This is a genomic window from Mixta mediterraneensis (assembly GCF_014946725.1).
Classification (GTDB): domain Bacteria; phylum Pseudomonadota; class Gammaproteobacteria; order Enterobacterales; family Enterobacteriaceae; genus Pantoea; species Pantoea mediterraneensis.
Map to the genome: position 1 here is coordinate 1 of NZ_JACFXY010000020.1, position 50,509 is coordinate 50,509.

Genomic DNA, 50,509 nt, shown 5'->3' on the forward strand with positions numbered 1-50,509 from the left:
ATTGCGCAGGCTAAGGGCATAAGCCAGATACCAGCGAACGCATTGAGCAATAACATCGAGGGGATAGTGCAGGCGTTTGAAGGCTTTTCGTATCAGAGGCATGAGCAGGCAACATCATTAAAAAAAACAGCATGTTACCCGACGCCGCCTTAATGCGACAGAACCGAAAAAACGTGGTCTACTTGATTCATACCCGCGGCGGAAAAAGTATTGCGCGCGCCATTGGCAATTATGAATCTTATCCTGTGCATGATTCAGTTATCGGCATTAAATTGTTATCGGCGATGAGCGATGAAGAAATTATCGGCCAAATAGGTATTCACGATTACCAACTACTCAGAAAGGATATTGACGAAGCGCGTCGGCATCAGGTCTTTGCCAAAGACTTTGGTCGGGGTGATCACCGCCTGGCCTGCAATATTCCAGGCATGCAGGCAGCGATCGCATTATCGAATATCAGCAGTGAGAAAATGGATATTGAAAGTTTGCGTTTGTATCTGGTGTCGGCGGCAAAAAAAATCAGTGGAGAATCACTGCCAATGTTACAGCAGTAGTTTACAACGCGCAGCGGTGTCAGCCACGCGCTGGCCAGGTTTATACAGCGCGGAACCTAATCCCACGCTGTCGTAATAACGCAAAAACTCAGCTGCATTTCCCACTTCCACGCCACCCACCGCTGAAAAGCTGACGGGTTGAGAAAGTGGACCTTTTATTAGTTGCGGATAATTGCGCGGCAGCGCGCAGGCGGGAAATATTTTCACCACATCGACCCCCATATCGACAGCAGTGAATATTTCACCTGGCGTAAACACCCCCGCGCAGATGATAAGTTCATGCTTTTTCGCCAGCGCAATGATCTTTGGGTTGAGATTGGGCGTGAGAATGAAATCAACCGCGGCGGCAAAACAGCGCTGCACCTGATCTGACGTGGTGACGGTTCCCACGCCGAGCTGGACGTCACTGCCAAAGCGTTGGCGAACCTGTTGCAGGCTGGTTTCCCAGCCGGGGGAATTGGTAGTGATTTCCACGCGATTAATACCGTGCTCCAATAAACAGCCAATATGCAGCACCGCGTCGTCTGTCGTTATCCCGCGCAAGATAGCGATAATTTTCTGATTACTCACCATGACGAAATACCTCATTTAATCCGGCAATCATTGCGCTTTCTGCGGGTAATACTTCACAACGGAGATGTGAAATTTCGCAGGCCTGCTGGTAATGCGGTAGCAGCGTTTCGCTGCCAATAAAGCACACCGTTTTATTGCCGCCAGGATGACCGCGAGCAATTTCGTATCCCATGAGCAATCCAGAAAGCCATGAAGCAGCGTCCTCCTTTGCCAATGCATCAAGAATGTAGCGTCCACGGCAGCGAAACAGCTCCGTCACCAGTTCGGCCTCTTCTTGCACCACCGATAGCGCCCTCTCTACGCCAGCCTGAAATGCTGCCGTTGAGGGAATTTGCTCCGGCAAACCTTTTCCCACCACAGAATGCTTGAGCAAAAGATGATAAAGCTCCCCGGTAATCAAGGTCTGTAAACCCGTGACCTGCTGCTGTGAGCGCTTAACCTTGAGCCACTTGCTGTGGGTACCGACGGCGGCAAACGTGGAGGCATCAGAAAGCGTCAGGGCGCCAGCCAGTTGCATCTCTTCGCCACGGCAGATCTCATTCACCCGTTTGTCACAAATACCGGGGCGCAGGGTCAGCGGATTAGGCAAGATGCCCGGCAACTTCATGCCTTTACCGAGTAGCTGAGAAAAGCTAAGTGGCATGTCGAGATAACCTGCGTCAGCAATACCGATATTGCTGCCGATCATGCCGCAGAGCAGCACGGGCAATTGTTCATCATAAGCATCATCAAGCCGCAGCAGTTGCTGCTTTAACATTCCGGGCAAGACGTCTTGCTGGCATTTGCCGACGCCGCAACTGTCTTGCACCGATTTAATCAGCACGCCATCGCGCACGCTTAGCGCGCGGAAGTTGCTGGTGCCCCAGTCTACAGCGATGTAGTTCATGGTCGTCCTCCCAGCGCGGCCAGGCGTAGAAACTCAGTAAGTTCTTTCAATTCCTGACGCGTGGTGTCATCCAGACTTTTTGCCGGCTCTCGCACGTAATCACTGGCAAAAATCCCGGCCCAATGCAGCACGGTTTTATGAATGGCAACGCCGATCCCCGGCTGCACGCCGTAGCGCAGGAAAGGAAGATAGCGATAAAACAGCGCTTGCGCCTCATGGCGATCCTGCTGCCAGGCCGCCAGAATGGCATTGATCACATCCGGGAATTCGCAAGCGGGCATGGTGCCCGTCACGCCACGGCATAATTCTTCAAACAGGAACCCTGCGTTCAGGCCGCCAAACAGGCCCACGCTCTCGCCAAGCGCCTGCTTTAACGCAGTGATTTTCAGCGTGGTGGGCGGTTGTTCCACTTTGATGTACCTGATGGTGGGGAAGTCCTGACACAAACGCACCAGCGTCGGCACCGGAATGTTAACGCCGGTCATCAGTGGCGCATCCTGAATCATGATGTCGATATCGCAGGCCTGGCAGATGTCGCGCCAGAAGCGATAAATCTCCTCTGGACCGGGCTTCACCACCGAGGGTGGATTGACCATCGCCACCTGCGCGCCCCAGCGACGCACCCGGTTGATCTCTTCAATGGCGACGGCGGATGAAGCACCGCCAGCCGCCGCCACCAGCGGTAAATCACCCATCTGTTTTTTGACGCAGTAAAACAACGCTTGCTTCTCTTCCTGTGTTAAGGCGTAACCTTCCGAGGCATTGCCAAACAGCGCCAGGCCGTCAATGCCGTGTTGCAGCAGAAATTTCACCAGGCGTTCAATGGATGCCAAATCCAGCTGGCCCTGCTCATCAAATGCGGTGGCGAGAATGGGTACATTACCTTTTAACATGTTGCCTCCATCACAACGTCGCGAACGCGATCTTCACCGATTTCAATGCCTAATCCTGCGCCCTGAGGCAGATGATACTCACCGTGATTGCAAATCAGTGGCTGCTTCAGCAATTGATTAGCGATGGCAAAAACCGGCGGTTGGTATTCGAGCATAAACAGGTTGGGTATGGCGGCAGCGGTATGAATGGATGCGGCGATACACGGCCCTAAACCCACACTTAAATGCGGTGCCACACGCAGATTCCACGTTTCAGCCAGTGACGCGATGTGCATCAGTTCACTGATGCCGGTTCTGCCGACGTCGGGTTGGAGAATGTCTGCCGCACGTTGTTCAATGACCACTTTGAACTGATAACGGGTGCGCTCGGTCTCGCCTAAAGCGATGCTGATCGCGCTTTTGGCGCGTAATTCACGATGGCCGGCGATATCTTCTGGCAGCAGTGGGGCTTCCAGAAAACCGACGCCCAGTGCATGCAGTTGCGTCGCTAAATCGGTGGCGTCTGCCACACTGTAATTCCAGTGCGCATCGATAAAAATTTGCGCCTCGTCGCCCAGTGTTTCGCGAATGGCGCGGATATTTTTGATGTCGTCACGCACACCGTAGCCCAGCGCTAACTTAACAGCATTGAAGCCTTTCTCCTGCCATTGTCTGGCGAGGCCGCAGCGGCTGTCGATATCGGGCTCTGGCAAACCGGAGACATAGCAAGGAATCGCCTCGCGGAATGCGCCGCCGAGTAATTGATGAACTGGCAAACCGAGAATTTTACCTTTGAGGTCCCACAGCGCGATATCCACACCAGCGATGGCATCAATGTGATACCCGCTGATGTGCCCGCGATCGCGCATGGAGTCATACATCCTGGCGTTAAGCACGCCGCTGGAGAAGGGCGATTCGCCGATCAGTAATGGCGTAAATAACTGATTAATCAATTCTGCGATCACCTGCGGCACGACCGGCGCCAGCGCTTCTCCCCAACCGACATGGCCTTCGCTGGTGGTTATTTTCACCAGACAGGTTTCCATCTTGCGTGAATAAACACAGCGGTATTCTGGGCGATAGTAGTAATCCGGGGCGCTTTCATCCGCCTTACCGCCAAGATAGACCTGTTGCGGGGTTATTTTGAGTGGGAAACACTCAACATTCGTTATGTGCATACAGACTCCAGTTGCCGTTAATCCAATACTTTTCCGGCCGTTTCTTTGGTAAACCACACCGCAATGAATGAAATCAGCGCGGTGATCATCACGTACCAGGCGGGTGAGAGCGGATCGCCCGTGAAGGAGATCAGACTGGCTGAGGCCAGCGGCGTCACGCCGCCAAACACCGCCACAGTAAGGTTGTAGGACATGGCGATGCCGCCATAGCGGATTGCAGTTGGGAACAGCTCAACCATCGCAGCGCCACAGCCACCATTGAAGAGCGCAACAAATACGCCCAACAGGCTCATCGCCGCGATGGAGCTGCTCACCGAACCTTGTGTCATTAACAGCATGGCGGGGTAGGTCAACAGGATGAAACCGGCGCATCCCAACAGCATCAGCGGGCGCCGTCCCCATCTATCCGACAGATAGCCGGTGATGGGCATGCAGATGGCGACGCTCAGCAAGCCCAGCGTGGTGATCAGATAGGAATCGGTGCGGCTGTATTGCAGATGCGTCGATAAATAGCCGGGCATAAACGATTGCAGTACCCAACTGCTGACCGCTTTGATCACTACGAAACCGGTGCAAAACAGCAACGCCGACAATGAAGTTTTGAGAGTGGTGCGCAATGGAGACTTTTCGATTCTGCCGCTGGTCTTCAACTTGTGAAATTCTGCTGAGTCCTCCATGTTACGGCGCATGTATAACCCACCCAATCCGAGCGGTGCAGCCAGCAAAAAAGGAATGCGCCAACCCCAGCCATTCATCGCCGTTTCACCCAACCAATAGGTCAACAGCAGCACCAGGCCTGAGCCGCAGACAAACGCCATAAAACTGAAGTTTTCACTCCAGCAGGTGAGCGTTGCACGGCGCTGGGGCGCAGCACTTTCTGCCAGATAGGTAATGACGCCGGAGCTTTCACCGCCTGCCGCGAAACCTTGCACCAATCGGGTAATCACCAGTAAAACTGGCGCGATAATCCCGACCCGATGCCAGGTCGGCAGAATGCCCATTACAAAAGTGGACATCGAGGTGATGACGATCACTGTCACCAGCACTTTTCGCCGTCCAAGTCGATCGCCCATTGAACCGAAAAAGAAACCACCCAACGGTCGCATTAAAAAGCCAGAGCCAAACACGGCAAAGGATTTCAAGAGCGCGGTGGCCGGATCGGAACTGATAAAGAAGTTACTGGCGATAATTGCTGCCAGGGTGCCGTATAAGCCAAAATCAAACCACTCGATAAAATGACCAATCCCGGCTGCCATCATGATTTTGGCGGTACGTTTTGGCGTATTTTTGGTTCCTGTCGCCACGTACTCACCGTCATAGTGACGGGTTGAATTCTCCATACGACCTCCAGAGGGTAAATGTCGCGTCGTAGAGACGCGTCATGTCTTGAAACTTAGCGTATGGATATTGGTGAGAAGTTGCGTCGGCAAGGGAAGATTGCGTGAAGCGAATCAAAGAACAAATCAGGAAATTGCTTCACATAATGAAGCAGAACAGGGAAGCCGTATTCATGACTTTCACAACGGCTTCAAAAAACTGAGCCTTGACTTCAGATTCAGCCAGCTGCTGTTCCAGTTATTTAATACGTTGCTCAGGAGTAAGGGATACTTTTGGCATGTTGACTCTGCACGTTCTTGTTGAAGGGGATGAGAGCCTGTCGGGATAGCCGTATTTACGTAGCCACTTCATGACGGTGGAGCTATCCTGGGTCCCGTAGCGGTCTTGCGCCTGACGGTAGATCATTTCGCCTTTTTCGACAACGGCCAGTTTAAAGGACAGAGAGTAATCGCGTTGGTGCGTTTAACATACTGGTTCCTCACATTATCCTCAGTGGACGAGGTAAATGTGTCAACGCTATTCAGGGCGGATCAGCCAAAAATTGAGGGGAGGAAGCCTTAGCCCCTCCTCTTCAATCCTTCGATGATGAACCCTTACCAGAAGCCTGGACTACAAATTCCAGCTCTTCTGTCATGCTGTCCATAACATGGAGTCCTCCATTTCCAACGCATCCAGAGTGATCAGCTCACCTGCTGCCACATCACGTGTCAGCACTTTGTTTGATAATAAATAATAGGGCGCAACCTTCTCTGCATCCGCTTTGGCGAGCAGACGCGCACTGACGTCCGGAATCGTATGATGGTGACCGCCCATCTCAAGCAGTTCGCCTTTCTTCAAATCGCGGTCGGCGTGGCCTGCCATCACGGCATAAATTGCCTGATTGGTTGCTCCCGACGACCGCTGGTGTAACACAGCAGAGAAAATAGAGTGTGGCGATTCGAGACCCATGATGTGATAAGGCAGATAGATACAGGCATATTTGCGGTTGCGTCCCATCACATGGCCTTTACCCGCCAGCATTTCCCAGGTGGCGTAATCTTTGCACCGTACGATGATAAATACGCCACCGCCAAAGCTGACTTCGTCATCCCGACGCAGGCAGTTAAACACATCCACCACCCCGGTTTGAGTCAGAATGCCGCCATCTTCAACCGGGACAAAAACGTCGGCTAACTCGCTGATATGACACAGTGGATAGTTCAGGGCAGCACAAGCGGGTATCAACGCCGCCGAATTAGCCACTACATTCATCTCGCAATAATCCGGCGTTGCACTCATCGGCAACATATTCAATAGCGCTTTACGTTGCGCCAGTGTGGCGTTGATGTTATCCCCTAATGACCAGCGGTCCGCCAGCCCCCGGCGCACTCACTTTACGGCCGCAGTAATCCAGTTCACCGCTGCCTTGCGACCAGACGTAGTCATATTCACTTGATTTGCCGGCAGCGACAATCTCAAAACCCAGTATGCGTGCCCAGGTAATTAATCCCAGCAGATTCGCGGGCTGGTCGCCATCTACAGTGGTATAAACCGCGTTGTGCTTCAGCGCCATTTGATTAAGCCAGGGTCCCGCGACCGAATCCGTCTCTTTACTCACCATGCCGACATGCACGCCACGCTGTAATGCATTGACGGCAATGCGCACACTGATTTCAGGTTTGCCTGTGGCCTCTATCACCATGTCCACATCAAGCGTATTTAGCAGCGTGTAGTCGGCCACAATAGCCGTTTTTCCCTGTGCCTGTGCAGTTCGTGCCGCAGAGGCGTTCTGGCAAATCGTTGCGTCGGTCAGGTATTGCAACTCGAGCAACAAATCCTGCGTACCCTGCGTATTTAAATCACATAACGCCACGATATCCAGCGAAGGAATATTACGGCACTGAACCAGCAGTGAACGACCAAACCCGCCAGAAGCTCCCGTTACCGCAATGCGAATACGCCGTGTTTTTAAAGCATCAAACAGCAGTTCATAGTTCATGACATAGCCTCAAGAAAATAAGCCAGCATTACCTAACGAAGGTGTTGAGCAAAAGCACAAAAATCAGTCCCAGCAACGAGATGAATGACACCAGCAGCGTCCAGCTTTTCAGCGTTTCTGCGACGGTGAGATGGAAATACTCTTTAAACAGCCAGAACCCTGAATCATTGACGTGAGACAGCATCAGCCCACCGGTGCTGGTTGCCAGCACCAGCAACTCCAGATTGACGCCACTGTGCGCTGCTAACGGCGCCATAATCCCTGCTGTTGTCACTACCGCAACGGTAGCGGAGCCAATGGCAATACGAATCAACGCGGCAACCAGCCAGGCAAGCACCAGTGGCGAAATATTCCAATGCAGCGCCGAATCAGCAATCAATTTACTGACGTTAGTGGCGAGCAGCATCTCTTTCAATCCTTCACCGGCACCCAGTATTAAGATGATGGCAGCACAGGGGCCAAGGCATTTGCCGAGGATTTTTTGCAGTTGCGCCATATTCATGCCGCTTTTAATACCCAGTGCCCAGATGGCAAATAGCACGGCGATTAACAGCGAAACAATAGGATCACCTACGGTATTGAGTAGAACAGCAGCGGTGCTTTCTGCCTCCAGGTGCCCCTTTGCCAGCGTTTTTAGCATCATCAGGATCGGTGGCAGCAAGATGGTTAACATCGATAGCGCAAATGACGGTGAGTAGGCAGAAGCCTGTTCCGGGGTTTCCGGAAGCGCATTGAGCAAAAAATTTTCACAAATAGATGAGCAATCTCACAGTTTCCATACTAACAATTAGCATTGGAAATTATTTAAGTTATTGATTTTAAAATGTATAATTAATTTTTATTGTTTCACTCTCCCTTGTGATCTTTTGTGATTAAAGGTTTGCATACCTAAAAGTGTGAAAATCCCTACAAGCTTATTCAGTAAACCACTACAATCCGCTGTTCAGATATAGCGGGAGCCTGTCAGGTGCTGGATGATTTAATCCGCCAACTGTACGGAAAAGAGGCAACTACATCGGGATGGTGGCGAGACTTGCTAGCCGCTACGGTAAAAGCCGAAAGACGCGCAGTAGCAGAGCGCAGCGCGGCCGTATTAAGCAGGGCTGTTGCTATGTGGCAGATGGCGCACAGCATCCTGTGAGTGGTGCAGGACGCCAAGAATCACAATACCGTAATCCGTCTCGCGGTAGTAAATGAGGTGGCTCTCACAGGGAAAGCTGAGAATGCCTTCGCCGAGGTCATTACTGCGGTTCAGGCCAGGAGAAGGCTTTCGGTCGAGGATTTCCGTCATGGTCACGCGAAGTGACTGCGCATACAGCTCAGCAACTTCCTGACCCCAGCGTCGCTGCGAGTAAGCGCGGATAGAACGGATCTGGTTCCGCGCGTCTTTTGTGTAGCGTACCGACATCTCTGTGCTCTATTCCCTTGCTTTTGCCAGCTCGTCCGCCGTCAGCGGGCTGAACACCTCGTCTGTATTGTACAGCTCGCCGCGCTCAGCCTGTTCAACGGAGCGCGCCAGCGTGGCGCGGAGGTGCTGCACTTTAAGCGCTTCAATCTGGCTATAGTTTTCCCACGACATCATGACCGCCTTCGGGCGGCCATTTTTGGTAATACTGACGGGTTCGCGCATGGCCTGGCTAAGTAGCTCGCCAAACTGCATCTTTGCTTCGCTGGCCGTAAAGTTGTTCATAGCAACTCCAGATTAATCAAAATGGTCAATTTGAATATTTTATATTCTTTCCAGTCTGTACGCTACCTGTCGTGTTCAGGATGATGCAACCTTGCTGCGCCCTTCTGATCCCACAACAGGCGATTCACCAGAAGGCATGTCTTTCAGTTCATTCAGCATCCACTGGAATTTATCTGCCCAGCCATCGATTGAGACGCCGCGCAGCATGTTCTCCAGCCAGCTGTTCTCGGAAAATCTGCCGCTGTTCAGATAAAAGTGGTGGTGTGCCCCATTTTTTCCTCTGCCGTGTCGTAGCCATAGGATTTCAGGTGGATCATCCACTTTTTCTTTGATGAACTTCAGGAAGCGCTTGAGGTTGTTCATATCGGTGCCGCCCATGCTGGATTTGACCCTATATATCCGTCAGCTACTTTGTTGGCTGCTGCCTTCCGAAGCGTTTTTCTACCGCACCCAGCATGACATCCTGCACCGTTTCTTTGTCATAGCCTCCGGTTGCTTGCTGGCCAGTCAATGCTCTCCCTGTCGCAGCAGTCCTGCGCGAAGGTCACCGCAACTTTTCGCCATTATCACAGCGGAACCCAAAGCCATCTGAGCACCAGAGCCGGTTAGCTGGAGCCGCCTGGCACAGCGTATTCCGGTGCACATCGAACTGGATGCGCTGCCGCACGACACATTACTCACGGCGGGCACGCGTTGTAGCCTTGCGATCGCAGGCGATAGCGCGGCGCACGTACGTCTGACAGCTTTACTGGCCAACTGGCTTTAATTATTACCAGGAGGTTTTATCTCTTTGAATCCCAATGATTTTACCGTTTATGATATTCAGGCTTTCCCGCAGGTCTGTTTTAACCAACTGGCGGTACAGCCGGGCTATGCCCGGCAGTGGGTGGTGGACATGCGGCAACTGCGGATGAACGGGGCATCGTTTGTGGTAATTTACGATCATATGCGTGCGGAAGAGGCCTCGATCGACTGGCGGCAACGGGGAGACTGACTGATTCGTCATCGCCAACGACTCAGTAAAGTGTGCAAAGGGATGTTGAGTATTGAGAGTGATGCGTCATGCTGTGCCGAACTACGGAAATTGCGCAAAATGTTTCATCTGGAGAAGCAGTTAATTAATTATTGGCTGAATGCCCGATCTGAAGCGCGATTCTGATCGTTGTTTGCTGTATCCACATCAATGAATGCAGCGTGCAAACTCCAACGCTAATCTACAATTTCTATCTGTTCACGACTATGGAAGACAGAGATACAGGTCTTTCTTGTCATTTTATTCAGTATGGAAATAATCGAGGATGCTGTAAGAATGATAAAAAATACCTGAATCCGTTTCCTCTCATCAGGGCTTCGATAAACGTAACATTATATGGCTGAGCGTCATGGAGTACTTTTCTGCCGATATTTCACAAATCATCAGCAGGCTTCACAAACTTGAGTAAAACAATTCGGAACCAGGTTGTTATGGTGAGTTAGTTTAATTAAATCAGCGACTCCGTGACGAGATCCGTAATGATTAAAATGTACATAATAGCCTCTATTTAGTTACAGCATACATTTAGAGAAACTTATAAAAGTCACATTATCCTGCTTCTTTTATCTTAAAAGGTAAAGAGCCTATTTTGACTTATTTTGCGAGACTTTTAGTTTATGATGTAACTAATAACCACAATGAAAAGTCACCTTTTGATACCTAAATCAATACTGTATCATTTTTGCTGGATTCAGCCTCAATATAAGATGGATGCTACGTTACAGAAGATGGAAAATATCAACGGTAATTTTCTGACAAATAAAACTGAGGGGAGTGTTAGGTAATATTAAGTTAACATTATTCAATAAATTTGAAAGTAAGTTACTCGAAAATCGAGTATATCCAGTAAGGTCTGCCATACAGGTGATGCTGATACTTTTCATGGCTGGATCAACATAAAATTATGCCGCTTTATAGCGGCATAATTAGACGTCCCTGTTAATACGTTTCTGACCTACTCAGGTGATATTCTTGTCTCGCCATCATACCACCTTGCATAGCATCACCCCGCCACGGGGCTAAATACGAATGCAGCTATCAGGCTATTTTTCAGCCACAACATAGGCCGAATTATTTTCAGCCGCACCAGTGAAAGGACGTCCGTCAATCGCATCATTCTTTCTTAAAGCTGATGGGTGAATCCAACGCTGAACGCGTGATGGCATATCAAAACCGATAAGCAGAATAACCACAAACGTCAGGCTAAACGAAAGTGAACCTAAAGCCGTGCCCAGACTTAACTGCTGAGAGATAGATGCCCCAAGAACCGGCGCTAGCGCACCGCCCAGAGCTCCGACGTTATAGGTAAACCCTAATCCCGCCGCGCGCTGTTCCGTATCAAAATAGCCGCCCAGCAACTTCGGTAGTAAACCGGCTATACCTTGCCCAAGCATTTGTTGTAAAAATAAAAGCCCGCCAAGTACGTAAATATTCGAACCCTTAATCGCAAACAGCGGAATAATCAGTAACTGAGAAAGAAGCAAGCTGGTGACATAAGCTTTACGGGTACCCAGCCAGTCACCCAGAATCCCTCCTATACAGCATCCCACTGCCGCACCAAAGCCACTAAAAAAAAGCACATCTCCTACGGTATGCGGGTCGTAACCCAGATCCATTTTGAGATAGGTAGGTAAAAGCGCCTGTATCGGCCAGGAGTAAAGGAAAGCGCAAAATACCACCAACATCAGCATCACGCCCGTTGGCCAGCGTTTGCCACTGGTTTGTACCATAAAATAGATAAAAATTGACGCGCAGAAAATTCCCAGGACCCAGATAGTCGCTGCTGGCATCCTGCCGGCAAAACATAAATAGAGCGCAGTGGCGGCAAATGCTGTCAGTGCCAGATTCAGATAACGCAAACGACCACGATAGAGGATTTCGACCATATTAAGGCCCGTTTGACTGTTATTTCCCTGTGTTTTTTGTTGCGCCTTTTCCCAGTCTTCTGCTTCCGGCAAATTTTTACGTAGCCACAACGCGAAGAGAATAGGGAATAAGCCGATATAAAAAAGCATGCGCCAGCCAAAAGCCGGTACGACGTAACTATAAGTTTGCGCGGCGATCACGGCGCCAATTGAGAAGCCCGAAATCAGGAATCCGCTGGCTTTATTACGCATATTTTTTGGCCAGCTTTCCATTACATAGGTTGAACTGGAGCCATATTCTCCGGCCATTCCCATACCGATAAACAAGCGGGCAACAAACAGCGTGGTGTATCCTGGAGCCAGGCCACATGCCAGGGTTCCGCAGGAGAAAAGCACGATACTGCTGATCATGGCTAACTTCCGGCCATAGCGATCGCCCATCGCACCTAAAACCAGTCCGCCAAACCAGCGTGAGATAAACGCTGCGGAAATCAGACTGCTGGCCTGTAGTAACGTCAGACCGAACTCCTGTTTAATATCTGTCAGCACCAACGTAATTATCACAAAATCGAAACCATCCAGAGCATACACCACCCAGGCGGCTGTAAACGCTTTCCATTGCGCGGGCGTCAGCTGTTTGTACCAACGGGGTGACCTGGTGTCTGGCTTATTCGCACGGGATTGTACTGAATTGCTCATATCGTTGTTCTCCAACGCCCGGAAGCCAACGGGCTGAAATGGGTTTTCGATAACTCAGGCAGCACAAAATTTATGATTATTGGCCATCTCATGCTGTTCAGTGCGCATACTTGTTTCTATTACGCTCCTTAGTGTTTTGCTCCACATTTACTTACATATAGGAGTAAAACTCCATTGGAGTGTATAAGATCACTCCGTCATTTCAATCTCTGTTGAAGAAAAGTGTGATAAAGAAGGCGAAATACTGATGTGCGTATTACAGGCAGCAGGATTGAGAGGTACAGCGTCGTACTGAAAGTTAATCAGCGCAGATTACAGGGAGAAGAATGGAAGAAGATCGCTTAATTAGCATGATTCTGGCTGATGGCCTGCGTGGTTTTGCGTTTTATTTTTTCAGCCTGAGCCGGATCGGCCTTCACCAGTAAGGCATAAATCAGGTCAAGAACAAATAACTGAGCGATCTTTGTGCCGATAGAGTCTCCTTGCAGCTGCCCCTGCCGGTTTCCGTTGATCAAAACGTAATCGGCCATTTCGGTGATCCGCGAGCCCATATTGTGAGTCAGTGCCACGGTAGTTGCGCCCGCTTCTTTCGCCAGTTTCAGCGCCTGCACCGTTTCACTGGATGTTCCCGAATGGCTAATCCCAATAGCCACATCGCCAGGTTTCATAAGAGAAGCCTGCATATACATGAAATGATTGTTCGTAGCAGCATCTACGCGTAACCCAATACGCATCAGCTTACTTTTGGCGTCTTCTGCGGTGATGCCGGACGAGCCTAATCCAAAAATGCAGATACGATCGGCAGGGCGCATTAATTTGACCACCTGCTCGACGCTTTCTAAAGACAGCAGATTGATGGTTTCCGTCAGGACATTATTAATGGCCGACTGTAGTCTGCCTGCAATAGCCTGTGCGCTGTCAGCGTCCTGAATGTCAGCATCCAGCAAGCTCTCCTCATTATTAGCGCGTGTCGCCACCTCAATAGCCAGATCCATTTTAAAATCCTGAAAGCCTTTATAGCCCAGAGTCCGGCAGAAACGAATAATAGTGGCTTCACCGGCCTGAGTCAGGGCCGAAAGCTCGGCGAGGGAAAGCTGGGTAACAGTAGAGGGTTCGGCCTGAATGTAAACGGCGATACGCTGAGCAGAGCGGGTAAGGCTGTTCTGCATTACCCCCAGGGCATCAAGGATTTGACCCGGCTTAAAACAATGAACATCAGTTTTCACACGGACACCTCGGGGGAAGAGTGAAAGAATCAACTATTTATCTGGCGTATATGATTACATAGTTGTTTCATATCGTGAAGCGTAGCGCAGAATCTACAGTGTGGCCATGGCCCATAAAGCTGCGCCTACCAGTCCACTGTCCTGACGGTGATAAGCTGGTTGAAGTGGCAGACGAAAGATTTCTGGCAGTGCTCGTTGCATCTCAACGACTTTCTCCAGATAGCCATCTGCCAGGCCGACACTTCCACCCATAACGGCCACCTCCAGATCCAGAGCGATATGCATGTCTGCCAACACAGACGCGACTGCGGTAGCTGAATGATGGATAACTTGCCTGGCCTGCGCATCGCCAGCTCGTGACATTTCAAAAACCTGCGAGGCGGGCAGATTTAACGCCGCACTGATTGCTGTTCCTGATGCGACACTCTCGACACATCCACGGCGACCACAACCGCATAATTTTCCCTGTGGATCAAAAGCGGTATGTCCGATATGACCGGCCAACCCGCTATGACCGATTAACAATTTCTTATTCCAGATAATCCCACCGCCCACGCCGGTAGAAACTGTAATATACAAAGCGTTATCGCATTCATGCTGCAAAGCCTGGTATTCAGCCCATGCTGCCGCCTGACCGTCATTAAGCAGAACGTTCGGTAAATCGCCAATCGACTGAATACAACCCTGCAAAGGAAAATCAGCCAGGCCGCCAAGGTTGACAGGATTAAGCGCGGTTAAACGGCCATTATTAATGATACCCGTTGAGGCAACAGCAATTAAATCGACCTGCCCCAGATACGGTTTAATTAACGTTTCCAGCACCGCCGACAGTTGACCGGCATCTCCACGGGGGGTGGCAACCTGCTGTCGGGCTGAGAGTTTCCCGCTGCTTTCCACTATCGCAGCCGCAATTTTGGTTCCGCCAATGTCCAGTGCTAACGCTTTTTCCATGTGAATGATCCCCATTAAATTGAAAAATCTGTAATAAGCGACGATAGCTGCTCATGCCATTGCGCCCCGCAAATAAAAGATCTACCATGAATGGAGTTATACTTCATTTAAAATATATTATTGGAGTCTGAAGCCATGGAAAAGATCAACATGCGTAAGGTGGATGATCTCCACAACCAGTTAGAAAATGGGCTGGTCGTCTCCTGCCAGCCAGTACCTGGCAGCGCCATGGACAAACCAGAAATCGTCGCCGCAATGGCCTGTGCGGCTCTCGATGGCGGGGCAGCCGCGCTTCGCATTGAAGGCATTAGCAATATTGAAGCAGTGCGCAAAGTTACTGATGCTCCCATTATTGGCATTATCAAACGTGATCTGCCCGATTCAGATGTCAGGATCACTCCCTGGCAGGAAGACGTTGATGCATTAAGCGCGGCTGGTGCGGACATCATAGCCTTTGATGTCACTCAACGCGCCCGCCCCGTCTCAGTTGAAGCGTTATATCAGCGGGTCTGTAAAACCGGCTGTCTGGCTATGGCCGACGCTTCTTGCCTGAAAGACGGGCTGTTAGCGCAACAAATGGGGCTCGATTTCATTGGTACAACCCTGTCCGGTTATACACAAACGCCTGTGCCCTCTGAGCCAGACATTGAGCTTGTCCGGCAGCTTGTCCAGGCCGGATGCAGGGTAATCGCCGAGGGGCGTTATAACTCTCCCGAACTTGCAGCAGCGGTAATGAAAGCGGGTGCCTATGCCGTTACAGTTGGCTCCGCGATCACACGCATCGAGCATATTTGTGGCTGGTTTTGTGATGCCATTGCTCAACATGAACAGGCAAAACTGACTGAGTATTAATTCCATTAGTCTGGCCGCAAATTTACTTTAATCAATAAGGAAGCACATGAAAAAATTAACAGGTCTGATTGCTGCTCCGCACACACCTTTTGATGCGCAGGGTGAGGTGAATTTTCAGGCTATCGATCAGATTGCTGAACACCTGGTGGATGATGGTGTACAAGGCGTTTATGTCTGTGGCACGACCGGTGAGGGGATCCATTGCTCAGTTGAAGAACGCAAAAAAATCGCTGAACGCTGGGTAAAAGCAGCTCAGGGTAAACTGAGTATCACTGTGCACACGGGGGCGCTCAGTATTAAAGATGCCGTTGAGCTGTCACGACATGCCGAGACATTAGATATTTTTGCCACGTCAGTCATTGGACCGTGCTTCTTTAAACCTGCGAATATTGATGACCTCATTGCCTATTGCCAGGTTATTGCTGCGGCTGCACCTTCCAAAGGCTTCTACTATTACCATTCCGGCATGTCAGGCGTGAACCTGGATATGGAACAATTTCTGCTCAGCGCGGACGCCGCTATCCCTAATTTGTCGGGAATTAAATTCAACAGCGCCGATCTGTATGAATTTCAACGCTGTATGCGCGTTAACGGTGGAAAGTTCGATATTCCTTTCGGCGTAGATGAACATTTGCCAGGGGCGCTGGCGGTGGGCGCTTTGGGTGCCGTTGGCAGTACTTACAATTATGCAGCGCCGCTGTTTCACAAAATTATAAAAGATTTCAACGCAGGTGATCTGGCTGCGGTACAGCAGGGCATGGATCGGGTTATTGCACTGATACGTGTATTGGTCGAATTTGGCGGAGTTGCCGCCGGGAAAGCCGCTATGCAGCTTCATGGAATTGATGCTGGCAATCCCCGCTTTCCGCTTCGACCATTAACTGTTGAGCAGAAGCAGGTTGCAGTTAACAGAATGCGTGCAGCCCTCAGTGAGTAAAACGCGTATTTAATGGGCATCGACAGAGATTCGAAATAATAGCATTGGACAAATATTGCGGTAACCACTCGCCAGCACCTTGCAGGAAGGCGAAGGCCCCTGTATCTCAAATGCGCCGACAGACGAGGTTCTCTGACGATAAGAGGCAGATTGCCGGAAACTTATCAGCGAATTCAGGCAAAAAGGAAATATTGTAGTAAAGCCTTAAGCTATCTTTAACGAAACTGCTGAATTCTGGCAACCGTGTTGTGAAATTGCCTTTTTTCAGCAGTGCCGGGCGGGCAGGAAAACGTCATAAAGTCCTGCCCTTTTTTGGCGAGAAAAAAGCCTAAAACTCCATATCATAAGGCCTCGGCGTTTTTTCGTGCCGGAATATGTATTTCGCGGACAAAACTTTGCCGGTGAGAGGGTGATAAACAAAGATCACTCCTTTTGCCTGGCCGTTTTAGCCTGTCATTTTCTCCATAAAATCGACCATAGCGCCGCTGTGGGCATCCACATTGCGAATATAGCGCATCAGCGTTTCTGGTTTTTTCCAGGTGCCTTCCTGCATAATCTGCGCCACCGCATAGCCCTGTTTTGCCATGTCCTGCGCTGCGCCAACGCGCGCACTGTGTCCACTCCAGCTTCGGTAACGGCCTTTATTGGTTCGGGCGGGTTCTGCTGGCCCGACGCTTTGCCATGCCCGAAAGAAAATATCTTCCAGCGCTGGCAGGCTCATCGGCTTAGCCGTGATGATGGCCCGGTTTGAACGGTGCACCGGGCAGAACAGAAAGGCGTCTGGCTCACCCGCCAGGCCAGAAGCGGCTATCCATTCCGTCAGGCGCTGCGTAGACAGCGCGCTGAGCGCCTTGATAAGTCCACCGGTTTGTACAATGGTTTTGGTCCAGGCGACGTCAAGGATAATGCGGCCATCCGCAGCCCGGGTGACATCGCGGACCCGCAGGCGGGAAAGTTCGCTGACGCGTAGCAGAGAGCTGTAAGCCACATGCAGAAAAGCAAGATTGCGCACCTCCCGCAGGCACACGGAACCGGCCCAGTGCTTATCGAGTCTGGTCAGATCAGCCAGCCGGAAAGGCACCGCCTGCCCGGTACGCTCGCCGGAGATAACCGCCGTTCGGTTTATCTTCTTGATAGTACGGAAGACCAAAGGCGACGTGTTCGGCGGCGTCAGCCCGGCGTTACGGTGTAACATTGAAATAAGCGCGGCATGCGTGGCAATCGTCGAAGAGGCCCGCCCCGTTGCCTGTAGATATGAGAGATAATCCCGCAGGTCGGCGGAAGCCATCGGAAGAAAGTTCCGGTCATTTTCCTGTGTCCAGCGCCAGCTGATCCGCATCACGCTTAGTAGCTGTCGCCAGGTATTGGGTGAAAAGGCATCCCGTTCCTGAACGAAAGCTTCGAGACGGTTGGCCAGATCTTCATCCGCACCATGAAAAGCGACAATGCCCCCAGTCTGTATAATTTCTGTCATTTCCGCTCACTTTATCGCCGCTTTATAGATTGATCGCGCTACGTGAATTTAGAAAAAGAAGCAGGGGTCTTACCCGTCAGAATTCACGTAGCGACGCCATTTTCAGTGCAGTATGTGTCCTCTGCATGAACAATGACCGGACATCATTATGTCACCATATCCATATAAATGCTGCCGTACAGTCGGATCTTCAGCAGATCCCCATGATACCTGCGTTTCGTTGTGCTGTCCTGATTTTATATAATGCTTATTATATAAAGTCATTATTCGATTAATGCACTTCAGACCCGTTTCAAAACGGCTTTTAGACAGGTCTGAAAGAGGCAATTATTTTATGGTATAAACTATAAGTTCTGACTATCAATAATTTCTGCATATGACATAAGGACGAAGTTTTAATAACAGATGGGGAAGGAATTAGCTCTTAACTTTGGATGAGAGAAGTTAAAAATTCACTCTATGCTGAATAAATTAAATAACTTTATAATCGAGGGTAAATTAAAACAAGGTGTAATAAAATACAGAAAGATTAAAATTTAATCATCGAAATAAATGACATTATTTGATTAAAATAAAAATTCATATATTACAATGGTTTTTATTACTCCTCTTCACACTCAGTTTATAAAACCCCTTAAAAACCAAGCTATTCAATAGCATGCGACACACTTCCTGAAATAAAATCTATATTGGCGGGATGAAACATATTAATAGAAAACTATTCCCCCATAATTAGAATATAGTTTTTACTTTTTAATATCCTGACTTTTTCACCGCCAGTGCTTTCATAATAAATGGCCCAGCCTGCTTCTAAAAGAGCAATAAAACACAAGATTATTTCTTAATCTAAACAATCAAATGCATTTTATAAAAGAAAATTTAAAAAATTCATTCGCATAAATACAATACATCTCGAACGTATTAAAAATAGATAACAGCACGGCAGATAATAACATATTTTATCCTCGGATCCATGTTTATTATCTTATTTGATATGAAAATTTCTTGCATTTCGTTATGTCAAACAGTCCCTCTAAAAAAGTTTATTAAATGAAATACCGTTTGTGAAAACCTTAAAGCTATAATGAATAATTTTGCCTTTTTAAAATACGATCCGCAAATGATCTCTTGTCCTGACGGCTGCGAAAACGCATAGATCAATTCCGTAAACTACCCTAAAGAAGTGAGCCAGTTTTAAATGACGCCTTGCGTGGCACTATCACAACGGGGAAGCTATGACAGAATTCAGATGCAATAAAAACGTTATCCATACGTTATTGTAAAGGCTGAAATAAATCAGTGGCGAGACGTAAGAATTGGGAAAACCGCTGGGATAAAAAACACTGTGGTTCCGAGCGCTGCTGACGACAGGGTAAACGACGTAACGTAAGTTGAACAACATGAATAACATCATTTCCAGCGACTAAAAACATATTGAGCGAGGAAACCATGGGCAAAATTACATTAATAAAAGATGATATTACGAAAGTGACTGCAGAAGCGATTGTCAACGCAGCGAACTCATCATTACTCGGTGGCGGCGGTGTTGATGGGGCAATTCATCGTGCTGGCGGACCCACGATTCTGGCTGAGTGTCAGAAAATAAGGGCTCATCAGGGCGGTTGCAGGGTGGGAGAGGCTGTCATCACAACGGCTGGAAAATTACCTGCCAGTTATGTTATCCATACCGTAGGGCCACGCTGGCAGGATGGTCATCATGACGAAGAAAATCTGTTAAAAAAAGCCTATTTAAGTTGTTTTAAACTCATTGAAGAACACGGAATAAAAACAGTTTCCTTTCCCAATATCAGTACCGGAATTTATCATTTCCCCAAAGAAAGTGCTGCAACGATTGCGTTGGCAGTAATTACACAAGGTGTGCAGGACAATCCCGGTATCGAGAAAGTTAATTTAGTCTGCTTTGATGAAGAAAATTATCGGCTATATTTTAAACTGATGGGTGAACATTAAGGATTTATTATTTCCGGCCATGCTATTCACCCCGTTGATTTATGTGTATTAGTCGCGACTTGATCTGACACTGGACCTTGAAAGGTTGAGAGTTACCGGTTTTGATATGGGTGTCTAATCCTTATACAAAACACGAGGTAACTCTCATGCTTCATACTAACAATCCCATCATCAAACACAAAGCCGGCCTGCTCAATCTGGCCGAAGAACTCGGTAACGTATCAAAAGCCTGTAAAATCATGGGGGTGTCACGCGACACATTCTACCGCTACCAGGAGCTAGCTGAAGAAGGCGGCATTGACGCGCTGGTTAATCAAAACCGTCGGGTACCCAACCTGAAGAATCGGGCCGATGAAGCCACTGAACGGGCGGTTGTTGAGTACGCCGTTGAGTTCCCGGCCCACGGTCAGCACCGGACCAGTAATGAGCTGCGTAAAAAAGGCGTGTTTATCTCCGGCAGCGGCGTGCGCTCCATCTGGCAACGACATGACCTGGAGAACTTCCGTAAGCGGCTGAAGGCGCTTACGGAAAAGGTCGCCAGAGAAGGCATTGTGCTTACCGATGCTCAAATCGCCGCACTGGAGAAGAAGGTGCACGATGACGAAGCCTGCGGTGAAATCGAAACGGCTCACCCGGGTTATCTGGGGTCGCAGGACACCTTCTACGTTGGGAATCTGAAAGGCGTTGGCCGCATCTACCAGCAGACGTTCGTGGATACGTACTCGAAAATGGCTCACTGCAAGCTGTATACGAGTAAAACGCCGATCACTGCAGCCGACCTGCTTAATGATCGGGTACTGCCGTTCTATGAGGCTCAGGGGCTGCCGATGCTGAGAATACTGACCGACAGGGGCACAGAGTACTGCGGTAAAGTAGAGCAACATGATTATCAGCTGTATCTGGCCATCAACGATATCGACCATACGAAAACGAAAGCGATGTCCCCGCAGACGAACGGTATCTGCGAGCGCTTCCATAAAACCATTTTGCAGGAGTTTTATCAGGTTACGTTCCGCAAGAAGCTATATGCAGACCTGGAGAGCCTGCAAATGGATCTGGACAACTGGTTGTGGCATTACAATAATGAGCGAACTCATCAGGGGAAAATGTGCTGCGGGCGTACGCCAATGGCCACGTTACTTGATGGAAAACGGGTCTGGGCAGAAAAGAATCTGAACCAGATTTAATCTGACAGACACCTGTATAAATAACCGGTAACTGTCAGATCAGGTCTGAGCTAGTACAATTTATGAATAAAACATTCTCCTCATGCTTAACGTGTTAATATCGACCTATTCAATGATCGTTAAAGAGGCTTGTAAGCCTCTTTAACGTTAAGCGATTTTACATTGTGAGCAGTCGCGCATTTTCTGGATTCCAGTTCAGCGAAACCGTATTTCCTATTGCACCGACTAAAGCCTGGCTACTGCGCACAATAAAACGCTCGCCATGATCCAGCGTGACCACTAATCGCGTTTCAGACCCTGCATAGATGCGTTCGCTAATTTTACCGTGTACCAGCGCATCCTGCGCGGCACACAGTCGAATGTGCTCCGGGCTAATAACCAGTGCAGCCTGGCCCTGTAACGTACTCGTGGCAGGCAGGGCAAAGTTCCCTTGCTGATTGACCAGCGTATCGTGCCGTATTTCTCCACGCAAAATATTGGACAAGCCAATAAACTCAGCAACGAAGGTTGTTTGCGGTTGCTGACAGATGTTTTCCGGCGTATCAATTTGCGCAATTTTACCTTCATTCATCAGGTAGATACGATCGGACAACGCCAGTGCTTCTTCCTGATCGTGGGTCACAAAAATAATGGTGGCCCCGGATTCGCGGTGAATACGCTTAATTTCCATCTGCATGGCTTCGCGCAGTTTACGATCCAGCGCGCCCAGGGGTTCATCCATCAAAATGACGCTCGGTTGATAGATCAGGCAACGCGCCAGCGCCACGCGCTGCTGCTGCCCACCCGACAAAGCGCGTGGAAAGCGTTTCGCGGCATGGCCGAGTTCCACCATCTCTAGCGCTTCCTTCACCTTGCGCGCAATATCTCTTCCAGATAAGGCTTGCACAGCTTGTTCAGGCGCACCAGATGCTCAGGATTAAGCAGCGCCACATCGAACAGGTAATTTTTGATATCGACCATCATCTGAAATTGCAGCACCGGATCGGGACCCAGTACGGTATTGATGATTTTAATCCCCCTCGCTTCTTCAAACGGTTTATAAAACGCTTTGCTGAAACCGGAGCCATAGGGGCCGCCCACATCGGCAACGGTTAGGGTGGTCACGTCTGCGGCCTGAGCCGGTCGCGAGATGAACATCGGGGCCACAGTGGCCACAGCTGCGGCGCTCAGGCCAGGTTTTAATGCGTCACAGCGGGTGTACTGGCCTTTCTGTTTATTCATGAGAACCTTCTGCATAGCGTATTGTTATTAGATGCCCGTCTTGTAGCGGGCGCTTGCCTGGTGTTGGTGCTTTACTCGTTTTCTGCCTGAAAAATGGCGGTGTTCACCTCGGCAATCAGCGCGTCGATAGCCTGTGAGTCGAAACGTTGACGGAAGCGGCGATCGAAGGTGGTGACGAAGCCAACAAAGGAATTGGCGCAGTGCTCCAGCAGACGGTCGGCATCCTGAGCTCCTCCAGCATTGCCGTTGGCGCACGTTGTCCGTGGCTGGTGGCAGGCATTGGCGCAGTTTCAAGCCAGAACATTACGTTACCGGCGCTGGGTCAGCAGATTCTGGCGCGGCTCGAAGAAGGATTAACGCCGGAGCAGGCACTGAAAAGGGCGTTAGCAGAAGATCGCTTTAGTGATACCGCCAGGTGACGGTAATTGACGCCAGCGGCAGTTGTGCGGCGTTCAGTGGTGAACAAACTGCCGGAGACTGGCGTGCAAAGCGTGATAGATGACGCAAAAACGTATGCCAGACAGCAGTTGCTGTCACCCATGCAGCAGACCGCAGCAGAAAGTCAGATCCACTTCAGTGTGCTGAGTCAGTATCCGGGTTTACTTACCGATCCACAGTCTGAATTTGCCGGATGGCTGGCGCAATGGAGCGGCAATGACCGCTTTTCGACGGTTGCCTTTGGCACTGAAGGCGGCCTTTTTGATGAGGCTGGCATCGCAACAATGATTTGCGGGCCTGGCAGTATGGCTCAAGGGCACAAACCTGATAAGTACATAACTATAGAGCAACTTGATAAGTGCATGCAGATGCTAATTAATCTTAATGAATGGATGCGTTGCCATCAACACGCGCCTTATTATTCAGCCGTAATGCGTTGCGGCTGATATTTTTGTCAGGGAAAAATAACGCATGCAGGCATACCAGTTGCAAAATCTGACAAGACCATCACTCAACAGACATGCGATTCTGGGCATGTAGTGACGCGCTTTTGTCCTTTTTTGCGATGTGGTGAAAATCCACCCATGCAAAGTGTCTAAAAACCTTCTTGCAGGCGCGAACAAAACTCTATTTTTCAGGGGGCCCTGATCATGGAGAGAAAGCTCAGAACGTCATATTCAGCTTTCCGTAGTGGAACATCACGCCAGGTTTGAAGCGCTTCCGGTTTCGGTATCCCCTGGTTTTCATTAACAGTCGTCTGACCTTGCTGTTCAGCGCCTCAGCATTACCATTCGATACACGATGACGCATGGCATTCAGTATTCTTTACAGCCGTTAATGTTAGCGTTTTTCCAGGCTGTGATAACATCGCTGGGTTACTTTTCAGAGCCAGGGATGATGATGAAGAAAAGCAGTACACCCACTCCCCACGACGCCACGTTCCGGCAGTTCCTGACTCAGCCGGATATTGCCCGTGATTTCATGGAGCTCCACCTGCCAGCAGAGTTGCGCGCTGTCTGCGATCTCAGCACGCTAAAGCTGGAATCCGGTTCGTTCGTCGAGGATAACCTTCGTCAGTATTTCAGCGACGTGCTCTACAGCCTGCAGACCACTGCCGGTGATGGATACATTCATGTCCTGGTCGAGCACCAGTCAACGCCAGACAAACATATGGCCTTTCGCCTGATCCGCTATGCGGTGGCCGCCATGCAGCGCCACCTGGAGGCAGGCCATAAAAAGTTGCCACTGGTAATACCGGTGTTGTTCTATACGGGTAAACGCAGCCCGTATCCGTACTCCACCCGATGGCTGGATGAGTTTGACGATCCGGCACTGGCAGAAAAACTTTACAACGGAGCTTTTCCGCTGGTTGATGTTACTGTCATTCCGGACGATGAAATCGCTGGCCACCGCAGTATGGCGGCCCTGACCCTGCTACAGAAGCATATTCATCAACGGGACCTGGCAGAACTGGTCGACCGGCTGGCGCCCATTTTGCTGGCCGGACATCTGTCTTCATCGCAGGTGATATCGCTGGTACACTATATCGTACAGGCAGGCGAAACATCCGACGCCGAAGCCTTTGTACGCGAACTGGCACAGCGTGTGCCGCAACACGGAGACGCACTTATGACCATCGCGCAACAGCTCGAACAGAAGGGTATTGAGAAAGGTATCGAGAAAGGTATCCAGCTTGGCAGACAAGAAGGTCGTTCAGAAGGTGAGCGCGAAGCCACCCTGAAAATTGCCCGTAACATGCTGCAGAACGGCATCGACCGCAACACCGTCATGCAAATGACTGGTCTGACTGAAGACGACCTGGCGCAGATCCGTCACTAACAATCCACTAATTATCCTGTCCAGACGCACCCTACCTGCCCATCAGCAGCAAGGCTCCTGCAGCTTCGCCATGCCGCCGACAAGCTGAGCCTGCCCCGGAACCTGCTGAATGATTAACAGGCAGGGAATGCGCGTTCCAGATAGTTGCCATAAGGTGAGCGTCTGCTGGAAAGGGGTCGCTTTCGTTCCGGCGTGCCAGTGATGAAATTCAGCGAGAAAAGGCGCTTCACAGTGCGCTTCAAGCAGCTCAAGCGTACTTACCGGGAACTTTTTCTGAGGAAAAAATAGCCCTGGAGAGCCTGACCAGTGTAGCTCACCGTCAGGCATCGTCAGCGTGAAGAGATGGCACGATCCCACGTGAGAAAAACACCTGAGCACATCCTGTTCGCTGGCCGCATGTGCAAGCCGTTGACGCTGGCTTGCAATAAACTGCGCCAGGCACGTTACAGTGAGGCACGAAAAAACCAGATAATTTTGCGCCTGCCAAATGGCCATACAGCAGGGCGGCTGAGAAGAACGATAAAACAGTCCATAACCCGTTAGCGTGGCCAGTATTACGATGCCGTAGTGCAGCAACAGCAGAAACGCGGTTGCGCGAAATGAAAGCGCAAGAGCGCTTAATATCAGACAGGAATACTGGAACCACAACAGTTCTGACGCATAGTGCCCGTAGTCTACTGGTGCAGCATACAGCGCCAGCAACAGAACGACATTCAGCACGATTATTCCGTCATCGCGCTGACTAAAAGGTTTTGGAGCGGCACGCAAAAGCGGCAAGACCGCTAACATTGCCGTTAGCGCAGCCAGGGCCCAGGACGTGAAATGAGGTTGAGCCACAGGATAACCTGCCAGCATCAAACAGAAGCCCAGCAACGCACTGCCGGTGCACGTACAGAACGTAAGAAGTAAGGCATCGATGAGCGTTCCGATAACCGGATCACGACAAAAGGCGTGAGGTAATAAACGCGGGCGGATTCGCAGCGCAACCACACAAAGGGGCAGCACCAAAAGGTCAAAAATCGCGAAAATAGCGGCCAGCAACGGCGGACGGTCAATCCATAAACCACTCAGCATATGCAAACACCCCGCCGAGACAAGCCATAAAGGCCAGTCGCATGGCGGCGTGTAGATCAGCGCCGCCAGAACGAGGGCGGCCGGGAACCAGACAGTGGTAGAAAAGCTCCACGCGTCACGGCTGACGTAACTGATAAGCGCCAACGGGATGTAGATCAGTACAAATCCTGTCCAGCGGATGAAATTACTTTTGAGCAGAATATTCTCCTGTTATCACAAGGCTTGCGCCTTGCTCTTTTCACCCGTTTCTGTGAATTTATAACTCTTTAGAAAACAGGTATCAGATACTGTGTATCGTCCTACGAAACTCAGTTTAAGGCTCAGCCGGAACATCCTTTAAAGGAACACCATGATAAATAAAAGCTTATGTCTGATAATACGCTATGGTCAAGAAAGCCATCCTGTCCCACAAAGGTCCACGCGAACAGACACACCTCAGCCTGAGAGGCCAGAAGAGCGGCGACCATTAACCTTCGGTGTCATCTGAAATCAGAGGGGATAACTGCGCAAGACTTTCACGCATAACCGTGATAAAACCAGCCAGCAGGCGTGTAATATCCATTTCACTCATAGCGCTTTCTTCCCGCCACTCAAGCCAGTTTTCCAATACCAGACAGCATCGCATCGCTCGACGCATATTTAGCAGTCGCCATGATCCTTTCAGGCGGTGAGCGATACGGCTGAGCGTTTCCGGCTCAGGATGAGTCAGTTGTGTCAGCGCCACGAGATCCTGGCTGACGGCTTCGTGGATTTGCTGAAGCATCAAGGCGATCATGTCAGGTTGATGATCGGCCAGAGCAGCGAGCTCGCTCGTATCGGGAGACTCACCGTCATGGGCCTGATGTTGTGTCAGCGCCTGCTCCAGTCGACTGGTCATCAGGGGTTTGCGTAACAAATCATCCATTCCAGCATGACGCGCATAATCTTCCTCACGCGGCAACGCGTTAGCGGTACAGCCGAGGATCAATGCCGGAGCATGTGCTTGTTCGAGCATATCCCGCACCAACAGCGTTCGCACTAACTGATAACCATCCATTTGCGGCATTTGACAATCGGTGATCAGAATATCGATTTGCTGGCCGGTAAGGTAATCAAGCGCCGCCTGAGCTGAATCACAGCAGGTAACTTGCTGGCCCAGCTTTTCCAGTTGCAGACGCATTACGGTGAGGTTTGGTGTGGAATCATCAACTATCAGCACATGACGGCAAGGCAGAGCGGCTGATGGTGGTGGCTGAATGACGACAGGAGCCTCTGTCAAAGGCAACGGAAGTCTCACCGTCACTGTGGTCCCTTCCTCAGGTTCGCTAACAATAGTCAGCTCGCCCGCCATTAGCGCTACCAGCTGATAACAGATAGCCAGGCCAAGCCCACTGCTTTGTGGTTGCGCCTGATCTACCTGAAACCAGGCCTGGCCGAGCATAGATAACGCATGCGGCGGAATGCCTACTCCCGTATCGGCGATGGTCAGCGTCAACTGACCGGCTTCATAACAGGCAGAGAATGTCACCTTCCCCCGGGGGGTATATTTAATGGCGTTGCCCAGCAGGTTTGCTATCACCTGATTCATGCGCGTTTTATCGCATAATACATGGCAGCCGGAGGGGATCGTTAAGTCGCTTTCCCAGCGTAAGCCTTTTGCCTGTGCGCTGCGGGCAAAAATGGCGCTACTGGTTTCCAGAATCTCTAAGAGAAGATGTGGGGCAATATCCAGTTGCAGCTCACCCGCTTCTATGCGGGATATATCAAGGACATCGCCTATCAAATCGCGTAACGTGACGGCGGCCTGCCAGGCAACGTCCAGTGTCTCACTTTTCTCTCGTTCCATTTCCAGTAGACCCAGCACCGCATTCAGCGGCGTGCGAATATCATGGCTCATACGTGCTAAAAAGGCAGATTTTTCATCGCTCACCCGTTCAGCCTGTGTCAGGGCATGATTTAATGCCTGCGTCAGCGCTGCTTTTTCGCTGATATCAACCCAACCGCCAACGATGCCGTGTGGACGATTGTTATTATCGGTATAGCGGCACAGCCACCAGAGCAGGGTCGTTGTGCCATCCTGTAGGGTCGTTTCTCCGATCAGCGGATCCGGGTTGCTAAGCAGGGCAAGGCGTTGCGGCAGGACAAACTGCTGGGCCAGTTCTCCCAGCGGAAGCTGGGCCACGGACATGCCAGCCTGCAAGGGTTGAGTAAAAAATGGCGCATTGCTAAAAGTCGCATTGAAGCGAGTCAGACGCCCCGAGGGATCGCAGACGAACAGCGGAACCGGCGCGTTATTGACCAGCGTTTGCCATAACAACAAAGCATTATGTAGAGCCGCCATATCCCGGGCACGTTGGTGTCGCTGTAACTGTGCGGCACTCCAGGCCGTCAGCGCTATCAGGGCCGCACACAGGGCGATAAATCCCATCGCGATGAGCCACAGCGTATTATGTGAAATAGCGACGGTAGGCGGAGCAATCTGATGCTGGACGCGGCTACTTTGTATATCTTGCGGTGTAATTGATGCCAGTACTTGTTGCACGTTGAGAACATCAGGGCTACGAGAACTGCCAGCATCAAACCACAGCGGTGTTTCGGGCAGATCAAGCGGAGCCAGACGCAGCAGCGCTTCATTTTGCTTCAGCATCTCGCTCAGACTGAACGTCTCCCCGATAATGCCATCTGCCCCACCCGCCCGTAAAAGAGCGATGGCTTGCATCAGATTATCTACAGGCACCAGACTGGCTGCAGGGCGGTAGTGCTTCAGCAGCGGCAGAAGCTGCGACTGGCGCATAATCGCCAGCCGCTTATCACTGGTCACGTCATTGAGCGGCGCGCTTTGTGGGCTGACGATCCCCCAGCTCAATGTATCAAAAGGCTGCGCCTGTGGAGAGGGAGGCTTCTGGCTGGCGATAATCCGCAAATCGACGTGCGGGTCATTTATTTCAACCGGCGCAGAGGCTGAAGCCATTTGAAAGTTAAGAACGAAACGGTTCCGCGGAAACAACCGCGTGAGCAGATCATACCAGACCCCGCGAATGTCGCCCTTTGGCGTGATCCGAACCCAGGGAGCGGGCGCATAAGGCAATACAATGCGTAGCGTAAGCGGGGGCGTCTGTTCACTGTTTGGCTGGTTACGAGCGCTAAAAACGCTGCCAGCGGGAAGCAACCATTTTTGCTCCAGCCAGCGGGCATCCTCCTGCTTCAGGCTACTGATACGACGGTTAACGTCGTCAAGCAAAGTTTTACGACGGGGGAAGGTCCAGAGAAAATAATGTAAGGGAGGCACTGTGCTATCGGCCCCCATTGTCAGCGTGGTGACAGGATTGCGCGACAAATATTGCTCAATAAGAAACGCGGGGGCGACTAACTGGCTGGCTTCGCCACGTATCATGCGTAGAACATTTTCGTCCACGGTCGCCGATCCAGGCAGAGCGTCGGCAAGGGCATTCTGCTCAGGTAGCGCCGGGAAGCGCAATGTAGCACCTTTTTGCTTCCCTTGCAGACGCAATACGCCAGAGGGGAACAACAGCAGAGGTTCGCTATGCTGTAGGCTTGGGCTGGGTGGCGCGGCAGTCAGCAACATATCTATCCGCTGATGACGCAAGGCGTAAAGTGCGTTCTGGGAATGACTGAAATTTACCAACTCTGGCGCAGGGCCATTGTTAAAGAGAATATTTATCTCATCGGCCAGAATACCCGCTTCGCTATCCGGCAGCATAAAAGGCGCTACGTCATCGAGCAGCCCAATGCGTAGGGAGGCTGCAAAGCTACCCTGGGAGAAAAGTAAAAAAACAATAACCAGCACGCACAAGGAAAGCCCCCTGGCGGCACGCTTAGTTTCCCAGCCCAAGACTCTGCGCACATTGAAAAAGTTCATAATCGGTTTTGGCACCCAGTTTACGCATTGCGCTCATTTTTTGTGTGCTGACAGTTTGTTTAGCGCGGTGCAGTTGCTCACTGATCTGGTTAACGGTCAGACCGCATAACAACAGCCGCAACACTTCTGTTTCGCGTTGAGTCAGATGGACTTCAGGTCTCTCTATTGTGGACCGGCGCTGGGGCGGGCTGCGTAATGTCTTAATTAACTCCGTAGAAAGGCTGTTTTTACTGAGAACGGCATGCACACCCTGTCGCCACAACGATGCAAGCAGCTCAGGATTGGAAAGCATCGTGATCACCGTCACCTGACTCTGAGGATACCGTCTTGTCAGCGTCTGAATCATCGACAGACCATCCGGGTAAGTTGCGCCGGGCATGCTGAGATCGGTAATAATAATATCGACTGGCTGGCACACCAGTTTTTCCATCATTTCATCAACACTGGTAGCTTCATGAACGATCTGATAAAGATCGTTACGAGTCTGCAACAACGTGCGTAATCCCAGCAAATAAACGGGATGATCGTCTGCGATAAGGACTGTTTTAAGCATGGCATAACCGTCAGTAAAAACATATCTGAATTGTCATAAGCTTATCACACCTTAAGAGGAAGTCAGGGCGCGGTTCGCAAACCAAGGGCTATACCGCCCGGAAAGACAGCCCGGACAGCAAGATTACGTAGCTTAACTGGCGTAAAATGGGATGGCTGAACAGCCCGCCGGGCAGGATAAAATGAATAGTGGACGATCAGTAATAAAGTTCACTGAAATTACGCACCCCTAACTTTTTAAGTGCTTTAACTTTGTGAGCGCTGACGGTTTTTAAAGAAATATTCATTTTTTGGGATATTTCTTTTTGCGACCACTGCCTGTAAATGAGATGCATAATTTCTTTCTCCCGGGGTGTCAGGATGCCGGGGAAGTAGCTCAAATGATTGTCATGTGCCATAAAATTTTGAATTAATTTCAACATCTCTTCTGACGAGAGGTTTTTTGGCACATGTTGACAGGCGTTAAAACAGGGCAGGGTGTTTTTTTGAGGATGGTGAAAAATAAGAAGATTCACCTTACAGTTCCAGACTGGGAAAGTAATGCTTTTTTTTACAAAACGGCTATCACTGGCGTCCAGCATAATCGTATCGCCATGGCGAAATTGCCTACGCGATAAATGGACGTTGCGGGAAGATGTCCATTTGCCAACTTGTAGCGATATTTTTTCGGTAGCCAGAAGACTTTTAAGCCCTTGAGAAAAAAATGCATCATCTGAAAAAAGAAAAGCTTTCATGGCTGTGTTGCTTCCTCAATTGACGGGTATTTATCGGAATCGAAGTGGGTGAGTCCAAAGCAATTAACCAGCACCCTGAATTTATGTGGCGTGATGACTAAATATCCGGAAGGTTTTTAACAACTGAAAGGCTTTCCGTCAACGGACAGGCTAGTATATTTCCATGATTTTATTATGATTAACCTGGAGCTAGCTTAAAGTTTGCAAGAAATGACTGAAGTAGAAATGGAATTTTCTTCGCAGCCAGAAAAATCAATAATATTAATTAACTACCTGTAATTAAAGGGTTGCGTAAGATTATCTTAGAATAATCCTATACCACCTTCGCTTTTACTCATGCAGAGCGCTGAAAACTACGTTTTCAGATTGTTTTTTTCATAATATAATTCCGGACTTCATCTTTTTATTGAGATCTGAACGATTAATAAGAAGGAGGTTAGCCACTACTCTTCGGAGAGATAGTTTGTTATTTTCTTTATGAAAAAAATAGCGTTACCGAGCGCCTACGCGCTTGCCGTATTGTCACATTATCTTTTCCAAATTTAACGCTTGGGGATTTATCTGTGAACAGCGATCGACTTTCACTCTCTCAAAAAGTCATCTTTCTACCTGACCGTTCTTGTCTGGTATCCGAGAACGAACACATTCACCTTACGCCTAACGAACGTCGCTTGCTGGAGTTAATCATTTCAGGACGAGGTAAAAAAGAAACAATAATAGAGGAGATATGGCACAGCCGTGGGACAATTGTTGGTGAATCCAGTTATCATCAGCTGGTGAAAATGCTGAGGCGGAAACTGGACTGTGCAGGGCTGCCCTGTTCCGTGATTAAAACAATCCCTCGATATGGTCTTGCTTTTGTACCCCCGGAGCAGACAGAAGAGGAAAAGTTAATGCCACCGGATTCAGAACAGGAAGAAAATGTTTCTGATGAACCCGCTGTTGGCGGGACAACAGAGCCTGGCAGTGAACTTTATGTTGCGATTAAACCGTCAAATCATGATAAAAACCTGATATTTTCTTCCCCATTTTCTGAATATAAGCGCTATTTACAGTGCGCTGCCATTTTCATTGTGCCTCTTTTACTGGCAATTGTTTATTTTATTATAGATAAACCTGACGCATTTCCTTATCAGGTAAAAATAAATAACGCCACTGTACATATGGCTTCAATGAGAAACGCGAATCAAGACAAACTGGCGTTGAAGAAGATTCTGTTACAGAAAAACATTAAACACGTTTATATCGCTTCGAACGGACCGAAAGTGTGGGTTGCACAATGTGAAGGTGAAATGGATAAGGAGAGTAAATGTCACGAAGAACTCTATTCCTCATATTGATGGCTTTGATTAGTCTCGTCGTCAGTTCTGTGCTGTTCTGGCTAATATTAACGGAAGAAAATTTACCACAAAAACCCTGTTCCAGTATTATTAAAAACAGCAAACTCATAGATGATTTACAACGGCCCTATCAATTACAAGGTACGATAACCTGGTGGCCGCACGATAACCGACTTACTCTGTTCGGCATGAAAAAAGACGAGAAGAGCAGCCTTATTTTTGACAGGGCGGTGCAGCTACAGGCAGTAAAAAAACATGGAGGCGTCGTACAGGGAACGGTCGATAGCGTGTCGAAAGCCAGTGTCGATCAGCTTCCGCCTGATTATAAGCTTATTGGGGAGAAAGGCCGTGACCTCACATTATTTTTTAAAAAAATTGACAGCGATCGCTGGTTAATGATGATCGACGATAACTGGGTCATGATGTGTGAGTATAAATAAACCGGCCATGGCTGTGATTAATTTAACAAATAAGGATGCCAAAAGCAGAACAGGACGCTATCAATTAGTTAACTATAACCCAGGATAAATTCAACGTTTCATTAAAATTAGTGCATCTCGACTTAACCAGTAAGGCCTGTTTCAGGAATAAAACTTACTGGTTTATTTTCGCCCGGAGAGAGCATTTAACCGTTCAGAGACGGCTGCTCTGGCTTTATTATGCTTTCCATTAAATCGCCGAAGCTTAAAGACGTCTCTGTACTTCATGAGAATCTCTTCCTTATTTTATTCACAACATAGGTTAGCGCATCCGCGACAAAAACGTGAGCCTGAAGAGCAAACCTGCATTCTTTAATACTGAGGGAGACACTTCTCTTCTGCGCTCCCTTTGAGTAACGACATCATTAACCGCAGGCTGATGGAAGAGGAGCAAGGCTGTCTCCTTCGACGACAAATCGCCAGTCACGATAACTTTTCGCATCGGAGAATGCTTCTTCCCCCGGCCTGAAACCGGTTTTACGCAGGGGTTTACCTTTCCCCATACTGTGCACGCCTATCCATCTTCCTTTTTCATCGTAAATCATGCCCCATGCCTGCTTTTGCGTCAGCGGATCGGCATAAAGCTGGCGCAGATGATAGCGCGGCCGGGAGCCACGCGGGTCATCTAAAAGTTGCTCAAAGCGAACCGGAAAACAGCCATTCTCCCCGGTGTTATCAGCGCGATAAGCGGCAATAGCCGCCCGGATCTGCTCTCCACGGAACAGCAGCTCTTTCTCTAATTGTTCACGATGGTGCATCCTTACCGTGTCGCTGCTTTTCAGTAATGAAACCGCCAACGCTGACAAGGCAATTAATAACATTAAATAGGTAAATCCTCCCTGGCAGCGCAGGCGTTTAGAACGCCTCATCATGTATCTGCTCCTGCCTGGCAAGCGAAGGGGAATCTACGTCAATGATTTGGCCCGTTTCATCAGTTCTGGCCTGCCAGTTATCGCGGCTGTTGGTTACGGGATCGAGCGGCATCTGACGCAGATAACCGGCCTCGACAAGCTCGTCGAGGCTGTAGGGTCCCGTAATGCGGTCACGACGATAGTGGTCGATAGCGCTACGTATCACGTTCAGATTATGTTCCAGTACCACCCGCTTAGATCGGTCGATTTGCTGGAAAAAACGGGGGGCCACCAGCGTCATCAGGGTTGCGATGATGGCCATGACAACCAGCAGCTCAATAAGCGTAAAGCCTTTCTCACCACGTCGCATAAGAAACTCCATTTAATCCACTGGCTGTGCTGGTTGAACGGACATCGTAGACATCTTTGCCGCCAGTAAAATCACCCGGCGGCGCATTCGAAGCGCGCAGGCGCCAGGTCTCTTCATCAGGGCGAGCGTCACAGTTGCACATCGGATCGCGCGGAATACGACGTAAAAAATAGAGCTTACCGCCATTAGGCGACTTTTTATCGACCACCCCTTCCACAAGGCTACGCAGGGTGGGCGGGTAGCCCGACGCATCGGTTTTTTTCTCGATCCGCCCCTCCTTGCTGGCTTGATAATAGCGATCGATAGCTTCACGGATCTGGCGTAGCGAATCACGCAGCATCTCTTCCTGACGCTGCTGGTGATAGTGTTGCACAAGCGGCATGGCCGCTGCTGCCAGTGTTCCCAGCAGTGTCAGCGTTACCATCATTTCAATTAGCGTAAAACCGCGTTGCTGCTGCATGGTCAGACCCCATCCTGGACCGGTTCCTCTGTTACTACTGGCGCAGGTAAAGCCGTCTGATTCGAAAATTGCGCCGGCGGAGCGAGCGCAGGCGGATTAAATATGGGCATAAGGTTTTCCTGCGGTACACCGCGCAGATTGATTCCTTCGCCCGTTTGATCTTCGCTGCCCATTTCAATCGTGCTGATATGGCTGCCCGGTAAATCAATGCTGCGTTCAATCGTAGGCGTGATAAGCAATACCACTTCAGTACGTTTTTTATTCTCTTCTTTACTGACAAACAGGCGGCCCAACAAAGGGATCTTGCTCAGAAAAGGGACGCCGCTATCCATGTTGTTGTCGTCCTCTTTAATCAAGCCTGCCAGCATCTGCGTTTCGCCGTTCATGCTGCTTAACGTGGTATTGGCCTCACGGCTGTTGGTGCTGTAATAGATGGCCCCATCTTTACCTGTCTGTGCAGTTCCAAGACTGCTAAGGGTAAATTTCACATCCATTGAAATATTGTCATCCATGCTAATATCAGGCGTGACTTCCAGCTTCATACCCACGTCCTGATATTCAACTTTCTGCTGTGAGAAGCCGTCCGTACCTGCAATGGAGGTCAACACCGGTATTTTCTGGCCAATATCGACCATTGCTTTTTTATTGTTCTTGACGCGAATGCGCGGGTTTGCCAGCACTTTCGCATTACTCAGGACCTTCTTCATATCAAGTGAAAGCCCATCCACTTTCAGGTTGAGATTATCTGCATTAAGGGCGCCAATCGGAATGCCACCGCCAGCAGGGGTCGTTTTTTCGTCACTGCTGCTGTTGCGGCTAAATGAAGCGCTAATTTGTTGGGGAAAGTTCAGGCCCAGTTTTTCTGCATCGTCCGTATTGACTTCCAGTACTTCCACCGCCAGCGTAACTTCCGCTTCAGGGCGATCTAACGTAACCAGCAGGCGTTCCGCTTTTTCCACGCTCTCTTTGGAACCGCGCACCGTAACAGAATTGGTGCGCTCATCCACATGGACATCTTTTAGCTTCACCAGGTTGCGCAGCGCCACATTGACTTCTTTGGCTTTGGCATAGCCGAGGAAGATGGTTTTCACCACGATGTCACGGTAAATCTTCTCTTTTTGCACGGTAGCGGGGTAGACCAGGAACGTATTGGCGTTCAGTACCTTTTTACGCAAATTATTTGAGGCTAAAAGCAGATTGATCGCATCCTGCGCCGTGGTGTTTTTCGCGATAATGCTGGCTGTAGCACTGGGCGAAATGTCTTTATCAAAGATGATATTTACCCCGGTTAGCTGGCTAATGGTATTAAAGATGCTCTGCAGATTATGTTGCCGGAAGTTAAGCGACACCGGCTTCTCCAGTTCGCGGCTAAGGCGGCGCTCTGGTTGGTTGATCACCGCAATTTCACGTAGCAGATGATCGCGCAACGCGTTCGCCTGTGGCCAGTTAGGATCTTCTTCAAGGATTTTTTGTACTTTACTCAATGCCCGTTCAGGAGATTTAGTGCTCTGTTTAACGGCTTCACGGTAGAGTTTATCCAGCGCGCGCCAGGCATCAATTTTGCGTAATCCTTGCTGAGCCCGTAAATTGCCAGGTTGATAGAGCAAGAGGCTGCGCCACATCTGCTCGGCCAGTTGATAGTTATTTTGCCTTACGGCGATTTCCGCCTGGCGGAGATAGCTGTTGACCAGGCTAATGGTTAATTCTGCTTGCTTAGCACGCAAAGAAATATCATTAGGACGGGTGATTCGTTGTTGATCAATTTCTTCCAGTCGCCTGACCATAGATTCAGGCGTTGTGCTGTCCAGCGTAGGAGCGGCTGGCGTGGCGTTATGTTGCGCACAACCACTTAACAGAGCGCAGACTAACGACAAAATAAACGTGGTTTTCTTCATGATTATTATTGGGGTTCCGATGTTAACTCTTCCAGCGATAGCCGCTGGTGCATATGCGTGGCTGTCCACTCAAACTGGAGATAGTCGTTAGCTACCTCGGTTAATGTCCATCCGCTGACCGGCGAATCACCAAGCCAGATTTTTCCGTCCGCCCGACAACGTTCGCAGACGGGCCATGTTTCCTGACCATCTGTCAGAATGATGATGCGCTGCCGTTGCTCCCACCAGGCGCCCAATACCTGTAGCGGCAAGGGCGGGGCGCTAGGCGGCGGAACGACTTCAACCGCGACGGTTTCAGGTGATTCCTCATGCTCGTTGTGAGGCGGAAACAAATCATGCCGAACGGTAGTCAGGGGCTCGGCTGAGGGCTTGACGGCGGGCGCTGGACGCGTCGTGGGTGCCCTGAGATGCACGGTTTCCTGGGTTTCGTCGCTGCTGAACTGACTCCACAGCACCAGGCCAGCGGTGAGTACCAGCGCGACTTGCAGATAACGGGGCAACTTCATTTAGCCTCCTGCTGCAAATGCAGCCGCAACGTGACGTTTAGCATGTCTGCTTGCGGACTGGGGCGTTGCATCGTCAGTTGTTCAATCTGTAACGGTAACGTGCGGCTGAGCGTCTCCAGCGCCTGCATTAAGGGCAAATAGGGCCCTGTCAGCGGAATATCGAGTTGCAAAACAGCGTTGTCGCCCTGTTGTATGACCTGGTAGCGGCTGGCTTCCACTCGCAGAGGCGGCTTATCAAGCAGTTCAAAAATCAGGCTCACCTGCTGATGTTCATTCTGTGACAGCTTTTGGCCTGAAACGGGGGATTCCAGTAATGGCAGCGGTCGCAACTGTTGTTGCAGAGTGGCCAGCTCTGCCTGCTGTTGCACAAGCTGCGGTGAGGTGATCCCCAGCCATATGCCAAGCAGGCCGAGCGGCAATATGCTGAGCATCAACGGCAATTTTCCCGTCTGCTCAACCAGCTGTGCGGCTCGCCAACGGAGAGTCTGCGTAAATGTAGGCTTAGCGGGCTGCTTCATGTTCAGCCTCTTGTTGAAAATTCACCTGAATCGCCGCGTTAACGGGCAGCGGAGCGTTTTTCTCTGCTGTCTTGCGATGATTCTCCAGCAGCACCTTCGCGGGTAACGTTTCCAGACGTTGATTAAACGCTAAAAGCGCATCAAACGATGATGCATCAACCAGTAGGCGCACCTGCTGCTGATGCCTGTCCACTTCGACAGAACGGATTGCTATCTGGGGTTGCAGGGCGTTGGCTATGCCGTCCAGCATCGCCAATACCGGCGGGGAACTTTGCTGCTGACGCATGCGTTGCATCAGCCGGTGCTGCGCCTCGCGTAGCGCGTGTAAAACGCGTTGCTGCATCTGCAACTTGTGCTGCATCTGCTGTGTTTCCACCGTCAGCTGGCGCTGGTCCATGCTATCCCTTGCGATCAGGCCCATCAGCGGCAGGCTGATAAGGCAGGCCAGAAATACCGTGCGGAAAGCCCAGGGTGGATGTGGCGTGAAACGAGGCGTCATGCTGGCTGTTCTCCATCTTTCCACAGCCGCCAGGGGCGGGTGGTCATCACGTAACGCGGGGAGCCGCTCATCCCGGTCAGGCGGCTGATAACCTGGAGCTGCGTGGTAACATCCTGCTGCGGTAAAGCCAGCGTCAATACGTTGCGCCACTGACCCGCCTGGCGGCAGAGAATACGACTTTGCGTTGGGCCAATACTGACAAAAAGCCCCTCTTCCGGTAGCTTGCGCCGGAACGGATGAAGTAAGAACTGAAAAGGCGTCACCACGCCCTGAAAACGCAGGCGCTGTTGACGCGCCACCGCTGCGAGCTGCTGCCAGCAAGAAGCCTGTAGACAGGCGATCAACGCAGGCTGGCCCCAGCGTAGATCTTCAAACCGCATCTGCCACGGCGTTGCGCGATCAGAAGCCAGCAGCGTCTCGTCTACTGTCAGATGAGCCAGACCGAATAATTCTTGTGGTGTCGTGATACCGTCCTGCCAGGGAATAACCAGATAATCGAGCGCTGGCGTATCGATGCAGAATTCAATCGCATCCAGCCAGTTCATCGCAGCAGGACGAGCGCTTAGCAGCTGGGTCAGCGTAACGTCAAGCGCTTCATTAGCAGGGCGGTCACGCAGTAAGACTTTCTGTGCGCCATGTTGCAGATGGACAGCATGCGGGCCGATGTAGCATTGCCAGGTTTTAATGAGCGATAACACGATTGACCTCTTCCCAGCTCGTCTTTCCTTCCAACACGGCGCGCAATGCTATGGTGGGCAACGGAATAAAGCCCTCCTCAAGCGCAATGTCACGCAATTTGCGTACTGGCGCGCGGGCCAGCATGGCCTCTTTTATCGCGTCGCTACAGTGCAACACCTCGGCCAGTGCCAGACGATCCCGATAGCCACTATGCCGACAGGCATCGCAACCTGTTCCGATGTGCCAGTCGGGTGTCAGATGTCGGAACGAACTGGATTGCCAGGCATTCAGGGCGCTCTCACTCGGCTTAGCTTGCTTGCGGCAATCCGGGCAGATTTGCCTGATTAGGCGTTGCGCTACCACACCATTTAGCGCGGTAATCAGACTGGCGGGTTCCACCTGCATATAAAGAAAACGCTCCAGTACGCTGAATACGTCATTAGCATGCACGGACGAAAGTACGGTGTGACCGGTTAGCGCAGCCTGCACCGCAATGCCAGCCGTTTCACCATCGCGGATCTCTCCCACCAAAATAATGTCGGGGTCGTGGCGCAGTATGGCGCGCAGGCCACGAGCAAATGTCAGCCCTTTTTTGTCGTTGACGGGGATCTGCAACACGCCCCCGTTAAGCTGGTATTCCACCGGGTCCTCAATGGTAATAATCTTTTTTTCGCCATTATTGAGTTCGCTCAGCGCTGAATAGAGGGTGGTGGATTTACCGCTACCGGTCGGGCCGGTGACCAGCACCATGCCATGCGGCAGTTGCGCCAGTTGACGAATAGCGCCTAGCGTATGCGCGTCGAAACCCAGCGTTTCCAGACGCAGACTTTGATCGAGCGATTTATCCAGAACGCGCAGCACCGCATCTTCGCCATGAATGCTGGGCATGACCGAAACACGGAAATCAACCGCTCGTTGCAATATTTGTGCTTTGAAGCGGCCATCCTGCGGAATACGTCGTTCAGAAATATCCATACAGCTCAATACTTTCAGGCGGGAAATAACCTGTTCAGCATGCTGCAAGCCAGCGCAATGGCGGATGGTATGCAATACGCCATCAATGCGGTATTTAACGGTCAGGCCATCCGCTACGGCTGAAAGATGAATATCGCTGGCACGGCTTTGCAGTGCATCAAACAGGGTGGCGTTCACCAGTTTGATCACGGCATTCGGTTCGCTGGTAATGGCAGCGGGCGTGATTTCCAGCCAGGTGATCTCTTTATCTTCTTCGCTCTGCTGTTGAAGCTGATCGAGGGTACGCTGCTGTTTGCCCAGCGCCGCAAGCCGGACGTTAAGCCACGAAATCGGTGCCAGCGCCGGTAAAGCGTCAATGCGTTGTAACCACTGTCGCAGTGGCAGAGAGAAAGGATTGCTCAGCGCCAGCCAGTGTTGATCGCCCTGGCGTAATGGCAATACTCCCTGAGCCAGCGCGTCAGCCAGCGATATACGGGAGAATTCTTCTTCAGCCTGTTGGCACTGTTCAAGTGACAATGGCACAAGGCCGAGCGATTCCGCGGTTTCATCCAGGCTGGCAGGGCAGCGATCAAGCAGTTCGCTAAGGAGGCGGCAGCGCTCCCCATCAGGCAGATGCATCAGCGCATCGACCGACACTGGCAAGGATGGTGTGAGGGACATTATTGTAATCCTCCTGCCAGTTCAAAAATCGGCATGTAGAGTAGAAAAACCACCAGACCGACGATACCGCCTACGATCATCATGAGTACTGGTTCGAAAACCTTGCTGAATTTCTCAATGGCCCGCTCCAGTGAGTCATCGTAAAACGCGGCGATACGCTCACACATACTGGGTAAATCACCGATGCGTTCACCCACCTGTAGCAAGCGAGATGCGACGGGCGTGGTCAGTTGCTGCTCTTCCAGCATATGTGAGAGCGGCTGCCCGGCCTGCACGCCAGCGATGACGCGTTCAATTAATGGACGATGGGTAATGGGTAACACATCACGACTGAGTGAAAGCGCATCAGTCGCTGTGATGCCGCCCTGTAGCAGCAGGCCCAGGGTGCGATAAAATCGCACCATAATGGAAAGCTGATGCTGTAGTCGCAGCTGCGGTACGGTGAGGAGAAAACGGAGCGCGGCCTGACGAAGGCGCACGCTGCGGATAGCCATAAACAGCCCACAGATTACCAGCGCGCAACCGAGCAGCAGCAAAGGTCCCTGGCTTTGCACCAGCTTGCCCCACCAGAGAATAAAACGTGCGCTGCCGTTAGGACTTTTCATTCCTTCAAACACGACGGCGAACCGCGGAATAATAAAGCCGAGCAGAAATACAAGGATGACGCCACCCGCCGACATCACAATGGTTGGATAAAGCAATGTTGCTTTAATTCGTTTGCGTAATACCGCTATACGCTGTTCGTAATGCTGAAATCGTTTTAAGGCGAGCGGCAGATGACCGGTTTGCTCTGAAGAGGCAACAGTATTAATTAATAAGGGTGGAAAGACGGCTGGCAGAATTGCCATCGCCTGTGAAAGCTGCGCGCCTTCATAGAGCTTTTTTATGAGCGTATCCACGACTAATGTCGATTCACCTTCCCGACTGCTTTGACGCAATGCCTCAATAGCTTCAACTACTACCAGTCCCGCTTCCAGCAGCGAGATCAATTCCTGCAAAAACAGGTTTAGAGGAAAATGTTTAACTTGGCGGACTTTACGCTCTGCCACACTAAGCACAACGCTATCCGTAGTGGTGTAGTGTCGGCGGGCAGCATTAACTGAATCCGCCATCACAGTATGATGAACGCGCTTGCCGTGCGACAGGGTAGTAACGGTGTACTCTTTCATAATTATGAATGCTTATTTTTTGGGCGGCTTTTCAAACGGAGGTAATGCGGTACGACCTTCTGAATATATTTTTGTCGCAGTGCCTGACGCTGAGGTGTTTTAGCCGCCCCGGCGTTATAAGCGCCGACGGCTTCCCAGGTGTAACCCATCCGCTGAATATTCCCGGCCAGAATCCATGCACCTGCCATGACACACTGACAAGGGTCTTGTATTAAATCTTGCTGACTGATCTGATATTTTTTTAACACGCCCAGATGGCGACTATTAATTTGCATCAGACCGTAATCCACTGTGCCGTCGTTATTTTTATTGATGGCATTTGGATCAAGACCGGACTCAACGATAGCAATGGCCTGTAATAATTCCGGCTCAATGCCGTACCTTGCGCCAGCCTGATACCAACAGGTTGCCAGGCTGGGAGAAACGGGAAGCAAGAAGCACAGCGTTAACAGCAGCGTTCTCATGATCAGAATCCATAAGTAAATGTCTTCTCACCTTTTCCGGCAGACATAATATCTACTTCATGAATGGAATCTTTTTCACGGGTCGGATTATGCCATTGGTAAGCATTTCCCCATGGATCCATCGGGACATGTTGGCTGAGGTACGGGCCTTGCCAGTTTTTTACGCCAGCTGGTTTTTCCGTTAATGCTTTGAGGCCCTGGGCTTCAGAAGGATAACTACCCACATCGAGCCGATATTGCCCCAGCGCATCTGCCAGTGAACGCATCTGGCGCATAGCAGTTTTTTCTTTTGCGGAATCGACGTTTGAAAAGACTTTTGGCCCAACAAATCCTGCCAGCAAAGCAATAATCATTAAAACAACGAGCAGTTCCAACAGGGTGAAGCCAGCCTGCTGTTGACGTTGCCGGGTATAATTTTTCATGAATGCATGTACCGTTTAATTAATTAAAAGCCTTATCGCTTTTTATTCCTGTGAATTTTTCCTGAAAAAGATGTGAGGGGGGTAGCTGTCCTCTCTTGATGTATTGCAGATGTGATGCCGCCAGCTAAAGGAACTTCTCTTACGCATAAAGAAATGGCTAAACGGAGGTTTTTCATAAAGCTTCGCGGTTAATTTCTCTGGAAAACCAGCGAGTAAACCGTGTCAACCACGACGACTGTCAGCACGGCATTATTTGTGCTGATAACCGCCAGGCGTAACCCCGGTGAATATAAGCCAACTAATTAATCAGCGCTTTATCATAAAAGCGCGCCAAAGTGGGCAGGAAAATGTCGGGAAAAAGCAGAAGTCCATACGTTCTTTTTTATTGCTTAAAATATCTGACAAGTACTAAAGAAATTACGTCATAAAAAAGGTAATTTTCTCGTCATGAACAGGCGCTTTCGCCATCGTTTAATTTCAGGAGAAAAAGATGAAAGCAAAAATCGTTATTGCCGATGAACACACCATTATAAGGCGCGGGGTTATGTCAATGATCGCGAATATGCATTCTGCAGACAGCATGAATCCAGAACGTCGGGATTTTACTGTTCTGGGCGATACCGACTCTCCGTCAAAACTGATGACGCTGCTAACCAAAAATGAGATCGATATTCTGTTCCTGGGCTTTTCGCTGCTCACGCGGACATCGCAGAACCCATTAAGCGGCATGGATGGTGTACCGTTGATAAAATGGATCATGTGCAAATACCCTACGCTAAAAATCATTGTGCTTTCACCCTTCAAAAATAAGCAGCTGGTACAGATGACGCTGGAGGCGGGAGCCAAAGCGTATATCAGCCGTGACACTTGTGAAATAACGCTGGATCGTGCGTTAAATGCTGTTATGAATGGTGAATCCTATATTGAACGTGACCTCATGGAGTCATTGTTTCGTCGTGAAATGTCAGGACAGGAATTGACGCCGCGCGAAATCGACGTTTTACGCATGTTATGTAAAGGGTTATCTCTCACCGAGATTGCTGGTCAGATTAATTTGAGTAACAAAACCGTCAGTGCGCATAAATTGCGGGCAATGGAAAAACTGGATGTGAAAAATGACTGCCAGCTCTATTACCTGATGGCACAAATGCAAATATTTGACGTAGTTTTATAAAGGAACGGCTTTACCAGACTCGATAATATCTAAAACTAAGGTGTCACATCAGAAATTAGCTTACGGATCCAAAACGCCATCACTAAGCAGTGCTTGATCACGTCTCTGGCTTTTTATTTTGGCTAATTAACGAGGCGTAAAGCGAGCAAACAGGCTTCAGATGTCACTATTCTTCTTTATGCGGGTCGCTAACAGGCAAGGTTGGCGGCCCCTGTGGCATACTCACCTATCAACAGTGGCGCTTCATGCCAGGTAGCTGACATGCGGTTATCTGACTGCTTCTATTGCCGGCAGCCCCGTATTCAGGTAAGCGCGTTGATACCCAGAACTGCCTGAATTGCGGCTTTTCTCAGTTTAAAGGCTGATGCTTTGGCGGGCTTGCGATTATATTTTCCCGGCCAACCATTATATACGGTTACCGTTTTTCGTACTTGTCAGATATACACTATCGGACCAGGACGGTAATTTCTCACCAGCCAGAAAATGGCATTTCATTAAATGAAAAGGAACTTCATCGAGCGCCTGCCTGAACTAAACGCACTAACAGGGGCTTTGTTGAATAAATCAGCTTCAGGACGAGTGACTCTGTAGCTGACCGGGTTTTCAGGCAATACGCACGCTTTCTGGCATACCAGCCTTCGTTATTTTATTCAGCGCACGCACCATGCCCAAAGCCTCTGCTACCTGACCATCGTAATCACGCAGCGTCAGTGAACCTCCGAACAGTTGCTTTACCCTGTACATGGCCGTCTCCGCTATCGAGCGACGGTTGTAATCTGTTGTCCATTTCCACCGGGCATTACTCCCGGTCAGCCGCTGATTCGCTACTGCACGGTTACGGTCTGCGTACTCTACGGGCCAGTAACCCGCTCCTTTTCGGGGCGGGATGAGGGCACTGATTTTCTTGCGCCGCAGTTCATCGTGACAGAGTCGGGTGTCGTAAGCGCCGTCTGCTGCGGCTGCCCTGATTTTTCTGTGTGTCTGCCGGATAAGACCCGGGAAAGCTTCTGAGTCCGTGACGTTGTTCAGAGACAGGTCCGCGCAGATGACTTCATGTGTTCTGCTGTCAACGGCCAGATGCAGCTTCCGCCAGGTACGACGGCGCTCTTTGCCGTGATTTTTGACTTTCCATTCGCCTTCACCAAAAACCTTCAGCCCGGTGGAATCAATCACCAGGTGTGCGATTTCACCCCGGGTGGGTGTTTTGAAACAGACATTAACCGACTTTGCCCGCTTGCTGACACTGCTGTAATCCGGGCAGCGCAACGGAACGTTCATCAGGGCAAAAATGGAATCAATAAAACCCTGCGCAGCCCGCAGGGTCAGCCGGAACAGGCGTTTAATCATCAGGACGGTGGTGATGGCAAGGTCAGAATAGCGCTGAGGTCTTCCCCGTGATGAAGGCGTTGCCGACTCATACCAGGCATGAGTCGCTTCATCGTCCAGCCAGAAAGTGAGGGAGCCACGGTTGATGAGGGCTTTGTTGTAGGTGGGCCAGTTGGTGATTTTGAACTTTTGCTTTGCCACGGAACGGTCTGTGTTGTCGGGAGGATGCGTGATCTGATCCTTCAACTCAGCAAAAGTTCGATTTATTCAACAAAGCCGCAGATTACTCAGAAATCCGCATTTTCAGCATTGAATTCTGACAATGATCAGAAAAAAATCAGTCATGACAATTCAATACCTTACCGGGATTAGCGCTTTTAACCTGCCGTGATGAAAAAGAGGTTTTTCAGACAATTAATGACCTGATGCTTACCTTGCCAGATATCAAAATACGTTCATGTTTCCTTTCTTATATTGATAAAAATGCAAGTTTGCGAAAAGCGCGTAAACTTAGAACCTATCCCAAAAGGAATTGTCAGATCGTAAATAATGGCAATTTTTGAGGGCGAAGTATGGCGGGCAACAAGTGGCAGATCAGCGATGAACTCTGGGAGAAAATGGCTCCACTTCTCCCGGAACATAAAACCCACCATCCGCTGGGCACGCATCGTAGACGTGTTGATAATCGTGCCGCAATGAACGCCATTTTCTTTGTGCTCAGAACCGGTTGCCAATGGAATGCCCTGAATGCCACGGATATTTGCTCATCCAGCTCAGCCCACCGCCGCTTTCAGGAATGGCGGGATGCTGGAGTATTTGAACGCTTCTGGCAAAACGGGCTGCTTGCCTGCGAGAAGCGGGATGCCATTGACTGGTCATGGTTGTCGATGGATGGCTGCATGACAAAATCGCCCCTTGCAGGCTCAAAAAAACAGGTCGCAACCCGACTGACAGGGGGAAGCAGGGAGTAAAGCGGAGCCTGATGACCGACGGGAACGGGCTTCCGCTCTCGCTGGCTGTCGCAGGGGCAAATACCCACGACATAAAACTGGTTGAAGATACGCTGGACGCGCTACAGACCGGCAGGCCGGGTCGCAGGCTGCATCTGTGTATGGACAAAGGCTATGAGGCTGAATGGGTGGAAATTTGTTTGAAAGCTCGTCGTTATGAACCTCATATCCAGTCGGGGAAAGAGGAGTCTGAGGCAATTAAAAACAGCGAGTTCAGGGCTCATCGTTGGGTTGTGGAAAGAACGCATAGCTGGATGAATCGCTTTCGCCGCATACTGACGCGATGGGAGAAGAAAGTCGAAAACTACGAGGCGATGCTGCATTTTGCTTGCAGCATCATTGTCTGGAATAAAATCCTTTTGGGATAGGTTCTTAAAAGAAAAATGCAGAGGCAACACCTTGAATACGTTATTTTGGCCGGTGAGTATTTTTTACTGGCAGATTAAACGGATAATTTGAGGAGAAACCGGTAAGCATTGTATTCAGTAATTATTAAGATCCTATGTATGGACTGAAACTCATAACCAAAGATTGACTGGAATGATGAATATGATAAATGCAATGAAATTGAAGGTGTTCTCTGTCCTGCTTCCAGCACTGCTGGTAAGCGGATATGCTCAGGAAGGCTATGCAGCACAAACCATTCAGGAACTGCCAGTGCTTCAGGTACGGGTCGGGCTGTCTCCCAAAGCCAGAAAAACCCTCGCGCAGGGCCATGAAGGTATTATTGTCTCTGCAAGCTGGAACGGAACGCCTGTTCCCCAAAAACAAGACGCCGCTGATGAAATTGGGGCAATCGATCTGGGGACTGCGGATATAACCTTGCCGACTTATGATAGTCTGGCGCAATTCTCCCCCTCAAGCCTGAAGACTGAACGGCTTAGCTGGATTAAGGGCAGTGTACATGTGAATGTTAATGTTTTCTCTGCCCGCAGGCACTGGCCTGACAATATCCTCAGCTGCGATGTTATCGATGGTGTTTTGACTAAAGTAGGCCACCATGTCATCACGCTGAATTGTTCATTAATTAGCGAACAACGCTCTCTCCGCGTAGTGGATCACTGATGTAAGCCTACAAACCACTATACGGACCCAGAGTAATTCACCGCGCTGTTGTGCTTTGCTTTTGGAATCTTCTTGGCGATCCTCCTTGCTTTCTTATTGCTTTGCCTCCCTGCTAGCGGATAATGTTTCAGAATGTTTATTTAGGTTACAAAAGCAATGGAATGCATACAGGGCGTCGGAATGGCTTTGTTGAATAAATCGAACTTTTGCTGAGTTGAAGGATCAGATCACGCATCCTCCCGACAACACAGACCGTTCCGTGGCAAAGCAAAAGTTCAAAATCACCAACTGGCCCACCTACAACAAAGCCCTCATCAACCGTGGCTCCCTCACTTTCTGGCTGGACGATGAAGCGACTCATGCCTGGTATGAGTCGGCAACGCCTTCATCACGGGGAAGACCTCAGCGCTATTCTGACCTTGCCATCACCACCGTCCTGATGATTAAACGCCTGTTCCGGCTGACCCTGCGGGCTGCGCAGGGTTTTATTGATTCCATTTTTGCCCTGATGAACGTTCCGTTGCGCTGCCCGGATTACAGCAGTGTCAGCAAGCGGGCAAAGTCGGTTAATGTCTGTTTCAAAACACCCACCCGGGGTGAAATCGCACACCTGGTGATTGATTCCACCGGGCTGAAGGTTTTTGGTGAAGGCGAATGGAAAGTCAAAAATCACGGCAAAGAGCGCCGTCGTACCTGGCGGAAGCTGCATCTGGCCGTTGACAGCAGAACACATGAAGTCATCTGCGCGGACCTGTCTCTGAACAACGTCACGGACTCAGAAGCTTTCCCGGGTCTTATCCGGCAGACACACAGAAAAATCAGGGCAGCCGCAGCAGACGGCGCTTACGACACCCGACTCTGTCACGATGAACTGCGGCGCAAGAAAATCAGTGCCCTCATCCCGCCCCGAAAAGGAGCGGGTTACTGGCCCGTAGAGTACGCAGACCGTAACCGTGCAGTAGCGAATCAGCGGCTGACCGGGAGTAATGCCCGGTGGAAATGGACAACAGATTACAACCGTCGCTCGATAGCGGAGACGGCCATGTACAGGGTAAAGCAACTGTTCGGAGGTTCACTGACGCTGCGTGATTACGATGGTCAGGTAGCAGAGGCTTTGGGCATGGTGCGTGCGCTGAATAAAATAACGAAGGCTGGTATGCCAGAAAGCGTGCGTATTGCCTGAAAACCCGGTCAGCTACAGAGTCACTCGTCCTGAAGCTGATTTATTCAACAAAGCCCCGAAATGGATATTTTAGGCCATCAGATGGGTTTTATTAAGTATTATAAAAGGTTGTCTGGTTGTGCTGTTTTAGGGAAAATAGACGTGGGTTTTTATCAACCAAAGATCTTTGGGGCCTAGATAAGCCTTACCGGACCAGTGAGTCGGGGCAGTATAAAGGAAAGATAATTTCCACAAAAAATTTATTTAAATCAACAAAATATGGGTCGTGACTACAAAAAACGATCCCCGATCTTTTTTATTTTTATTCTAAAATGACTAATAGAGTTACTGCTAATAGTCAGTCTCATTACTGATACCCTTTTATAGCAGGAATAAAGGATGTTAGTGAGAAAACCACACCTTTAATTTTCACTTCTACAAGCACACCACGATGATTTTAACCTTACTATACGTTAATGGGAATTTCCTATGCCTGCAGTAAAATTTTTCCGTAACTAAATTATTTAAATAAGCCATGATGTATATAAAAGAAATGTAAAATAAGGTAATTATATCAAAATAAATTATTGAGTCAGTTTTTTCTTAATTTAAATTCTATTGTTCTTAACGTTATAAATAACTTCCTTGTGGGGTTTTATAATTAATTTATGCAGAATACTCAGGACGGCAGATAATAAATCATCTGGCATCACTCACTTGACCTGATTGTTATTTGGGAAGTTTTGTTTTTAATCGGGTAACCCCTTGCATAAATAATTAACGAGAGAATGTATGAAAAAAAATAAACTTGCTTTAGCTCTGGCGACTTTATTAGCCAGCGGTGCCGCCTGGTCCCATGGTTTCGTACTGGAGCCGCCAGCCCGTGCCCTGCTGTGTAACAAGATCAGTGAGTATAATCACAACTACAGTGGTCAGAAAAATACCAACTGCGGCAGCATCGAGTGGGAACCACAAAGTACAGAAGCGCCAAAAGGTTTCCCTGCAGCCGGGGTAAAAGATGGGCAAATTGCCAGCGCTAATCAGGTAAGAGGTCCAGAACTGGACGCACAAAGCACCACGCGCTGGGTTAAGACGCCACTTTCGCCAGGATATAATGAATTTAAATGGCATTTCACGGCTAATCACCCTGCCACGAAATTTGAGTACTTTATTACTAAAAATGACTGGAACCCTAACCAGAAATTAACCCGTGCTTCTTTCGAATCTAAGCCTTTTTGTACCGTTGAGGCCGGCGGCGTTATGACATCCGGTTCGGCTGTGCATACCTGTAATGTCCCTGCACATACTGGCTATCAGGTCATTCTGGCTGTCTGGACGGTGCATGATACATCAAACGCGTTTTACAGTGTGATCGATGTAGATATGGGCGGCCATAATAGTGGTGGTGAAGACACTAACGACAAACCTGATGATGGCGGCAACAACAACAAACCTGATAATGGCGGCGACAAGCCTGATAACGGCAATGACAACAACAAGCCTGATAATGGCGGCGAAGAAGTTCAGCAGAAGCCGGTCATTAAACTGACGCAGCAACATTTTGTTGTTGACCAAAGCGCTCAAAGCATGAACTGGGCAATTGATGCGTCTGCTACCCAACACGCAACCCATTACAAATGGGAAGTTATCAGCGGCTACGATACATTCCAGCTACAGAAGAAATCAGGTGCAGCGACGTCTAATGTACTGGAAGGTCAGTCGCTTAACAAAGTTCACGCCTGGGTTAAGGCAAATGGAACCGGTAAAGCTACCTATCGTCTGACTGTTACAGGCGCGGATAAATCAAAAGTCAGCAAAGATATTACCGTAGAGGTCAAAGCCAAGGATAACGGTAACGACAACACTGGCAATGGTGATGCTCCAGCCTGGTCTGCAAGCAAAACATATAAAAAAGCATGTGAGAAAGTTTCACGTGGTGGAAGTGTCTGGCAAAGCCAGCACTGGGTTGATGCAGGTACCGATCCGCTGAATAGTGCCAATAACTGGGGCCAGCCGTGGCAACGTATAGACTCTAAATACAATAACTGTAAATAAAGTAATTACGACTAACCCCATCAAAAGATGGGGTTTTTATGGTTCTTATCTGTCGTGAGGAATCTAATTTCAGCCCCCTGCCTTATTCAGCCTTCAATCTTACCTGAGCTAGCGCTTTACATATCAACTCTTTATCTGCTTCTGTCAGATATTTTAACGATATATTTTTGATAGACGTGCACGCTTTTCCACCCACAGTCGGATCACGACGCAGATCATCGGCCAACTGACGCAAAATATTGCTACTTAATGCGGCGATCTGTTTTCTGATGGCATCCAGCGGTTGCTGCTGCGTCATATTTTCCGGCTGAGAAAGCCATTCTGGGTGACCGCAAGGATTCGTTAATTTTTGGCAATAAGCCTAAAAGTTATATGCATTCTACTTTATATAACCACTAGGCCGCGTCCTTTGATAAGGATACGTACCTGAAAAATGTTGCCCGAGAAATT

Annotated in this window: 50 protein-coding genes and 6 pseudogenes; 17 read left to right on the top strand and 39 right to left on the bottom strand. The window is 49.7% G+C overall.

The genetic code is table 11. From position 1 onward, the window contains the following. A pseudogene (locus H2P46_RS21355) lies at window positions 1-102 on the bottom strand (IS6 family transposase); the annotation flags it as partial. A gap of 71 nt (window positions 103-173) precedes the next feature. Here H2P46_RS21355 and H2P46_RS21360 point away from each other — a divergent pair. Then, window positions 174-554, top strand: a complete 381-nt coding sequence (locus tag H2P46_RS21360) for an IclR family transcriptional regulator (RefSeq protein ID WP_193406792.1) — start codon at window positions 174-176, stop codon at window positions 552-554. Here the strand turns inward: H2P46_RS21360 and H2P46_RS21365 are convergent. The 13 genes and pseudogenes from H2P46_RS21365 to H2P46_RS21415 all read right to left on the bottom strand — a co-directional run. Further along, window positions 543-1,127, bottom strand: coding sequence for a bifunctional 4-hydroxy-2-oxoglutarate aldolase/2-dehydro-3-deoxy-phosphogluconate aldolase (locus H2P46_RS21365; protein ID WP_193406793.1), 585 nt, complete (start codon window positions 1,125-1,127; stop codon window positions 543-545). The two genes, H2P46_RS21360 and H2P46_RS21365, sit on opposite strands and share 12 nt — an antisense overlap. Continuing rightward, window positions 1,117-2,013: a 2-dehydro-3-deoxygalactonokinase gene (locus tag H2P46_RS21370; RefSeq protein WP_193406794.1), complete on the bottom strand. Its 897-nt coding sequence runs from the start codon at window positions 2,011-2,013 to the stop codon at window positions 1,117-1,119. Before H2P46_RS21370 ends, H2P46_RS21365 begins: the two co-directional genes overlap by 11 nt. Beyond that, window positions 2,010-2,906 (bottom strand): dihydrodipicolinate synthase family protein, encoded by an 897-nt coding sequence (locus H2P46_RS21375; protein ID WP_193406795.1) that lies wholly within the window; start codon window positions 2,904-2,906, stop codon window positions 2,010-2,012. Before H2P46_RS21375 ends, H2P46_RS21370 begins: the two co-directional genes overlap by 4 nt. Next, window positions 2,900-4,063, bottom strand: coding sequence for a mandelate racemase/muconate lactonizing enzyme family protein (locus H2P46_RS21380; RefSeq protein WP_193406796.1), 1,164 nt, complete (start codon window positions 4,061-4,063; stop codon window positions 2,900-2,902). The genes H2P46_RS21375 and H2P46_RS21380 overlap by 7 nt, the downstream gene beginning before the upstream one ends. 17 nt (window positions 4,064-4,080) lie before the next feature. Further along, window positions 4,081-5,322 carry an MFS transporter gene (locus tag H2P46_RS21385; RefSeq protein ID WP_193406826.1) on the bottom strand — a complete coding sequence of 414 codons (1,242 nt, stop codon included), beginning with the start codon at window positions 5,320-5,322 and terminating at the stop codon, window positions 4,081-4,083. A gap of 250 nt (window positions 5,323-5,572) precedes the next feature. Beyond that, window positions 5,573-5,842, bottom strand: a pseudogene (locus tag H2P46_RS23150) (IS3 family transposase); the annotation flags it as partial. Window positions 5,843-6,031: 189 nt separating this feature from the next. After that, on the bottom strand, window positions 6,032-6,769 hold the full coding sequence (locus H2P46_RS22835; protein WP_202987552.1) for a hypothetical protein: 738 nt from the start codon (window positions 6,767-6,769) through the stop codon (window positions 6,032-6,034). Next, on the bottom strand, window positions 6,729-7,379 hold the full coding sequence (locus H2P46_RS22840; protein WP_202987553.1) for a hypothetical protein: 651 nt from the start codon (window positions 7,377-7,379) through the stop codon (window positions 6,729-6,731). The genes H2P46_RS22835 and H2P46_RS22840 overlap by 41 nt, the downstream gene beginning before the upstream one ends. 28 nt (window positions 7,380-7,407) lie before the next feature. Beyond that, window positions 7,408-8,118 (bottom strand): GntT/GntP/DsdX family permease, encoded by a 711-nt coding sequence (locus H2P46_RS21395; RefSeq protein WP_202987554.1) that lies wholly within the window; start codon window positions 8,116-8,118, stop codon window positions 7,408-7,410. Window positions 8,119-8,472: 354 nt separating this feature from the next. After that, window positions 8,473-8,787 carry a type II toxin-antitoxin system RelE/ParE family toxin gene (locus H2P46_RS21400; protein WP_193406797.1) on the bottom strand — a complete coding sequence of 105 codons (315 nt, stop codon included), beginning with the start codon at window positions 8,785-8,787 and terminating at the stop codon, window positions 8,473-8,475. 9 nt (window positions 8,788-8,796) lie between these two features. Next, the gene (locus H2P46_RS21405) at window positions 8,797-9,069 is read right to left on the bottom strand and encodes a type II toxin-antitoxin system Phd/YefM family antitoxin (RefSeq protein WP_193406798.1); all 273 of its coding nucleotides are present in this window, start codon (window positions 9,067-9,069) and stop codon (window positions 8,797-8,799) included. A gap of 75 nt (window positions 9,070-9,144) precedes the next feature. Continuing rightward, a complete protein-coding gene (locus H2P46_RS21410) occupies window positions 9,145-9,447 on the bottom strand; it encodes a hypothetical protein (protein WP_193406799.1) in 303 nt (100 codons plus the stop codon). Window positions 9,448-9,484: 37 nt separating this feature from the next. After that, window positions 9,485-9,679, bottom strand: a pseudogene (locus tag H2P46_RS21415) (IS3 family transposase); the annotation flags it as partial. A gap of 27 nt (window positions 9,680-9,706) precedes the next feature. Between H2P46_RS21415 and H2P46_RS23570 the strand changes: the two are divergent. Both H2P46_RS23570 and H2P46_RS21420 read left to right on the top strand, forming a co-directional pair. Next, window positions 9,707-9,835 (top strand): hypothetical protein, encoded by a 129-nt coding sequence (locus H2P46_RS23570; protein WP_419776138.1) that lies wholly within the window; start codon window positions 9,707-9,709, stop codon window positions 9,833-9,835. A 24-nt stretch (window positions 9,836-9,859) separates the two neighbouring features. Beyond that, on the top strand, window positions 9,860-10,063 hold the full coding sequence (locus tag H2P46_RS21420; protein WP_193406800.1) for a hypothetical protein: 204 nt from the start codon (window positions 9,860-9,862) through the stop codon (window positions 10,061-10,063). 1,082 nt (window positions 10,064-11,145) lie between these two features. Here H2P46_RS21420 and H2P46_RS21425 read toward each other — a convergent pair. The 3 genes from H2P46_RS21425 to H2P46_RS21435 all read right to left on the bottom strand — a co-directional run bounded on the left by H2P46_RS21425 (window position 11,146) and on the right by H2P46_RS21435 (window position 14,843). Beyond that, window positions 11,146-12,666, bottom strand: coding sequence for an MFS transporter (locus H2P46_RS21425; protein WP_193406801.1), 1,521 nt, complete (start codon window positions 12,664-12,666; stop codon window positions 11,146-11,148). Window positions 12,667-13,007: 341 nt separating this feature from the next. Beyond that, on the bottom strand, window positions 13,008-13,892 hold the full coding sequence (locus H2P46_RS21430; RefSeq protein WP_338103678.1) for a MurR/RpiR family transcriptional regulator: 885 nt from the start codon (window positions 13,890-13,892) through the stop codon (window positions 13,008-13,010). A gap of 93 nt (window positions 13,893-13,985) precedes the next feature. Beyond that, window positions 13,986-14,843 carry an N-acetylmannosamine kinase gene (locus H2P46_RS21435; protein ID WP_193406829.1) on the bottom strand — a complete coding sequence of 286 codons (858 nt, stop codon included), beginning with the start codon at window positions 14,841-14,843 and terminating at the stop codon, window positions 13,986-13,988. A 150-nt stretch (window positions 14,844-14,993) separates the two neighbouring features. On the opposite strand from H2P46_RS21435, the gene H2P46_RS21440 reads away from it, so the two are divergent. Together H2P46_RS21440 and H2P46_RS21445 are read left to right on the top strand one after the other, a co-directional pair. Then, window positions 14,994-15,695 (top strand): N-acetylmannosamine-6-phosphate 2-epimerase, encoded by a 702-nt coding sequence (locus H2P46_RS21440; protein ID WP_193406830.1) that lies wholly within the window; start codon window positions 14,994-14,996, stop codon window positions 15,693-15,695. Between the two features lie 46 nt (window positions 15,696-15,741). Next, the gene (locus H2P46_RS21445) at window positions 15,742-16,632 is read left to right on the top strand and encodes a dihydrodipicolinate synthase family protein (RefSeq protein ID WP_193406802.1); all 891 of its coding nucleotides are present in this window, start codon (window positions 15,742-15,744) and stop codon (window positions 16,630-16,632) included. A gap of 445 nt (window positions 16,633-17,077) precedes the next feature. Here the strand turns inward: H2P46_RS21445 and H2P46_RS21450 are convergent, their stop codons facing one another. After that, window positions 17,078-18,106, bottom strand: a complete 1,029-nt coding sequence (locus H2P46_RS21450) for a tyrosine-type recombinase/integrase (RefSeq protein WP_193406803.1) — start codon at window positions 18,104-18,106, stop codon at window positions 17,078-17,080. 1,449 nt (window positions 18,107-19,555) lie between these two features. Here H2P46_RS21450 and H2P46_RS21455 point away from each other — a divergent pair. Together H2P46_RS21455 and H2P46_RS21460 are read left to right on the top strand one after the other, a co-directional pair. After that, window positions 19,556-20,077 carry an O-acetyl-ADP-ribose deacetylase gene (locus H2P46_RS21455; RefSeq protein WP_193406804.1) on the top strand — a complete coding sequence of 174 codons (522 nt, stop codon included), beginning with the start codon at window positions 19,556-19,558 and terminating at the stop codon, window positions 20,075-20,077. A 146-nt stretch (window positions 20,078-20,223) separates the two neighbouring features. Then, a complete protein-coding gene (locus H2P46_RS21460) occupies window positions 20,224-21,264 on the top strand; it encodes an IS481 family transposase (protein WP_193403339.1) in 1,041 nt (346 codons plus the stop codon). A gap of 157 nt (window positions 21,265-21,421) precedes the next feature. Here H2P46_RS21460 and H2P46_RS21465 read toward each other — a convergent pair whose 3' ends face one another. Both H2P46_RS21465 and H2P46_RS21470 read right to left on the bottom strand, forming a co-directional pair. Then, on the bottom strand, window positions 21,422-22,114 hold the full coding sequence (locus tag H2P46_RS21465; protein ID WP_338103679.1) for an ABC transporter ATP-binding protein: 693 nt from the start codon (window positions 22,112-22,114) through the stop codon (window positions 21,422-21,424). After that, window positions 22,111-22,485, bottom strand: a complete 375-nt coding sequence (locus H2P46_RS21470) for a type 2 periplasmic-binding domain-containing protein (protein ID WP_238939067.1) — start codon at window positions 22,483-22,485, stop codon at window positions 22,111-22,113. The genes H2P46_RS21465 and H2P46_RS21470 overlap by 4 nt, the downstream gene beginning before the upstream one ends. Before the next feature lie 191 nt (window positions 22,486-22,676). Here H2P46_RS21470 and H2P46_RS21475 point away from each other — a divergent pair. Further along, window positions 22,677-22,966, top strand: a pseudogene (locus tag H2P46_RS21475) (DUF1028 domain-containing protein); the annotation flags it as partial. Further along, a pseudogene (locus H2P46_RS21480) lies at window positions 22,944-23,369 on the top strand (hypothetical protein); the annotation flags it as partial. The pseudogenes H2P46_RS21475 and H2P46_RS21480, both read left to right, overlap by 23 nt. Window positions 23,370-23,586: 217 nt before the next feature. Here H2P46_RS21480 and H2P46_RS21485 read toward each other — a convergent pair. After that, window positions 23,587-23,745, bottom strand: a pseudogene (locus H2P46_RS21485) (transposase); the annotation flags it as partial. A gap of 75 nt (window positions 23,746-23,820) precedes the next feature. Between H2P46_RS21485 and H2P46_RS21490 the strand changes: the two are divergent. After that, window positions 23,821-24,762, top strand: a complete 942-nt coding sequence (locus H2P46_RS21490) for an Rpn family recombination-promoting nuclease/putative transposase (RefSeq protein WP_193406831.1) — start codon at window positions 23,821-23,823, stop codon at window positions 24,760-24,762. 42 nt (window positions 24,763-24,804) lie between these two features. On the opposite strand, the gene H2P46_RS21495 is transcribed toward H2P46_RS21490, so the two are convergent. From H2P46_RS21495 to H2P46_RS21510, 4 genes are all read right to left on the bottom strand, one after another. Then, window positions 24,805-25,980, bottom strand: a complete 1,176-nt coding sequence (locus tag H2P46_RS21495) for a diguanylate cyclase family protein (RefSeq protein WP_193406805.1) — start codon at window positions 25,978-25,980, stop codon at window positions 24,805-24,807. 322 nt (window positions 25,981-26,302) lie between these two features. Then, window positions 26,303-29,623 carry an ATP-binding protein gene (locus H2P46_RS21500; protein WP_338103680.1) on the bottom strand — a complete coding sequence of 1,107 codons (3,321 nt, stop codon included), beginning with the start codon at window positions 29,621-29,623 and terminating at the stop codon, window positions 26,303-26,305. 28 nt (window positions 29,624-29,651) lie between these two features. After that, the gene (locus tag H2P46_RS21505; RefSeq protein ID WP_193406807.1) at window positions 29,652-30,248 is read right to left on the bottom strand and encodes a response regulator; all 597 of its coding nucleotides are present in this window, start codon (window positions 30,246-30,248) and stop codon (window positions 29,652-29,654) included. Between the two features lie 196 nt (window positions 30,249-30,444). Then, window positions 30,445-30,981 carry a response regulator transcription factor gene (locus tag H2P46_RS21510; protein ID WP_193406808.1) on the bottom strand — a complete coding sequence of 179 codons (537 nt, stop codon included), beginning with the start codon at window positions 30,979-30,981 and terminating at the stop codon, window positions 30,445-30,447. A gap of 563 nt (window positions 30,982-31,544) precedes the next feature. On the opposite strand from H2P46_RS21510, the gene H2P46_RS21515 reads away from it, so the two are divergent. Both H2P46_RS21515 and H2P46_RS21520 read left to right on the top strand, forming a co-directional pair. Then, on the top strand, window positions 31,545-32,321 hold the full coding sequence (locus tag H2P46_RS21515) for a winged helix-turn-helix domain-containing protein (protein ID WP_193406809.1): 777 nt from the start codon (window positions 31,545-31,547) through the stop codon (window positions 32,319-32,321). Then, window positions 32,321-32,761, top strand: coding sequence for a hypothetical protein (locus H2P46_RS21520; protein ID WP_238939068.1), 441 nt, complete (start codon window positions 32,321-32,323; stop codon window positions 32,759-32,761). Before H2P46_RS21515 ends, H2P46_RS21520 begins: the two co-directional genes overlap by 1 nt. 404 nt (window positions 32,762-33,165) lie before the next feature. Here H2P46_RS21520 and H2P46_RS21525 read toward each other — a convergent pair whose 3' ends face one another. The 12 genes from H2P46_RS21525 to gspG are packed head-to-tail and all read right to left on the bottom strand — an operon-like array spanning window position 33,166 to window position 42,267. Continuing rightward, window positions 33,166-33,672 carry a type IV pilus modification PilV family protein gene (locus H2P46_RS21525; RefSeq protein ID WP_193406811.1) on the bottom strand — a complete coding sequence of 169 codons (507 nt, stop codon included), beginning with the start codon at window positions 33,670-33,672 and terminating at the stop codon, window positions 33,166-33,168. Beyond that, a complete protein-coding gene (locus H2P46_RS21530) occupies window positions 33,656-34,021 on the bottom strand; it encodes a type II secretion system protein (protein ID WP_193406812.1) in 366 nt (121 codons plus the stop codon). Before H2P46_RS21530 ends, H2P46_RS21525 begins: the two co-directional genes overlap by 17 nt. After that, window positions 34,008-34,481 (bottom strand): type II secretion system protein, encoded by a 474-nt coding sequence (locus tag H2P46_RS21535; protein ID WP_193406813.1) that lies wholly within the window; start codon window positions 34,479-34,481, stop codon window positions 34,008-34,010. Before H2P46_RS21535 ends, H2P46_RS21530 begins: the two co-directional genes overlap by 14 nt. 2 nt (window positions 34,482-34,483) lie before the next feature. Then, window positions 34,484-36,376 carry a secretin N-terminal domain-containing protein gene (locus H2P46_RS21540; RefSeq protein WP_202987555.1) on the bottom strand — a complete coding sequence of 631 codons (1,893 nt, stop codon included), beginning with the start codon at window positions 36,374-36,376 and terminating at the stop codon, window positions 34,484-34,486. 5 nt (window positions 36,377-36,381) lie between these two features. Continuing rightward, window positions 36,382-36,882 carry a hypothetical protein gene (locus tag H2P46_RS21545; protein WP_193406814.1) on the bottom strand — a complete coding sequence of 167 codons (501 nt, stop codon included), beginning with the start codon at window positions 36,880-36,882 and terminating at the stop codon, window positions 36,382-36,384. Further along, window positions 36,879-37,400: a hypothetical protein gene (locus H2P46_RS21550; RefSeq protein WP_193406815.1), complete on the bottom strand. Its 522-nt coding sequence runs from the start codon at window positions 37,398-37,400 to the stop codon at window positions 36,879-36,881. Before H2P46_RS21550 ends, H2P46_RS21545 begins: the two co-directional genes overlap by 4 nt. Continuing rightward, a complete protein-coding gene (locus H2P46_RS21555) occupies window positions 37,384-37,899 on the bottom strand; it encodes a hypothetical protein (RefSeq protein ID WP_193406816.1) in 516 nt (171 codons plus the stop codon). Before H2P46_RS21555 ends, H2P46_RS21550 begins: the two co-directional genes overlap by 17 nt. Continuing rightward, window positions 37,896-38,597 carry a hypothetical protein gene (locus tag H2P46_RS21560; protein WP_193406817.1) on the bottom strand — a complete coding sequence of 234 codons (702 nt, stop codon included), beginning with the start codon at window positions 38,595-38,597 and terminating at the stop codon, window positions 37,896-37,898. Before H2P46_RS21560 ends, H2P46_RS21555 begins: the two co-directional genes overlap by 4 nt. Next, entirely contained in the window at window positions 38,581-40,212 is a 1,632-nt protein-coding gene (locus H2P46_RS21565; protein WP_193406818.1) for a GspE/PulE family protein, read from the bottom strand. Before H2P46_RS21565 ends, H2P46_RS21560 begins: the two co-directional genes overlap by 17 nt. Then, window positions 40,212-41,381 carry a type II secretion system F family protein gene (locus H2P46_RS21570; protein WP_193406819.1) on the bottom strand — a complete coding sequence of 390 codons (1,170 nt, stop codon included), beginning with the start codon at window positions 41,379-41,381 and terminating at the stop codon, window positions 40,212-40,214. The genes H2P46_RS21565 and H2P46_RS21570 overlap by 1 nt, the downstream gene beginning before the upstream one ends. 2 nt (window positions 41,382-41,383) lie before the next feature. Continuing rightward, the gene (locus H2P46_RS21575; protein WP_193406820.1) at window positions 41,384-41,845 is read right to left on the bottom strand and encodes a lytic transglycosylase domain-containing protein; all 462 of its coding nucleotides are present in this window, start codon (window positions 41,843-41,845) and stop codon (window positions 41,384-41,386) included. Between the two features lie 2 nt (window positions 41,846-41,847). Then, complete coding sequence (gspG, locus tag H2P46_RS21580; protein ID WP_193406821.1) at window positions 41,848-42,267, bottom strand: type II secretion system major pseudopilin GspG; 420 nt, start codon at window positions 42,265-42,267, stop codon at window positions 41,848-41,850. Between the two features lie 490 nt (window positions 42,268-42,757). Here gspG and H2P46_RS21585 point away from each other — a divergent pair, with 490 nt between their 5' ends. Further along, entirely contained in the window at window positions 42,758-43,441 is a 684-nt protein-coding gene (locus tag H2P46_RS21585; protein WP_193406822.1) for a LuxR C-terminal-related transcriptional regulator, read from the top strand. Between the two features lie 603 nt (window positions 43,442-44,044). Here H2P46_RS21585 and H2P46_RS21590 read toward each other — a convergent pair. After that, complete coding sequence (locus H2P46_RS21590; protein ID WP_193403199.1) at window positions 44,045-45,013, bottom strand: IS5 family transposase; 969 nt, start codon at window positions 45,011-45,013, stop codon at window positions 44,045-44,047. A gap of 326 nt (window positions 45,014-45,339) precedes the next feature. Here H2P46_RS21590 and H2P46_RS21595 point away from each other — a divergent pair. From H2P46_RS21595 to H2P46_RS21610, 4 genes are all read left to right on the top strand, one after another. Then, a protein-coding gene (locus H2P46_RS21595; protein WP_193403474.1) for an IS5 family transposase occupies window positions 45,340-46,145 on the top strand; the annotation gives its coding sequence in 2 pieces (ribosomal slippage) (window positions 45,340-45,690 and window positions 45,693-46,145; 804 coding nt in all). A 172-nt stretch (window positions 46,146-46,317) separates the two neighbouring features. Further along, on the top strand, window positions 46,318-46,842 hold the full coding sequence (locus H2P46_RS21600) for a hypothetical protein (protein WP_193406823.1): 525 nt from the start codon (window positions 46,318-46,320) through the stop codon (window positions 46,840-46,842). A 214-nt stretch (window positions 46,843-47,056) separates the two neighbouring features. Further along, the gene (locus tag H2P46_RS21605; RefSeq protein WP_193403199.1) at window positions 47,057-48,025 is read left to right on the top strand and encodes an IS5 family transposase; all 969 of its coding nucleotides are present in this window, start codon (window positions 47,057-47,059) and stop codon (window positions 48,023-48,025) included. Between the two features lie 771 nt (window positions 48,026-48,796). Then, complete coding sequence (locus tag H2P46_RS21610; protein ID WP_193406824.1) at window positions 48,797-50,059, top strand: lytic polysaccharide monooxygenase; 1,263 nt, start codon at window positions 48,797-48,799, stop codon at window positions 50,057-50,059. Between the two features lie 82 nt (window positions 50,060-50,141). Here H2P46_RS21610 and H2P46_RS21615 read toward each other — a convergent pair whose 3' ends face one another. Beyond that, a complete protein-coding gene (locus H2P46_RS21615; protein WP_193406825.1) occupies window positions 50,142-50,357 on the bottom strand; it encodes a chorismate mutase family protein in 216 nt (71 codons plus the stop codon). Window positions 50,358-50,509: the final 152 nt, after the last annotated feature.

Excerpts from the sequence above, each read along its gene's own strand:
- H2P46_RS21440 (WP_193406830.1), top strand. The coding sequence starts at position 14,994 with ATGCGTAAGGTGGATGATCTCCACAACCAGTTAGAAAATGGGCTGGTC.
- H2P46_RS21600 (WP_193406823.1), top strand. The coding sequence starts at position 46,318 with ATGATGAATATGATAAATGCAATGAAATTGAAGGTGTTCTCTGTCCTG.
- H2P46_RS21435 (WP_193406829.1), bottom strand. The coding sequence starts at position 14,843 with ATGGAAAAAGCGTTAGCACTGGACATTGGCGGAACCAAAATTGCGGCT.
- H2P46_RS21375 (WP_193406795.1), bottom strand. The coding sequence starts at position 2,906 with ATGTTAAAAGGTAATGTACCCATTCTCGCCACCGCATTTGATGAGCAG.
- H2P46_RS21510 (WP_193406808.1), bottom strand. The coding sequence starts at position 30,981 with ATGAAAGCTTTTCTTTTTTCAGATGATGCATTTTTTTCTCAAGGGCTT.
- gspG (WP_193406821.1), bottom strand. The coding sequence starts at position 42,267 with ATGAAAAATTATACCCGGCAACGTCAACAGCAGGCTGGCTTCACCCTG.
- H2P46_RS21610 (WP_193406824.1), top strand. The coding sequence starts at position 48,797 with ATGAAAAAAAATAAACTTGCTTTAGCTCTGGCGACTTTATTAGCCAGC.
- H2P46_RS21615 (WP_193406825.1), bottom strand. The coding sequence starts at position 50,357 with ATGACGCAGCAGCAACCGCTGGATGCCATCAGAAAACAGATCGCCGCA.
- H2P46_RS22840 (WP_202987553.1), bottom strand. The coding sequence starts at position 7,379 with ATGAACTATGAACTGCTGTTTGATGCTTTAAAAACACGGCGTATTCGC.
- H2P46_RS21570 (WP_193406819.1), bottom strand. The coding sequence starts at position 41,381 with ATGAAAGAGTACACCGTTACTACCCTGTCGCACGGCAAGCGCGTTCAT.
- H2P46_RS21365 (WP_193406793.1), bottom strand. The coding sequence starts at position 1,127 with ATGGTGAGTAATCAGAAAATTATCGCTATCTTGCGCGGGATAACGACA.
- H2P46_RS21540 (WP_202987555.1), bottom strand. The coding sequence starts at position 36,376 with ATGAAGAAAACCACGTTTATTTTGTCGTTAGTCTGCGCTCTGTTAAGT.
- H2P46_RS21520 (WP_238939068.1), top strand. The coding sequence starts at position 32,321 with ATGGCTTTGATTAGTCTCGTCGTCAGTTCTGTGCTGTTCTGGCTAATA.
- H2P46_RS21550 (WP_193406815.1), bottom strand. The coding sequence starts at position 37,400 with ATGAAGCAGCCCGCTAAGCCTACATTTACGCAGACTCTCCGTTGGCGA.
- H2P46_RS21370 (WP_193406794.1), bottom strand. The coding sequence starts at position 2,013 with ATGAACTACATCGCTGTAGACTGGGGCACCAGCAACTTCCGCGCGCTA.
- H2P46_RS21445 (WP_193406802.1), top strand. The coding sequence starts at position 15,742 with ATGAAAAAATTAACAGGTCTGATTGCTGCTCCGCACACACCTTTTGAT.
- H2P46_RS21470 (WP_238939067.1), bottom strand. The coding sequence starts at position 22,485 with ATGAATAAACAGAAAGGCCAGTACACCCGCTGTGACGCATTAAAACCT.
- H2P46_RS21405 (WP_193406798.1), bottom strand. The coding sequence starts at position 9,069 with ATGAACAACTTTACGGCCAGCGAAGCAAAGATGCAGTTTGGCGAGCTA.
- H2P46_RS21545 (WP_193406814.1), bottom strand. The coding sequence starts at position 36,882 with ATGAAGTTGCCCCGTTATCTGCAAGTCGCGCTGGTACTCACCGCTGGC.
- H2P46_RS21585 (WP_193406822.1), top strand. The coding sequence starts at position 42,758 with ATGAAAGCAAAAATCGTTATTGCCGATGAACACACCATTATAAGGCGC.
- H2P46_RS21505 (WP_193406807.1), bottom strand. The coding sequence starts at position 30,248 with ATGCTTAAAACAGTCCTTATCGCAGACGATCATCCCGTTTATTTGCTG.
- H2P46_RS21575 (WP_193406820.1), bottom strand. The coding sequence starts at position 41,845 with ATGAGAACGCTGCTGTTAACGCTGTGCTTCTTGCTTCCCGTTTCTCCC.
- H2P46_RS21425 (WP_193406801.1), bottom strand. The coding sequence starts at position 12,666 with ATGAGCAATTCAGTACAATCCCGTGCGAATAAGCCAGACACCAGGTCA.
- H2P46_RS21490 (WP_193406831.1), top strand. The coding sequence starts at position 23,821 with ATGATGAAGAAAAGCAGTACACCCACTCCCCACGACGCCACGTTCCGG.
- H2P46_RS21455 (WP_193406804.1), top strand. The coding sequence starts at position 19,556 with ATGGGCAAAATTACATTAATAAAAGATGATATTACGAAAGTGACTGCA.
- H2P46_RS21565 (WP_193406818.1), bottom strand. The coding sequence starts at position 40,212 with ATGTCCCTCACACCATCCTTGCCAGTGTCGGTCGATGCGCTGATGCAT.
- H2P46_RS21410 (WP_193406799.1), bottom strand. The coding sequence starts at position 9,447 with ATGGGCGGCACCGATATGAACAACCTCAAGCGCTTCCTGAAGTTCATC.
- H2P46_RS21460 (WP_193403339.1), top strand. The coding sequence starts at position 20,224 with ATGCTTCATACTAACAATCCCATCATCAAACACAAAGCCGGCCTGCTC.
- H2P46_RS21385 (WP_193406826.1), bottom strand. The coding sequence starts at position 5,322 with ATGATGGCAGCCGGGATTGGTCATTTTATCGAGTGGTTTGATTTTGGC.
- H2P46_RS21450 (WP_193406803.1), bottom strand. The coding sequence starts at position 18,106 with ATGACAGAAATTATACAGACTGGGGGCATTGTCGCTTTTCATGGTGCG.
- H2P46_RS21380 (WP_193406796.1), bottom strand. The coding sequence starts at position 4,063 with ATGCACATAACGAATGTTGAGTGTTTCCCACTCAAAATAACCCCGCAA.
- H2P46_RS21525 (WP_193406811.1), bottom strand. The coding sequence starts at position 33,672 with ATGATGAGGCGTTCTAAACGCCTGCGCTGCCAGGGAGGATTTACCTAT.
- H2P46_RS21535 (WP_193406813.1), bottom strand. The coding sequence starts at position 34,481 with ATGCAGCAGCAACGCGGTTTTACGCTAATTGAAATGATGGTAACGCTG.
- H2P46_RS21555 (WP_193406816.1), bottom strand. The coding sequence starts at position 37,899 with ATGACGCCTCGTTTCACGCCACATCCACCCTGGGCTTTCCGCACGGTA.
- H2P46_RS21530 (WP_193406812.1), bottom strand. The coding sequence starts at position 34,021 with ATGCGACGTGGTGAGAAAGGCTTTACGCTTATTGAGCTGCTGGTTGTC.
- H2P46_RS21400 (WP_193406797.1), bottom strand. The coding sequence starts at position 8,787 with ATGTCGGTACGCTACACAAAAGACGCGCGGAACCAGATCCGTTCTATC.